Consider the following 56,585-nt stretch of genomic DNA (forward strand, 5'->3'; position numbering starts at 1 on the left):
GGGCGACAGATGTGAACTGTCGCCCACGCCTCAAAGGGTCACGGTGACACTTTGGCTGGGCGGTGGGTAGGCGGCAGCCGGCAGGCGGCTGAAGGGAGCGACGCGCGATTGACTACGTCGAACAAATGTTCGATGCTGAGGTGTGGCAGCAACAGCAGCACGCACCGAGGAGATCGAGCGTCTCCGAGCTCGCATGCGCGGGCTGGAGAGGTCGCTCGCGGGCCGGGAGATCGCGACCCATGAGGCGCTCTCCGGGATTGTGCAGCTGCGCGCCGGCGGTGCCTACGCGGTCGACGGTCTGAGCCTGGCGATGGCCCTGCTCGCCGGCCCGTCGCGGGCCGGGGAGTGGTGTGCCGTCGTCGGGGTCGACGACTTCGGCGTGGAGGCGGCCGCCGAGCTCGGCATCAACCTCGACCGCACGATCCTCGTGCCGCGGCCGCGTGACTCCTGGCTCGAGGCGACCGCCGCGCTCGTCGACGTCGTCACGCTCGTCGCGGTCCGTCCGCCCAGCCGGGTCCCTGACCGGATCGCGGAGAAGCTCGGTGCCCGGCTCCGGACCCGGGGCGCCGCGCTCATCGCGGTCGGCGACCGGGGGCAGGACTGGCCGCGGGCGGACGCGCGGCTGAGCGTCGCGGCGCCGCAGTGGTCGGGGGCGGGGTGCGGCGAGGGCCACCTGCGCGCCCGGCGGTTGGTGGTCGAGGTGCGCCGCGGGGCGGCCCCCGCCCGGCGTACCTCCCTCTGGTTCCCCGCCGCCGACGGTGCCCTGCGGCGTGCCGTGCCCGAGCCGGTGGCGGACGACGTGCGCGAGGTCGGCTGATGACCCTCCAGCAGCCCACGACCCAGTCCACGACCCAGTCCACGGCCCAGCGGACGGCCCAGCGGACGACCCAGCGGTCCAGCAGGGTCCTGGTGGTCTGGTGTGCCGACTGGCCGGTCGCGGTGGCGCTGGCGGCGGAGGACAAGCCGCGCCACCTGCCGGCCGCGGTGTTCGGCGGTGCGGCGGGTGCCCACCTCGTGCAGGCCTGCAACGCGTCGGCGCGGGAGTTCGGCGTACGCCGCGGGATGCGTCGCCGCGACGCGCAGGCGCGCTGCCCGGAGCTGCTCGTGCTGGCCGCCGACGAGGCCCGCGACGCGCGGGCGTTCGAGGAGGTGCTGGCCGCGCTCGAGCGGCTGCGCCCGGGGGTGATGCCGCTGCGGCCAGGACTCGTGGCGCTGCGCTCGCCGGCGCGCTACTACGGCGGCGAGCCCGAGGCGGGGGCGGCGATCGCGGAGGCGGTGGTCTCGCTCGGCGTCTGGGACGTCCGCGTCGGGATCGCCGACGAGCTGTTCACCGCCGAGCAGGCGGCGCGGACGGCCGCCCTCCAGGAGACGTACGTCGTCGAGGCCGGCGGATCGGCGAGGTTCCTGCGCCGGCTGCCGGTGAGCGTGCTGGACGATCCCGACGCGGTCAGCCTGCTCCAGCGGCTCGGCCTGCCCACGCTCGGCCATCTCGCCGACCTGCCGGGCACGGACGTGCGCGCCCGGTTCGGGCCTCAAGCCGACTGGATCCGCCGCGTCGTCCACGGTGGTGGGGTGCGACCGGTCGCGGGGCGCACCCCGCCGCCCGACCTGACCTGTGAGGTCTCCTTCGAGCCGCCGCTCGTCTCGGCGGAGACGGTCTGCTTCAGCGCGAAGCAGACCGCGGAGCGGTTCGTCGCCCAGCTGGGGGAGCGGCAGCTGGTGTGCACCGAGGTGCGGATCGAGGTCGAGACCGAAGGGGCCGTGGGGGTCGCCTCGGAGCGACGCTGGCTGCATCCGCGCTGGTTCGGCGCCGGCGATCTCGTCGACCGGCTGCACTGGCAGCTCGTCGGCACGCTCCGTGCCGGAGACGTCCGCGCGGCGGTGACGACGGTGCGGCTCGCGCCCGAGGTGGTCATGCCGGAGTCGGTTCACGCCGACGGGCTCTGGGGCGGCACGGACGCCCGTGTCGAGCGCGGCGTCGCCCGGGTCCAGGGCATGCTGGGTCACGAGGCGGTCGTCGCTCCCGTCCTCCAGGGCGGGCGGTCGCCGGCGGACCGACAGGCGTTCCGTCCCTGGGGAGACCGGGCCGAGGCGCTGCGGGACCGTTCGCTGCCCTGGCCGGGCAGCATCCCGCCGCCCGCGCCGTGCCGGGTCTTCGCGGAGCCGCGTCCGGCGGAGGTCCTCGACGCGGCCGGGCGGCCGGTGGCGGTGCTGCCGCGCGGGGGCGTGTCCGGTGAGCCTGCCCGCTTCCGCGTCGGCGAACGGGAGGGATGGCAGCCCGTCGCCGCCTGGGCGGGGCCGTGGCCGGTCACCGAGCTGTGGTGGGAGACCGACGGCGGTCGCCAGGTCGCCCGCTTCCAGCTCGTCGGCGTCGACGGCCGCGCCTGGCTGGTCACCTACGACAGCTCCGGGGACGGTGCCGACCGCTGGGTCACGGAGGCGGCGTATGACTGAGCTGCGGGGTGCATGCCCATGAACAGGCAGGACCGCTGATGGGGTGGTCCAACCCGAACCTCCCGTGGAAGGAGCTCGAGCGGCGGCTCTCGGGGCGTCCTGCCGAGGACCCGCACGGCGATGCGCCGATCTCGCGGCGCAGGAGACGGCCCCAGCGCCACGAGGTGGCGCCGCCGGAGGGCCCCGTGGTGCCGTACGCCGAGCTCCACTGCCACTCCGACTTCTCCTTCCTCGACGGTGCGAGCAGTCCCACCGCGCTCATCGAGGAGGCGGTCCGGCTCGGGCTCCACGGGCTCGCGATCACCGACCACGACGGGCTCTACGGGGCGCCGCTGTGCGCCGAGGCCGCGCAGTTGCACGCCGGCGTCGTCAAGACCGTGTACGGCGCTGAGCTCTCCCTCGGGCTGACCGGGCCGCAGAACGGCGTGCCGGACCCGGAGGGCTCCCACCTGCTCGTGCTGGCCAGAGGGGTGGCGGGCTACCGCGGCCTGGCGGCGGCGATCACCGACGCCCAGCTGCGCGGCGATGAGAAGGGGCGCCCGGTCTACGACCTCGACGAGCTGACTGACCGGTCGGTCAGCGGCGGCCGGGGCAGCTGGCTGGTCCTCACCGGCTGCCGCAAGGGCTTCCGCAGCCCGGAGGCGATCCGCGACCTGGTGACACGGTTCGGCCGGGACAACGTCGTGGTCGAGCTCACCGACCGCGGGCACCCGACCGACAGCAGCGACAACGACCGGCTGGCCGCGATCGCCGCCGAGCTCCGCCTGCCCACGGTCGCCACCGGGAACGTCCACTATGCGACGCCCGAGCGCCATCGCCTCGCCGACGCGATGGCGGCGGTCCGCGCGCGCAGGTCCCTGAGCGAGATCGCGGGCTGGCTGCCGGCCGGGCCGACGGCGTACCTGCGCAGCGGCGAGGAGATGCTCCACCGCTTCCGTCGCTATCCCGGCGCGGTCGCCCGTTCGGTGACGATCGCCGACGAGTGCGCCTTCGACCTGCAGAAGGCGAAGCCCCACCTGCCCAAGCGCGGCATCCCCGCGGGACACACCGCCGCCACCTGGTTGCGCGAGCTGGTCGAGGAGGGCTTCGCGGAGCGGTACGCGGCGGCGTACGGCGGTGTCGGCGGCGACCCGGAGTTCGTCGCGCGTGCCAGGAAGCGGGTGGAGCACGAGCTCGACGTGATCATCGGGAAGGACTTCCCGGGCTACTTCGTCATCGTCCACGACATCGTCGCCTACGCCAGGTCACGACAGATCCTCTGCCAGGGGAGAGGATCGGCGGCGGCGTCAGCGGTCTGCTACGCGCTCGGGATCACGGCGATCGACCCGGTCTTCTACAACCTCCCCTTCGAGCGGTTCATCTCCGTGCACCGCGAGGAGGAGCCCGACATCGACGTCGACTTCGACTCCGACCGGCGCGAGGAGGTGATCCAGTGGGTCTACGACACCTACGGCCGCCGCAACGCCGCCCAGGTCGCCAACATCGTCGGCTACCGGCCCAAGATGGCGGTCCGCGACGCCGCGAAGGCGCTCGGCCACAGCCCCGGCCAGCAGGATGCCTGGTCGAAGACGATCCAGAGCTGGTCCACCGTCGACGCGCCCGACGACGCGGGCATCCCCGAGCCGGTGCTCGCCCTCGCCCGGGACTTCCTCGGCGCGCCGCGCCATCTCGGCATCCACTCCGGCGGGATGGTCCTCACCGAGGAGCCGATCGGCGAGGTAGTGCCGATCGAGCGCGCCCGGATGGAGCGGCGGACCGTCTTGCAGTGGGACAAGGACGGCTGTGAGTTCATGGGGCTGGTGAAGTTCGACCTGCTCGGGCTCGGCATGCTCGCCGCGCTCGACCACATGATGCGCATCGTGGACACGCGGCTGGGGGAGCGGTGGGAGCTGGCGACCATCCCCAAGGAGGAGCCGGCGGTCTACGACATGCTCTGTCGCGCGGACTCGGTCGGCGTCTTCCAGGTGGAGTCACGGGCCCAGATCGGCACCCTGCCGCGGCTCCAGCCGCGCTGCTTCTATGACCTCGCCATCGAGATCGCGCTGATCCGGCCCGGCCCGATCCAGGGCGGCGCGGTCCACCCCTACGTACGCCGCGCGACCGGCCGCGACCCGATCACCTATGCCCACCCGCTGCTGGTGCCGGTGCTCGAGCGGACCCGCGGGGTCCCGCTCTTCCAGGAGCAGCTCATGGAGATGGGCCGTGTCCTCGGCGACTTCACCGCGGACGAGGCCGACCTGCTGCGCCGGGCGATGGGCTCCAAGCGTGGCATCGAGCGGATCGAGTCGCTCAAGGAGCGACTCTTCCGCGGCATGGAGGAGAAGGGGCTCGTGGGGGAGCAGGCGCGGACGGTCTACACCCAGATCCTCTCCTTCGCGAACTTCGGCTTCGCCGAGTCCCACGCGCTCTCCTTCGCCAAGCTCGTCTACGCCTCGTCGTGGTTCAAGCTGCACTATCCCGGAGCCTTCCTCGCCGGTCTGCTGCGTGCCCAGCCGATGGGGTTCTACTCGCCGCAGTCGCTCGTCCAGGACGCGCGTCGACACGGGGTCGAGGTGCGCCGTCCCGACCTGCTGCGTTCCGGAGCCACCGCCGACCTCGAGGCTCTTGATGGCCGAGTCGGTGCAGATGGCGCAGATGGCGCGTCGAGTCGGCGCAGATGGCGTGCCGAGTCGGCGTACACGTACGCCGACTCGGCGAGGTGCCTGCAGGACCACCAGGGCGAGCCCACCGAGTGGGTGCCGGGGACGCCCGACCCCACGCCGGAGCACCGGAGGGACAGCGGGTTCGCCGTACGTCTCGGCCTCGACTCGGTGCGGGGCATCGGGAAGGAGGTGGCCGAGCGGATCGTGGCGGCCCGGGAGGAGCGACCGTTCGCCGACCAGCTCGACCTCTCCCGCCGCGCCGGGCTCGACCGGCGTCAGCTGGAGGCGCTCGCCACTGCCGGCGTCCTCGACGAGGTCTCGACCGGCTCGACCGGCGGGAGGACCCACCGCCGCCAGGCGCTGTGGCAGGCGGGCTGGACCGAGACCGAGGAGCAGCTCGAGGGGCTGAGGTTCGCCGGAGAGGCGCCGATGCTGCCGGAGATGGACGCGGTCGAGACGACGCTCGCCGACCTGTGGGCCACGGGGGTGACCCCGGCCGGCCACCCGTTCGTCCACCTGCGGTCGGGACTTGCCGTGGCGGGGATCCCGGCGATCGACGAGCTGTCGGCGTGGGAGGCCGGGCGCCGGATCACGGTGGCCGGCCTGGTCACCCACCGACAGCGTCCCGGCACCGCGGGTGGGGTCACCTTCCTCAACCTCGAGGACGAGACCGGCATGCTCAACGTGATCTGTACGGCGGGGGTCTGGCAGCGCTACCGCACGGTGGCGGTCTCCTCCTCGGCGATGGTGGTTCGCGGCATCCTCGAGCGCAGCGACGGCGTCACCAACCTCGTCGCCGACCGGCTCGCCCCGCTCGCCGAGGTCCACCCCGGTGCCGCGGCCGCCCTCCTGGCCCGCCACCGCTCCCGCGACTTCCGTTGACCTGGCCGAGTCGGCGGACATGCACGCCGACTCGGCCAACCATGGGTGCCGACTCGATAATGGGAACGTGCCTTCTGCTCTGCCCCCCGGCGACCCGGCGCCGTCCGACAGCGCGCTGCCCGCGACGGCACTGGACACCCTGGGCGACCAGGGCCTCGGGTTCTACGTCCACGTGCCGTTCTGCACGGTGCGGTGCGGCTACTGCGACTTCAACACCTACACCGCGACCGAGCTGGGACCGGGCGTGTCCCGGCAGACCTACGCCGAGCAGGCGGTCGCGGAGATCCGGCTCGCCCGGAAGGTCCTCGGCGACGCGGACAGGCCGGTGGACACCATCTTCTTCGGCGGCGGTACGCCGACCCTCCTGCCGCCCGCGGACCTGACCGCGATCGTCGGCGCGATCCGCGACGAGTTCGGCCTGAGCCCCGACGCCGAGATCACGACGGAGGCCAACCCCGACAGCGTCTCGCCGGAGGACCTCGAGGCGCTGCGGGCCGGCGGCTTCACCCGGCTCAGTCTCGGCATGCAGAGCGCTGTGCCGGCCGTCCTCGCGACGCTCGACCGCACCCACGACCCCGAGCGCGTCCCGGCCGTCGTCGAGTGGGCCCGTGCCGCCGGCTTCACCGCGTCCGATTCTCATGGGCTCTCCCTCGACCTGATCTTCGGCACCCCGGGCGAGAGCCTGGCCGACTGGCGCAGGTCCGTGGAGGCGGCCCTCGCCAGCGGACCGGACCACCTGTCGGCGTACTCCCTCATCGTCGAGGACGGCACCGCCCTCGCGCGTCGGGTCCGGCGCGGCGAGCTGCCGATGCCGGACGAGGACGACCTGGCCGACAAGTACCTCCTGGCCGACGAACTGCTGCGCGCCGCCGGGCTGACCTGGTACGAGGTCTCCAACTGGGCCACCACGCCGGAGCAGCGCTGCCGCCACAACCTGCTCTACTGGCAGGGCGGCGACTGGTGGGGCGTCGGCCCCGGCGCCCACAGCCACGTGGGCGGCGTCCGGTGGTGGAACGTCAAGCACCCCGCGGCGTACGCCGACCGCATCCATGCGGGCGTGAGCCCGGCCCACGCCCGCGAGACGCTGTCCGAGGAGGACCGACGGGTGGAGCGCGTCCTGCTGGAGCTGCGTCTCGTCGACGGCCTGTCGCTCGACGTCCTCGACGAGAGCGGCCGCGCCGCCGTGCCCGAGCAGGTCGCGCGTGGTCTCCTCCACGAGCCGTCCGGCTCGTACGACGGCCGTCTGGTGCTCACCGACGCGGGTCGCCTCCTCGCCGACGCGGTGGTGCGCGACCTCCTGCCCTAGGCAGGCGTCCCGCTGCGGCTCGGGGAAAGATCAGGGTCGCCCCGGATGGGACGGAGCGCCGAGGCGCGCCACAGTGGAGCCATGAGCACCACCACGCTGTCCCGCCCGCGCCAGGGCCGCTGGATCGCCGGCGTCTGCGCCGGCATCGCCCGTCGCTACGACCTCGACCCGACCGTCGTCCGGATCATCGCGGTCCTCTCCTGCCTGCTGCCCGGACCGCAGTTCATCGCCTATCTCGTGCTGTGGATCCTGATGCCGGCTGACGACCGTCGGTGATGACCGGCCGCTGAGGTCAGTCCACCGTCACGAAGTCGATGAGCTCCTCGACCCGTCCGAGCAGGGCGGGATCGAGGTCGTTGAAGGACGACACCTTGGACAGGATGTGCTTCCACGCGCGAGCGATGTCGGCCTGGTCGCGGTGGGGCCAGCCCATGTGCTGGCAGATGCCCTTCTTCCACTCGATCGAGCGCGGGATCGTGGGCCACTCGCGCAGGCCGAGCCGCTCGGGCTTGACGGCCTCCCAGATGTCGATGAACGGGTGTCCGAGGATCAGCACGTGCTGGCCGACCGCGGAGCGTCGGATCGATTCGGCGATGCGGGACTCCTTCGAGCCCTTGACCAGGTGGTCGACGAGGACGCCCACCTTCCGCTGCGGGCCCGGCTTGAAGTCGACGAGGTGGTCGGCGAGGTCGTCGACGCCGCCGAGGTACTCCACCACCACGCCCTCGATGCGCAGGTCGTCGCCCCAGACCTTCTCGACCAGCTCGGCGTCGTGGCGCCCTTCGACGAAGATCCGCGAGGCCCGGGCGACGCGTGCCGGGGCGTTCTCGACGGCGATCGAGCCGGACGCGGTGCGGGTGGGCTTGGCGGGCGCCGTGCGCACCACCGGCGGCGTGAGGATGACCGGCTTGCCCTCGAGCAGGAAGCCGGGGCCCAGGGGGAACGTACGACGCTTGCCGCGCCGGTCCTCGAGCGTGACCGTGAAGAGGTCGCGGTCGACCTTCACGATCTCGCCCACGAAGTCGGTCTCGACCTCCTCGACCACAGCGCCGTACTCCGCAGGAGTCTCCACGGCACGGCCACGCTTGGGCTTGCGCCAGTCACCGGCGAGGACGTCGGTCCCGTATCGATCAGCCACCCGGACACCGTAGGGAAGCCCGCCGACGAGCGCAGCGAGGCACGCCGGACAATGAGGACTGTGACGATCGACCCGCAGGCCCACGCGCGCGACACAGCCTCCGACACGGCCCTCGACAACCCGGTCTGGCACTCCCTGGTCGGACCCCATGCCCACCTCGCGGAGGGTGCGGACGTGGGAGCGGGACTGGCGCGTCGTTACCGCAGCGACATCTCCGTCTTCGGGGCGCTCGCCGACCCTCAGGACCCGCAGGCCTGGGCGGACCTGGCCGCCCTGGTCGGCCCCGGTGGCGAGGTGCTGATCACCGGCGACGACGTGCCGGCTCCGGCGGGATGGAGCGTCGGAGGCGGCACCGGCGTGCAGATGCTCGCCACCGACCGGGTGGAGGCCGACCTCGACCCTGAGCTCGTGGTCCTCGGGAGCGCCGACGTCGACGACATGGTCGACCTCGTGAGCCGCACGAAGCCGGGACCGTTCCGCTCGGGCACGCCGCTGATGGGCACCTACCTCGGTCTCCGCCGGGAGGGCCGGCTCATCGCGCTGGCGGGGGAGCGGATGCACCCGGAGGGCTGGACCGAGATCAGTGCCGTCGCGACCGACCCCGACCACCGCCGTCAGGGGCTCGCGGCGCGGCTGGTGCGCTCGGTCGTGGCCGGCGTACGCGCGCGGGGCGAGAGGGCGTTCCTCCATGCCGCGTCGGAGAACCTCGGCGCGATCAGGGTCTATCGCGCGCTCGGGTTCGAGGAGCGGCGGGTCATGACCTTCCGCGGCGTCCGCGCGCCGCAGGGCTGACCGCGTCGCCTGGGGCTCCAGCGCGGCTCAGCACAACCCGGGGTGGAGCGCGCGGCGCAGCAGGTCGCCGAGCTCCTCCGGCGTGCGGGCGACGCTCGGGAAGCGCAGCACGGTCCGGGTCCCGCCCTCGGCGGTGATCCACGCGACCTCGACGCTGCGTGGGGTGAGGTCGCGCAGGTGGACGGCGACGATCGAGCGCGGTCGTACGCCGGTGCGCGAGGCGACCGCGTGTCGCAGCTCGTCCCCGTGGTGGTCGTTGGCGTGCTCGACGGCGCGCTGCAGGTAGCCCGGGTTGAGGTGCAGCGCAGGGTCGAGGAAGTCCTCCACGGCGACGGCGGTCCGCTCCCCGCCGCGGACGACGGCGACGAGGTCGAGGTCGACGACCAGGCGGTCGCGGATCTCGTCGCAGCACTGGCAGGCCTCGCGGCCGTCTGGGCGCAGACGCCCGGCGATCGCGAGGCTCGGCTCGCGCAGCGACGAGGCGGCGGGCCCGAGGCCGCTGCGCACCGTCACGACGACGTGAAGGCCGTCGGCGCCGGCCCGCGAGAGCGCGCCGCCCGGAGTGCACGCGAAGGTCGGGACGCCGGCCAGGTCCTGCATCGGCAGCCGGGTGTCGTCGGCAAGGGGATGCGGCACGCCGTCGACGACCAGGTCGACCTCGGCGGGGCACGACAGGATGCTGCGGGCAAGGGCCGCCGGTGCGGCCAGGTCGGCGTACGTGCGGGTCATCTCCACCTCACGATTCGATAGTTAGGTGAGCCTAACCTAAAGGGCGTCGGGGTGGTCTGGCAAGGGTGTCGTCTGGCCGTCGCCCTGGGGGAGGCGGGTAGTCTTGGCACTCGCCAGGAATGAGTGCCAGGCCGGAGGAGGCGACGGATGCAGAACGACCGCAGGCTCGCCGTGCTCCGGGCGATCGTGGAGGACTACGTCCGCACCGAGGAGCCGGTCGGCTCCAAGGCGCTGGTCGAGCGTCACGGGCTGGGCGTGTCCCCGGCGACGGTCCGCAACGACATGGCGGTGCTGGAGGAGGAGGGCTACATCACCCAGCCCCACACCAGCGCCGGCCGCGTCCCGACCGACAAGGGCTACCGGCTCTTCGTCGACAGGCTGACCACGGTGAAGCCGATGTCGTCGGCCGAGAAGCGCGCGATCTCGAGCTTCCTCGAGGGTGCCGTCGACCTCGATGACATCGTCCAGCGCTCGACCCGGCTGCTCTCCCAGCTCACCCGCCAGGTCGCGATCGTGCAGTACCCCACGCTGAGCCGGTCGACGGTGCGTCACGTGGAGGTCGTCGCGCTGGCGCCGACCCGACTCCTGCTGGTGCTGATCCTCAGCACCGGCCGCGTCGAGCAGCGCGTCGTCGAGCTGCCTGCCGAGATCACCGACGAGGCACTCTTCGACCTTCGCTCCCGGCTCAACCGTGCGGCCGGCGGCCAGCTGATCAGCGCCGCCGCCGACGAGCTGCGGAAGGCCGCCGAGCGGATGTCGCGGGCCGACCGGCCCGCCGCCGACGGCGGCATCACCGCCGTCGTGGTGGAGGCGCTCGTCGAGGCGATGAGCGACCACCGCAGCGACGAGCGGATCGCGGTCAGCGGCACGAGCAACCTCGCCCGCTTCGGAGACAGCTTCGACACCGCCGTACGCCCGCTGCTGGAGGCGCTCGAGGAGCACGTCGTGCTGCTCAAGCTGATGGGCGAGGCCACCGCGGGCGGTCTCGTCACCGTCCGCATCGGTGCCGAGGGGCCCTACCAGGAGCTGTCCTCGACGAGCGTCGTCGCCACCGGCTACGGCCCCGGCGACGAGGCCATCGCCACGCTCGGTGTCGTGGGCCCCACCCGGATGGACTACCCCGGGTCGATGGCGGCCGTGCGGGCCGTCGCACGCTACCTGTCGCGGATCCTCGACGAGGCCTGACCGCCGCCATCGAGCCGCGACGCGCAGAACCAGACCAGCACCACCTGAAACACCTACCGGATCTCACGCGATGAGGGAGAAGTTGGACCCCTACGAGCTGCTCGGCGTCGACCGCGACGCGGACGACGCCGCCATCAAGAAGGCGTACCGCAAGCTGGCGCGTCAATACCACCCCGACGTCAACCCCGACCCGGAGTCGCAGGACAAGTTCAAGGAGATCTCGCACGCCTACGAGATCCTGAGCGACCCGCAGAAGCGGGCGGCGTACGACCGGGGCGGTGACGTCTTCGGCGGCGGCTTCGGTGCCCAGGGCGCGGGCTTCTCCTTCACCGACATCATGGACGCCTTCTTCGGCGGCGCCGCAGGGGGCACCGCCGGCGGGCGCGGGCCCCGTCCGCGCGTACGCCGCGGCCAGGACGCCCTCATCCGGCTCGACGTCGAGCTGGCGGAGGCGGCGTTCGGCGTCACCCGCGAGCTCAAGGTCGACACCGCGGTGGTCTGCGAGACCTGCCACGGCGAGGGTACGGCGCCCGGCAGCCGCCCCGTGACGTGCGAGACCTGTCACGGCGCCGGTGAGGTGGCCTATGTCCAGCGCTCGTTCCTCGGCGAGATCCGCACTTTGCGGCCCTGTGCGGCCTGCAAGGGCTTCGGCACGATCATCCCCGACCCCTGCCGCGACTGCGGTGGCGACGGCCGGGTCCGCTCCCACCGCACACTGACCGTGAAGATCCCGGCCGGTGTCGACGACGGCACGCGCGTCCAGCTCGCCGAGCAGGGCGAGGTCGGCCCCGGTGGTGGACCCGCTGGCGACCTGTACGTCGAGATCCACGTCGCCAGGCACCCGACGTTCTCCCGCCACGGCAACGACCTGCACTGCACGGTCACGGTGCCGATGACGGCGGCGGCGCTCGGCACCACGCTGACGCTGCCGACCCTCGAGTCCGACCTCGTCGGCGAGGAGGGCCCGCAGAAGACCGACCTGCAGACCACGTTCGAGCTCGAGCTGCGTCCCGGCACCCAGTCCGGCAGCGAGCACGTCCTGCGCGGGCGGGGCGTCCCCGGCCTGCGCGGCGGGCGCGGCGACCTCGTCGTCACCGTCGCCGTCGAGACGCCCACCCGTCTCGACCCGGCGCAGGAGGACCTGCTGCACCAGCTCGCCGCCCTGCGCGGCGAGGAGGCGGCGGAGGGCCAGCTGCGTGCGTCCGGGCGCGGTGTCTTCGGCCGGCTGCGCGACGCGTTCGGCCACTGAGCCTCGGGTCACCGATGTCGCTCCCTGTCCACCTCGTCCCCTCGCTGGCCGGCGTCGCCCTCGGTGACCAGGTGAGCGTCGACGGCGACGAGGCGCACCACGCCGTCGCCGTACGCCGCCTGCGGGTCGGCGAGCGCGTCGTCCTGACCGACGGCGAGGGACTGTCGGTGACCGGCGCCGTCGCCTCGACCGGCAAGCGGTCCATGACCGTCACCGTCGAGGAGGTCGTCGCGGGCGAGCGGCCGCAACCGGCGTTCACCGTCGTCCAGGCACTGCCCAAGGGTGACCGCGGCGAGCTCGCCGTCGAGGTGCTCACCGAGATCGGCGCCGCACGCATCGTGCCCTGGGCGGCGTCCCGCTCGGTCGCGGTGTGGAAGGGCGAGCGCGCGGAGAAGTCCCTCGCGAAGTGGCGCGCCACCGCCCGCGAGGCGGCCAAGCAGGCGCGCCGTTCGTGGTTCCCGGTCGTCGAGCCGCTCGCGACCACCGAGACGGTGGCGGCGATCCTCGGTGGGGCGGCCGCGGCCGTCGTGCTCCATGAGGAGGGCGGTCTGCCGCTCTCCTCCGTCACCGTCCCGGCCGACGGCGAGGTCGTGGTCGTCGTCGGCCCCGAGGGCGGCCTCACCAACGACGAGATCGCCGCCTTCGAGGCGACCGGCGCGGTCGCCGTACGCCTCGGGGTGGAGGTGCTTCGCACCTCCACCGCCGGCCTCGCCGCCGTCGCCGCGCTCCTCGCCCGCACCGCCCGCTGGGCCTAGCCTCCACCCGGCGAAGTCTGGAGAACGAGCAGCCGAGTTCGTCTCGCGCGAGTTTCCTCCAGCCCCGCGGGAGGCCTCTCAACTCGGCCAGGTGACCTCAGCCGGTCAGGAGACGGTGATCGTCTTGGTGTCCTTCGAGGGGCCGTGACCCTCGGCGCCACCGGACGGGTCGTCGGTCGAGGCGGTGAAGGTGTAGTCGCCGGGCGCGAGGTCGGAGACGTCCACCGTCGCCTTCCACGGATAGAGCTTGTCCATCCACCCGTCCGCGGTCGCGAAGCCCTTCTTCACGACCTTGCCCTTGCTGTCGGTGACCGTCCAGGGCACGGTCGCCTCGGGCGAGCTGGCGAGCCCGTTCGCGACGAACGACCCGCTGACCTCGCCACCCTCGCCGGGGGAGAGCACGTTGACCAGGTTGAGGACGTCGAGCTCGTCGACCGGCTCGAGGCCGTTGGCGGTGTTGAGTCCGAAGAGCCGCGTGGGCGCGCCGTCGGCGACGACCGTGACGGGGGCGTTCTTCGTGCCCTGCACGGCCTCGAGCGTGTAGACGAGCTGCTGGACGGCGACCATGGCCTCCTTCTTGCTCATCCCGCCGGCCTGCTCGAGCGAGTCGTCGGCGAGCGCGACGGTGAAGCCCTTCTGCGTGTCGTAGGTGACGTCGCCGAAGGCGCCGGAGTGGTACGCCGACCGGTAGTCCGGGTCCGCGGACCGGCCGCTCATGAGGTACTGCACGGCGCCGGTCAGCGGCGCGTCCTGCGGCACCTCGGCGGAGTCGCGGAAGAGGCGCGGCCCGGTCGGCGAGTCGCCGAGGAGGTAGACCGGCACCGTCGTGGTCGCTCCGGACGAGCCGTCCGACGAGCCCGTGTCGGTGGACGAGGACGCCGCGGGGGAGGAGGCCGCCGGGGAGCTCGGCGATGTCTGTGCGGCCGGGTCGGTGGCGCTCGAGCCGCCTCCGCAGGCCGCGAGGGCGGCGAGGGCGCCTGCTGCGGAGACGACGCCGCCCATCAGGCGGAGGCGCTGCCGCGTGGTCACCGGGCTGGTCTGCTCGCTCATGTCTCCATCCTCCCCGCCGGCGTGAGGCCGTGTCGCGGCCCCACGCCGAGGAGACGCGACTCGGCCCGCCGGGGTTGCACCGCGGCGTACGGCGGGAATCTCAGGTGGGCCGGAACCGTTCGGATGCGTAGCATGGAACAGTTCCGCAGCCGCACCGAAAGGGCCCGTCATCGGGCATCCATGACCGATCGCTCCCCAGACCCCCGCTCCGCCGACGACACCACGCGCGAGCCCACGCGCGACGGCAGGCCCGTCACCCGCCACACGGTCGTCGTGCCGAACAGCGTGGACATGGTCAGCGTCCTCGGTCCCGCCGACGAATATCTCGGCATCCTCGAGCGCAGCTTCGACGCCGACGTCCATGTCCGCGGCAACCGCATCACGCTCCACGGCGAGCCCTCCGAGATCGCGCTCGTCGAGCGCGTGCTGGAGGAGCTCGTCCAGATCATCCGGACCGGCCAAGGCGTGACCGGCGAGACCGTCGAGCGCGTCATCGGCATGCTCCGCGCGGAGACCACCGAGCGCCCGGCCGATGTGCTCTCGCTCAACATCCTCTCCAACCGCGGGCGCTCGATCCGGCCGAAGACGCTCAACCAGAAGCGCTACGTCGACGCGATCGACAAGCACACGATCACGTTCGGCATCGGGCCGGCCGGCACCGGCAAGACCTACCTCGCGGTCGCGAAGGCGGTCCAGGCGCTGCAGTCCAAGCAGGTCAACCGCATCATCCTGTCGCGGCCGGCGGTCGAGGCCGGGGAGCGGCTCGGCTTCCTGCCCGGCACCCTGACGGAGAAGATCGACCCCTACCTGCGACCGCTCTACGACGCGCTCCACGACATGCTCGATCCCGAGCTGATCCCCAAGCTGATGGCGGCCGGGACGATCGAGGTCGCGCCGCTGGCGTTCCTGCGTGGGCGCAGCCTCAACGACTCGTTCGTGATCCTCGACGAGGCGCAGAACACCACCCCCGAGCAGATGAAGATGTTCCTCACCCGGCTCGGCTTCGGCTCCAAGATCGTCGTCACCGGCGACATCACGCAGACCGACCTGCCGAACGGCCAGAAGTCCGGTCTCCGGGTCGTCGAGGGCATCCTCGACGACGTCGAGGACATCAGCTTCAACCGGCTCACCAGCCACGACGTCGTACGCCACCGGCTGGTCGGCAAGATCGTCGCGGCCTACGACGACTACGATGCGCGCACCGAGCAGCAGCGCCCGCCGGGCCCGCTGCACCACCAGAAGAGCCACACGGGCGGAGGCGCACAGTGAGCATCGAGGTGCTCAACGAGTCCGGGTACGACCTCGATGTCGACCACCTCGCCCGGCTGGCCCGGTTCGTCATGGACCGGATGCGGGTCCACCCCGCGGCGGAGCTGTGCATCAAGGCCGTCGACGAGGCGACCATCGCGCAGCTCAACGAGCAGTGGATGGAGAAGGAGGGGCCGACCGATGTCCTCGCCTTCCCGATGGACGAGCTGCGGCCGGGTCTTCTCGACGAGGAGCCCGAGGAGGGGGTCCTCGGCGACCTCATCCTCGCGCCCAGCGTGGCCGAGAAGCAGGGCGCGACCGCCGGCCACGGCACGCTCGCCGAGATCGAGCTGCTGACCACTCACGGGATCCTCCACCTGCTCGGCTATGACCACGCCGAGCCGGAGGAGCACCAGGAGATGTTCGGTCTCCAGGCCGCGCTGCTCGAGCAGTGGGGCTCGGCGGCCAAGGCTCCGCAGTAGGCGGTCGCGGTCGTGGATGACGCCAGGCTGCTGGTCACAGCGGTCGCGCTCGTCGTACTCGCCGGGCTCTTCTCCGCCGCCGACGCGGCGCTCAACTCGTTCTCCCGCGCGCGGGCCGAGGAGCTCGCCGACGAGCGGCGGGCGGGCGCGAAGCGGCTCCTGACGCTGCTCGCCGACCCGCCGCGCTACCTCAACACCGTGCTGCTGCTCCGGCTGCTGTGCGAGATCGGCGCCATCGTGCTCGTCGCCCTCTGGGTGTACGACGCCTACGACCGCGCGTGGTGGTCGACGGTCGCCACGACGATCGGCGCGATGACGGTGATCTCGTTCGTCGCCATCGGGGTCGCGCCGCGCACGCTCGGGCGTCAGCACCACGAGCGGGTGGCGCTGTGGACCGCGGCGCCCATCACCGCGATCACCGCCGTGCTCGGGCCGATCCCGTCGCTGCTCATCCTCATCGGCAACGCCCTGACCCCCGGGAAGGGCTTCCGCGAGGGGCCCTTCTCGACCGAGACCGAGCTGCGTGAGCTCGTCGACCTGGCCGAGGCGTCCTCGTTGATCGAGGCCGACGAGCGGCGCATGATCCACTCCGTCTTCGAGCTGGGCGACACGACCGCCCGCGAGGTCATGGTGCCGCGCGGCGACATCGTCTACGTCGAGCGCCACAAGAACATCCGTCAGACGCTCTCGCTGTTCCTGCGCTCCGGCTTCTCCCGGATGCCGGTGATCGACGACAGCCTCGACGAGGTCGTCGGCATCGCCTACCTCAAGGACCTGGTGCGCCGCGACTTCGAGGCGCCCGACGTCGAGACCACGCAGCGGGTCGACGAGCTGATGCGGCCGCCCGCATGGGTGCCGGAGTCGAAGCCGGTCGACGAGCTCCTCGCCGAGATGCAGAAGAACCGTCAGCACATCGCGGTCGTCGTCGACGAGTACGGCGGCACCGCCGGCCTCATCACCATCGAGGACGTCCTCGAGGAGATCGTCGGCGAGATCACCGACGAGTACGACGTCGAGGACCGCGAGCCCCACCGGCTGGACGACGGTTCGTGGCGGGTGCCCTCCCGCTTCCTGGTGAGCGACCTGGAGGAGCTCGTCGGCTTCGAGGTCGAGGAGGAGGACGTCGACTCCGTCGGCGGCCTGATGGCCAAGCACCTCGGCCTGGTCCCCATCCCGGGGTCGGTGGTGGAGGTCCACGGCCTTCGTTTCGAGGCGGAGAGAACGGCCGGCCGACGCAACAAGATCGGCACCGTCCGGATCGCGACGGTGCCGCCGCCCGAGGAGGGCGACCCCGACGACCGCGGCGACCGGCGCCGCGACGACCACCCGGAGAAGGAGAAGGATGAGCGACCTGCCCGAGCTGAGCCCTGAGGACCGCAAGCTGGTGACCCTGGCGCGTGCCACGCGCGCGCGCACCGGCGCGGCCGAGGGTGCGGCGTGCCGTGATCTGGACGGTCGGACCTACGCCGCCGCGACGGTCGACCTGCCGTCGCTCGCGGTGTCGGCGGTCGGGGTCTGCGTCGCGATGGCGATCTCCTCCGGGTCGAAGGGCCTCGAGGCCGTCGTGGTGTTGGGCGAGGCGGGCCAGGTCGCGGAGGCCGACCTCGCGGTCGTGCGCGACTTCGCGGGGGAGGGTGTCCCGGTCCTGACCGGGGACCCGCGCGGTGCCATGGTCGCGGCCGCGCGTTCCTGAGCCTCCCGTTCTTTCACTCTCCTGCCAGGAGGTGCGTAGCCGCCGGGCCGCTGCTCGGGCGGGTCAGTCGTCCGCGCGCGGGCGGGGGAGGGTCTCGAAGATCGGTGCGAGCCGACGCAGCTCCTCGACGTGGACGGCGGTCAGTGCCGCAAGAGTCTCGTGGCCGTGCTCGGTCAGCGCGAGGTGGACGCGACGCGAGTCCTCCTTGTCGCGCGTGCGCGCCACCATCCCGAGCTCCTCGGTCCGGTCGATGAGCTCGGTCGCGGTGTGATGGCGAACCAGGAGAGCGTCGGCGATCTCGCCGACGGTGGGTCCCTGGGGCGTCGTGCTGCCACGGATGGCGAGCATCAGCTGGTGCTGCGCGTGGGTGAGGCCGTGCCGCTTGGCCGCGTCACGGCTCCACTGGTCGAACTGCCGCAGTGCGTTCCGGAATGCGAGCAGGCGTTGGTACTGCGCGTCGGTGGCCACGCGCTCACTGTAATATGTCGCAACACGATATATTACCGAGCCAGGTCGAGGAGACCCGTTGCCAGCAGCACCGACCACCGTCCGCGACGTCCGACACCTGGGGGACTTCACCGCCACACCGCGACTCGTTCTGATCGCGGCGCTCGCGCTGCCCGTCGGCGCCTTCGGCGCGGGCGCCGCCTGGCTGCTCCTGAAGCTGATCGGCCTCATCACCAACGTCGTCTTTCACCAGCGCCTCTCCACGGCCCTCGTCTCGCCGGGGGAGCACGCCCCGTGGTGGATCGTGCTGCTCGCCCCCGTTGCCGGCGGACTCGTCGTCGGCCTGATGGCACGCTACGGCTCGGAGAAGATCCGCGGTCACGGCATGCCGGAGGCGATCGAGTCGATCCTGCTCGGTGGCAGCAAGGTCCAGCCTCGCGTCGCGGTCCTCAAGCCGATCTCGGCGGCCGTCTCCATCGGGACCGGCGGACCGTTCGGGGCCGAGGGGCCGATCATCATGACGGGCGGCGCCCTCGGCTCGATCCTGGCGCAGTTCCTCCGGCTCACCGCCGACGAGCGCAAGACCCTCCTGGTCGCCGGATCGGCGGCCGGGATGGCGGCGGTCTTCAACGCGCCACTCGCCTCGATCTGCCTCGCCGCGGAGCTGCTCCTCTTCGAGTGGCGACCGCGGAGCCTGGTCCCGGTGTCGGCGGCGGTCGCCGTCTCCACGGTGCTGCGCCATCACCTGCTCGGCGGCGGCGCGATCTTCCCCGCCCACGGCGCGCTGCACCTCCACGACGTCGACTACCTGCTGTGCGCGGTCTCGGGCGTGGTCTCGGCGCTGCTGGCGGTGGTCGCCACGGTGCTCGTCTATCTGTCCGAGGACGCCTTCCGCCGGCTCCCCATCCACTGGATGTGGTGGCCCGCGATCGGCGGCGTGGTCATCGGTGTCGGCGGGCTCATCGTCCCGCAGGCGCTCGGCGTGGGGTACGACGTCATCGACGCCGAGCTCACCGGCACCATCAGCCTCGGTCTCGTCGTCGGCATCCTCGTGGTCAAGACGCTGATCTGGTCGCTCTCGCTCGGCTCGGGCACCTCGGGCGGCGTGCTGGCGCCGATCTTCATGATCGGTGGCGCCGTGGGTGCCCTCGAGGCCCACGTCCTGCCGAACGTCGGCCCCGGCTTCTGGGCGGCGGTCGGCCTCGCCGGCGTGCTCGGCGGCGTGATGCGCTCACCCTTCACCGGCGTCGTCTTCTCGCTCGAGCTCACCCAGCGGTGGGAGGCGCTGCTCCCGCTGACGATCGCGGCGATGGCGGCTCACGGCGCGTCCGTGCTCCTCCTCAAGCGCTCGGTCCTCACCGAGAAGATCGCGCGCCGCGGCTACCACCTCACCCGTGAGTACGACGTGGACCCGCTCGAGATCCTCTTCGTCGGCGAGGTGATGACGACCGAGGTCGTCGAGCTCGAGACCCATCTCACGGCGGTCGAGGCGCGCCGTACGATCGAGGACCGCTCAGGCGACCCGGCGGGCGCGGCCTGGCGACAGCGGCTCTACCCCGTCGTCGACGCGTGCGGGCACCTGCTCGGCGTCGTCGCTCGCGGCGACCTGCTCGCGGTCGGCGACGGTGACACCCGGACGGTGGCGGACCTGATGGTCACCGACCCGACGCTCACCCACGCCGACCAGCCGCTCCGGGTGGTCGCCGAGGAGATGGCCGTCCAGGACGTCACGACGCTGCCCGTCGTCGACCGTGACGACGCGCGCCGGGTGGTCGGGATCGTGTCCCTGCCCCAGCTGCTGGCCGCGCGTCGCCGCGACCAGCAGGAGGCCCGCGAGCGCCAGCGCGTGCTGAGCGTCCGTCTCGTCGAGCGCGCGCGCTGAGCCCTCTGAAGAGGGGAGGCGCGCGCCGGCACTCGCTCCACGGCGAGCGCGGACGTGATGGAGTGGCGGGAGACTAGCGGGGCGGTCCGCGACCGTGACATCCGGGGGCGCGGGCTGGGAGCGAGCGGGCGCGGGTACGTTAAGACCGTGACCGACACGAGTGCCTGGGAGCAGCACGAGGCCGCGGTGGCGCGCCTGCGCGCGTCGTACGCCGCGATCCCCGCCGGCGCGCCGGTCCGGCTCGCCAAGAAGACCACCAACCTGTTCCGCGCCCGGGCGGCCTCCACCGCGCCCGGCCTCGACGTGAGCGGGCTGACCGGCGTCATCGAGGTGGACCCGGTGGCCAGGACCGCCCACGTCCAGGGGATGTGCACCTACGAGCACCTCGTCGACGCGACCCTGCCGCACGGCCTCATCCCCTACGTCGTCCCGCAGCTGCGCACCATCACGCTCGGCGGCGCCGTGACCGGTCTCGGGATCGAGGCGACGAGCTTTCGCAACGGCCTGCCGCACGAGTCGGTCCTCGAGATGGACGTCTTCACCGGCGCCGGCGAGGTCGTCACCGTGCGCCCCGGCCCGGACGACGAGCACCGCGATCTCTTCGACACCTTCCCCAACTCCTACGGCAGCCTCGGTTACGCCACCCGGCTCAAGATCCGCCTCGAGCCGGTCCCGGGCTACGTCAGCCTGCGCCACGTGCGCTTCGACGACGTGGACGTGCTCGCCAAGGCCATCGCCGAGATCACCGCGACGAAGACGTACGACGACGGCGGCAGGACGATCCGGGTCGACGGTCTCGACGGGGTGGCGTTCGCGCCGGGGGAGTACTACCTCACCCTCGCCACCTGGACGGACCTCGCCGGGCTCGACGACCGCAACGTGGCGCCGTCGGACTATGCCGGCCAGCAGGTCTACTACCGCTCGATCCAGGAGCGTGAGACGGACCTGCTGACCATGTACGACTACCTGTGGCGCTGGGACACCGACTGGTTCTGGTGCTCGGGCGCGTTCGGGGCGCAGAACCCGGCGATCCGCCGGCTGTGGCCGCGCCGGTTCCGCCGGTCCGACGTCTACATGAGGCTTCTCGGGCTCGACCGGCGCTTCGACATCGCCGACCGGCTCGACCGGCGCGCCGGCCGTCCCCTGCGCGAGCGGGTCGTGCAGGACATCGAGGTCCCGGTCGACCAGCTCGGCGCGTTCCTCGACTGGTTCGACGACGAGGTCGGGATGCGTCCGGTGTGGCTGTGCCCGCTGGTCTCGACCGGCGCCGGCAGCGACGGGCACAAGTGGCCGTCGTACCCCCTGGAGCCGGGGAAGGTCTACGTCAACGCCGGTTTCTGGGGCACGGTCCACGTCGGCCCCGAGGCGGTCGACGCCCCCAAGAACCGCGCGATCGAGGCGCGCGTCCACAAGCTCGGTGGTCACAAGTCGCTCTACTCCGAGGCGTTCTATGACCGCGAGACCTTCGACGCGCTCTACGACGGTGCCCACCTCGCCGCCGTGAAGCGCCGCTACGACCCCGACGACAGGCTGACGAGCCTCTATGACAAGGCGGTGAAGAGACGATGACGGCACACCAGGGCCAGGGCATCGCAGGGACCATCAACGCGCTCTTCGAGGGCGGGCTGCCGATCGGCCTGCAGGCGTACGACGGCAGCGTCTCGGGCAACCCCGACTCCGAGTACGCCCTCGAGCTGCTGACCCCCCGCGGGCTCGCCTACATCCTGACCGCGCCGGGCGACCTCGGTCTGGCGCGTGCCTACGTGAGCGGTGATCTCGAGCTGCACGGCACCCATCCCGGGGATCCCTACCCGCTGCTCTCGCTCATCCTCGACAAGACCGACTTCCGTGCGCCGAAGCCGGCCGAGCTGCTCGAGATCGTGCGCACGCTGGGTGTCAAGAACTTCCGCCCGCCCGCCCCGCCGCCGCAGGAGCACCTGCCGGCGTGGCGCCACGCGGTCGAGGGGCTGCGGCACGCGTCCCTCAATGCGCTCACCTGGGGCCGCCACAGCCGGGAGCGCGACGCGGACGCGATCCACCACCACTACGACGTCTCCAACACCTTCTACGAGTACGTCCTCGGCCCCTCGATGACCTACACGTGCGCGCTCTTCCCGACCGAGGACGCCACCCTCGAGGAGGCGCAGTACGCCAAGTACGACCTGATCTGCCAGAAGCTCGGTCTCAAGCCCGGTCAGCGCCTGCTCGACCTGGGCTGCGGCTGGGGCGGGATGGTCCGTCACGCGGCCAAGCACTACGGCGTCAAGGCGCTCGGCGTGACGCTCTCGCGCGAGCAGGCGTCCTGGGCCCAGGAGGAGATCAAGAGGCAGGGCCTCGACGACCTCGCCGAGGTCCGGTTCTCCGACTACCGCAACGTCGCCGAGACCGGCTTCGAGGCGGTCAGCTCGATCGGCCTCACCGAGCACATCGGGGTCGCCAACTACCCGTCGTACTTCGGCTTCATCGAGTCCCGGCTCAAGCCGCAGGGCCGGCTGCTCAACCACTGCATCACGCGGCCCGACAACACCTCGCGCGCCAGCGCCGGGAAGTTCATCGACCGCTATGTCTTCCCCGACGGCGAGCTGATCGGCTCGGGCACCATCGTCAGCGCCGTCGAGGACGCCGGGCTCGAGGTGCAGCACCACGAGAACATCCGAGTGCACTACGCCAAGACGCTGACGGGGTGGAACAAGAACCTCGTCGACCACTGGGACGCGTGCGTCGCGGAGGTCGGTCTCGGCACCGCCAAGGTGTGGGGGCTCTACATGGCGGGCTCGCGGCTCGGTTTCGAGCGCAACAACATCCAGCTCCACCACGTCCTCGCGACCAAGACGGTCACGGGCGACTCGGGCTACCCGCTGCGCCACACCTTCTGACACGCACGCAGGCGGACCTCGACCGTGTCGCCCTGTCCGAGATCGGCGATCTGCTCGGACAGGGCGACTATGCCGCCGGATATCTCGAGCCGGAGACGGGAGAGGTCCACCGATCGTTCGACGGCGAGCTGATCGGTCACGACGGCGACGTCGAGGACGCGGGCTGGATCGCGATCGGCGGGGAAGGCGCGCACGAGGCTTACGGCGACATGGAGCAGTTCGCCGACGCCGTACGCGATCGGCAGCTGCGGGAGCGCCTGCGATGCGATCATGAGATGGCGTTGTGTGGCTGTCACCAGATGACAGCGAAACAACGCTATGCCTGATGCGTCGCTGCGCTGATTGCTGACGAGGTCTGGCGCGCAGATAACCTTGTGCCGATGAGCACCAGGGCCCAGCAGTACGCCGCCGTCGTACTCCGTCGCCAGCAGGTCTCGCCCCACCTCGTCCGGCTCGTGCTGGGCGGCGAGGGGCTGGCGGGCTTCGAGTCCACCGGCGTCCCCGACGAGTGGGTGGGCCTGGTCGTGCCGGGCCAGTTCCAGAGCCGCTACTACACCGTGCGCTCGTGGGCGGAGGGCGAGCTGACGCTCGACATCGTGGTCCACGAGGTCGGCCTGGTCACGGAGTGGGCGAGCCGCACCGACGTCGTGGGAGAGACGGTGACGATCACGGAGCCGAAGGGCTCCTACGCCGCCCCGGACGGCGCTGCGTGGGTGCTGCTCGTCGGCGACCTGACGGCGATGCCGGCGATGGCCAGGATCGCCGAGACGACCCTCGCGCGAGGCATCCCCACCCGGATCTGGGCGGAGGTGCCCGACGACCTGCCCGGCTACCTCCCTGCTGGGCCGGCGGTCACGTGGCTGGCTCCGCCGGCGGAGGGGGCGAGCGCGCTCGCCAGCGTCGTCGAGGGCATCGACTGGCCGGAGGGCGACGGCTACTTCTGGATGGCCGGGGAGTCGGCGCAGATGCGTGCGATCCGCAAGCACCTCATGCGGGAGGTCAGACTCGACTCCCACGCCTATGACGTGATGGGCTACTGGCGCGGCGGTGCGGTCCGGCAGCCGCGCGCTGTCGACCCGGGGCCGATCTACCGCGCCGGCAAGGCGGCCGGCCTGACCGACGAGCAGATCTGGCAGCGCTACGACGACGCCCAGCAGGAGCAGCGATGAGTGACTTCCGAAGCGGCTTCGTCTCCTTCGTTGGTCGTCCCAACGCCGGCAAGTCGACCCTGACCAACGCGCTGGTCGGCACCAAGGTCGCGATCACCTCCGACAAGCCGCAGACCACGCGCACCGTCGTACGCGGCATCGTGCACCGGCCCGACGGCCAGCTCGTTCTCGTCGACACCCCCGGCCTCCACCGGCCCCGCACGCTCCTCGGCGAGCGGCTCAACGACCTCGTCCACACCACCTGGGCAGAGGTGGACGTCGTGGCGATGTGCTTCCCGAGCAACGAGAAGGTCGGCCCCGGCGACCGCCACATCGCGACCGAGCTGGCCAAGCTCAAGAAGGGCATCAAGCGGGTCGCGGTCGCGACGAAGACCGACCTGGCGAGCCCGGAGCGCATCGCCTCCCACCTGCTCGACATCCAGGCGCTCGGCGACGAGCTCGGCATCACCTGGGCCGAGCTCGTCCCCGTCTCGAGCGTCGCCGGCGACCAGGTCACGCTCCTCGCCGACCTGCTGGTCGGTCTCCTCCCGGAGGGGCCGCCGCTCTATCCCGAGGGCGAGCTCACCGACAGCCCCGACGAGATCCTCGTGGGCGAGCTGATCCGTGAGGCAGCACTCGACGGCGTACGCGACGAGCTGCCGCACTCCATCGCCGTTGTCGTGGAGGAGATGGGCCTCCGCGAGGGACGGCCTGACGACAGGCCTCTGATGGAGGTCCACGCCAACCTCTACGTCGAGCGCGACTCCCAGAAGGGCATCGTGATCGGCCACCGCGGTGCCCGTCTCAAGGACGTCGGCAAGCGGGCCCGCCTCCAGATCGCCGAGCTGCTCGGCGTCCCCGTCTTCCTCGACCTGCACGTGAAGATCGCCAAGGACTGGCAGCGCGACCCGCGCCAGTTGCGCAAGCTCGGCTTCTAGCCCGAGTTGCGGGTTGTGACGGCCTGAGTTGTGGGTTGTGACGGCTCGAGTTGCCGGTTGTGACGGCTCGAGTTGCGGGTTGTGACGGCCCGAGTTGCGGGTTGTGGTGCGGCTCGGCACCGAAACCCACCACTCGGCCGGTCCGAACCGACAACTCGGCCGGTCCGAACGCGCGACTCGGCCGGTCCGAACCGACAACTCGGCCGGTCCGAACCGACAACTCGGCCGGTCCGAACCGACAACTCGGCCGGTCCGAACGCGCGACTCAACCCCCGAACTGGCGGCGCAGCTCGCGCTTGAGCACCTTGTTGGACGGCCCGAGGGGGAACTCGGGGACGACCTGGATGACACGCGGGTACTTGTGATGCGCGAGAGCCTGTGCCTCCGGGCGTCGGCGGGCCGGCTCGGCGAGGACCGAGGCGAGGGAGAGTGCGGTCACTCAGAGCCCCATGCTCTTCGCGATGATCATCTTCATGACCTCGCTGGTCCCGCCGTAGATCCGGTTGACCCGGGCGTCGGCGTACAGCCGGGCGATGGGGTACTCGTTCATGTAGCCGTAGCCGCCGTGCAGCTGCAGGCAGCGGTCGATCACCTCGGAGGCGACCTCGGTGCAGAAGAGCTTGGCGGAGGCGGCCTCGGCCGGGGTCAGCTCGCCGGCGTCGAGCGCCTCGAGGGCGCGGTCGGCGACGGCCTGGGCCGCGTCTACCTTCGCCTGGCAGGCGGCGAGCTCGAACTTGGTGTTCTGGAAGGAGGCGACCTCCTTGCCGAACACGGTGCGCTGCTGGGTGTACTCCTTGGCGAAGCGCACCGCCGCGGCGGCCTGGGCGTAGGCGCCGTACGCGATCCCGAGGCGCTCCTGGGGAAGGTTCTGGCCGAGGTAGGAGAAGCCCTGGTTCTCCTCGCCGAGGAGGTTGAACGCCGGGACCTTCACGTCGGTGAAGGAGAGCTCCGCGGTGTCGGAGGTGCGCAGCCCGATCTTGTCGAGCTTGCGGCCGACCTGGTAGCCCTCGGACGCGGTGTCGACCACGAAGAGCGAGATGCCGTAGCGACGGTCGTTCTCCAGCGGGGGAGCGGTGCGCGCGCACACGATGACGCGGTCGGCGTTGACGCCGCCGGTGATGAACGTCTTGGCGCCGTTGAGGACGTAGTGGTCGCCGTCGTCGGACCTCTTCGCCGTCGTCCGCATGCCCGCGAGGTCGGAGCCGGTGCCGGGCTCGGTCATCGCGATCGCGAACATCGTCTCGCCGGAGACGAAACCGGGCATCCAGGCCTCGAGCTGCTCCTTCGTCCCCAGCTTGAGCAGGTAGGGGAGGCAGAGCGCGACGTGGACACCCGAGCCACCGAAGGTCACGCCGGCACGGGCGGTCTCCTCGTACTGGATCGCGGCGTACTTGAACGAGTCGATCCCCGCGCCGCCGTACTCCTCGGGAACCTCGATGCCGAAGATGCCGAGCTCGGCGAGCTTGCCATAGAACTCCTTCGGCACGATGCCCGCCTCGAACCACTCCTGGTAGTGCGGCACGACCTCGGCCTCGATGAAGGCACGCAGGGTCTTGCGGAAGGTCTCGTGGTCCTCGTCGAAGACGGTACGACGCATGGGGGATGACTCCTTCGGATGATGCTGGCTCTGGTGGTGGCTGTCGGGCACGGCCTGCGGCGCCCGTCGAGGTGTCGAACGCTGTTAGATTATGGTGAGCGTACGTGGGCCCGCTCGCTGCGGGCGGCGCTCGCGACGCACCCGAACCTGGTGCCCGTCCTGGCGCAGGGACCCGGCCATCGTGCGTCCTCGCTGCAGCGCGCCGACGACGTCCACGGTGGTCTGGTCGGGGCCGGCTGGCCGCCGCGGGAGGCGACGATGATCGGCGCGGCGACGAAGTATGTCGTCTTCGGTGCCGCGATGGGGTCCTTCTCGAAGGGCTTCGTGGACGACGTCGCCGTCTACGCCCACCGCTATCCGCACCTGAGCGACGCGCACCGCATCGCCGAGCACGCCGAGGAGATCGACCGGGACTCCTTCGACTACGCGCTCGATGCCTTCATCGTCGGCCTCCGCGCCCGGTTCGAGACGCTGACGCGCTGAGTCCGATCCGGGGCGAGCGGCGTCCCTCGCCTGCGCGTACGACGGCGGTCGACCGTCATCGTGTGACCGTCGACCGCCGCCGTAGGCAGGGATGGGAGCGGGCTCAGTGTGCCTTGGGCTTGAGCACGCCGTGCTCGCGACAGAGGTCCTCGACCATGAGCCAGGCGAGGGCCGTGACACAGACCCACCCGAAGACGGCCGCGACGTGGAGCAGGGTCACATAGCCGTCGAGGTGGGGCGTCGCGCCGGCGGCGGCCTTCGCGGACTCGAGGGAGATCCCGCGGAAGCCGAAGCCCGCGGTGACACACATCCCGATGATCGCGCCGAAGGCGATGACGAACGCCCAGATCCTGCTCAGGATGGCCGGAATCATGATGATCGCCAGCGGCAGGATCAGGCCGAAGAGGAACCAGGCGGCCGACATCGGCGGCGCCTCCTCGTCGCGGGCGAGGAGGAAGAAGCCCAGGAGCCAGAGGCCGAACATTGCGGCGATCTGGCCGCGGTAGCCCTCGCCGCGGAAGAAGCAGATGATGCCGGCGACGAACTGCGCGAGTCCGGCGACGATGAGGGAGTACTCGTTGGCGGCGGCCACGCCGCTCTTGCCGATGGTCGCGACGTCGGTGTTCCACCACTCGACCCCGAAGATCAGCAGCTGGAAGGCCAGTAGGCCGAGGGCGATCGGCATCGGGTTGCCGATCCGGGTCGCGGCCGGGGTCTCCAGCGGGACGCGACGGTCGCGCACGTCGCTGAGGAGATGCGTCTCGATGTGCTCGGTCGTGGCCATCTCGGGCCCCTTCTGTCAGTGGGAGGACCTCCCTCCCGGTGGTGTGACGCAGTTCACCAAGGCGGCTGCCGGCGTGACAAAGACCGCGGACCGATGAGGCTTATCGGCCCAGACTATGAAGGCTCGCTAACGATCGCCGATCCCCGCAGGAGACGGCCCGAGTGTGGTTGCCGTCACATCGCCGACCGGTTAACTTAACGAGCGCTCGACAAGTCCGCCAGAGGGAGAAACATGGCGTCCTACGTGCCTGCCGGTCATCCTGGCCCCCACCTGGACTACCCGTCCGCGGCCACGGTCGGCGACGTGCTCGCCGGCTCCGCGCGGCGCTATCCGGACCACGTGGCGCTGCGTGACGGAGGCCTCGCGCTCACCTACGCCGAGCTGTACGACGCCGCCCGCCGGCTCGCGACAGGACTGCGCGAGCGCGGTGTCGAGCGCGGTGAGACGGTGGCGCTCCACCTGCCGAACTCGGCGTGGTTCACGGTCGGCTACTACGGCATCCTGCTGGCCGGCGCGGTCGTCACGCCGCTCAACCCGAGCCTCCCGCCGACCGTGCTCCGCGACCAGCTCGAGGAGTCCGGCGCGGTCGCGGCGATGACCCACCCGACGACCATCCGGGCGCTGGCCGAGGCCGCCACCCCGGGCCTCCGGCTGACGGTCCTGGCGCCGCCGACCGCGGCAGCTCCCGGCCCGATACCCGAGGAGGGGTCGCTCCCGCTGGGAGCCGCATCGTTCGACGACCTGCTCCGCAGCACGCCGATCGAGGAACGCGGCGTGGACGCCGACGACCTCGCCCACCTCTCCTTCACCGGCGGCACGACCGGCCGCTCGAAGGCCGTCGAGGTGCGCCACCGCAACGTCGTCGCCAATGCGATCCAGACCGCCTGCTTCCGGGGTGCGGCGCTCCCCGCCGTGGACGAGTACGGCGGCGTCCTGCTCGAGCCACTGGCGGCCGGGCGCAACGACCACATGACGGCGCCCGGCGAGGGCCGGGTCGTCGCGCTCGCGCCGCTGTTCCACGCGATGGGGCTGGTCTCCCAGACGGGGAACGTCCTGGCCGGCGCGGAGGTGGTGATCGTGGGACGGTTCGACCCGGCGCGGTTCCTCGACACGATCGAGTCGCGCGCGATCACCTCGCTGCCCGGGTCGCCGGCGCTCTTCCACGCGCTGCTGGCCGTGCCGGGCGTCGAGCAGCGCGACCTGTCGTCGGTCCGGGTGGTGAACTCCGGCGCGGCCCCGATCGAGACCGCCACCCTCGAGCGGCTGGGGAGGATCTTCCCGAACGCGCTGGTGGTCGAGGGCTACGGCCTCACCGAGGCGACCATGTGTCTCACCCTCCATCCGCTCGAGCCCGGAGCCACACCGCCAGGCTCGGTCGGAGCGCCGGTCTTCGACACCGAGCTGACGATCCATGCGCTCGGCGGGGGAGCAGAGCTGCCGGTCGGGGAGACCGGCGAGGTGTGGGCGCGGGGACCGCAGATCACGGCCGGCTACCGCCACCACCCCGAGCTCACCCGGGAGCAGTTCGTCGACGGCTGGCTACGCACCGGCGACCTGGGGCGGCTCGACGCGGACGGCTGGCTCTACCTCGTCGGCCGGGCGAAGGACATGCTGATCTACAAGGGCTACAACGTCTATCCCAGCCCGCTCGAGGAGCTGCTGGTGCGCCATCCGGCGGTGGCGCAGGCGAGCGTCATCGGTGCCCCGGACCCGGAGGTCGGCGAGATCCCGGTCGCGTTCGTGGTGCCGGCCGCCGAGGCGGTCGGCACGTCCGAGCTGGCCGAGGAGCTGATGGCCCACGTGGCCGAGCGGGTGGCGCCGTACTCCCGTGTCCGCGAGATCGTCTTCGTCGGCGCCCTGCCCACGTCGGCGGCCGGCAAGGTGCTCAAGACCGAGCTGCGGGCGCGCTACGCGTCGGAGCCGGCGTCGTCCTAGAGCCCGCTGGTGGCGTCGTCATAGGAAGCGCCTCATGGACGGTATTGCCGTAGGTCTTTGTGCGGCAGGTGACGCAGCCCACACGATGAACCCAGGGCGAAGGTCGGTCGAGGAGGACGCGGTGGCGGTTCAGGCGGGTGAGGGTCGGCCGGAGGTGCTCGACATCCACGGTCAGGGCAACTCGCTGAGCGCCCAGGTGGGGCGGCATGCCCGGCAGACGCCGGACAGCGTCGCGCTCACCTTCGGCAGCCGTACGACGACGTACGCCGAGCTGCACGACCGCGCCGGGCGGCTGGCGACCGTCCTCGCCGACCGCGGCGTGACCGCGGGGGAGCGGGTGGCCCTGCTGATGACGAACCGGCCGGAGTATGCCGAGGCGCTCGTCGCCTGCAGCCGGCTGGGTGCGATCGCCGTACCGCTCAACTTCCGACTGACCGCCGCCGAGGTCGCCTACCAGCTCGCCGACAGCGGCGCCTGCGCGCTGCTCGTCGACGCGGGGCTGCACGACCGTGCGTCCGAGGCGATGCGCTCGCCGGCGGGCATCGCGGTGGCCACGACGATCGTGGTCGACAGCGACGACTACGAGCGCGACCTGGCGGCCGCGGAGCCCCGCCCGGAGACGCGTGTCGACGAGGACTGCGCCGCGGTCATCCTCTACACATCCGGGACGACCGGGAAGCCGAAGGGCGCGATGCTCTCGCACCGCAACCTCTACGCCTGGGTGACGGCGCGCTACGCGCACATGGGCTTCCCGAACAGCTGCCGGGTGAGTCTGTGCGCCGTGCCGCTGTTCCACATCGCCGGCTTCGCGACGTATCTCTCGACGGCCTTCGTCGGGGGTCGGCTCGTGCTGATGCCGAGCGGCGCGTTCGACCCCGCGCGGATCATCGACGTGCTCGACACCGAGCAGATCAGCCTCGCCTTCTTCGTGCCGTCCCAGTGGCAGGCGATCGTGCGGCATCCCTCGATCGAGGGACGCACCTTCCCGCACTTCCAGGCCGGCAACTGGGGAGCGGCGCCCGCGAGCGCCCAGCTCGTCCGCGAGATCCGGGACGCGTTCCCGACGGTCAGCCTCACCTCCGCCTTCGGCCAGACCGAGGTCTGCTCCTCGGCGATGGTGCTGAGGGCGGAGGACGCCGCCGAGCGGCCGGACTCGGTGGGCAAGCCGATGCTCAACGTGGAGGCCCGGGTCGTCGACCCGGAGATGAACGACGTCGCGCCGGGCGAGGTCGGCGAGATCGTCTACCGCGGGCCGACGGTGATGCTCGGCTATTGGAACGCTCCCGAGAAGACCGCGGAGGCCTTCCGCGGCGGCTGGTTCCACTCCGGCGACCTGGTCCGGGTCGACGAGGACGGCTTCTGCTACGTCGTCGACCGGATCAAGGACATGATCATCAGCGGCGGGGAGAACATCTACTGCGCCGAGGTGGAGAACGTCCTTGCGGGCCACCCGAAGGTCGGCACGGTCGCCGTCGTGGGCGCGCCCGACGAGCGGTGGGGCGAGGTGCCGGTCGCGGTCGTCGTCCCTCGCGGCGAGGACGCGCCCTCGGCCGAGGAGATCGAGGCCTACGGACGGGAGCACCTGGCGGCCTACAAGGTGCCGAAGCGGATCACCATCGTCGCGGCCATGCCGATGAACGCCAGCGGCAAGATCCTCAAGGGCGAGCTGCGGTCGCTGGTCCGGGAGGGACGATGACGCTGCACGTCACGGACGAGGGCCCGGTCCGCACCCTGACCTTCGACAACCCCGGCAGGAAGAACGCGATCGACGTCCCGACGCTGCAGGCGCTCGGCGAGGCCCTGCACCGCACGGCGTACGACGACGGTGTCCGCGTCGTCGTGCTGACCGGAGCGGGTGGCGACTTCAGCTCCGGCGCCGACCTGTCCCGGAACGACCACCCGCTCTCGGCGGCTCACCCGATGACGCGGATGAGGCTGTGGGCCGACACGGTGACGACGCTGCACGACCTGCCGCAGCCCGTGATCGCCCGTGTCGAGGGAGTGGTCGTCGGGGCGGCGGCCAACCTCGCGCTCGGCTGCGACTTCGTCGTGGCGGCGACCACGGCGCGGTTCAGCGAGATCTTCGCCCGTCGCGGGCTCTCGCTCGACGCCGGCGGGTCCTGGCTCCTGCCGCGGGCCGTCGGCCTGCTCCAGGCGAAGCGGCTCGCCCTGCTCGGCGAGATCGTGGGCGCCGAGGAGATGCTCGCCCTCGGCCTGGCGACCTGGGTCAAGGAGCCGAACGAGCTGGACGCCTTCGTCACCGACCTCGCCGTCCGCCTGGCGGCCGGTCCGCCGGTCGCCCTCGCCCTCACCAAGCAGATGCTCCACCACGGCAGCACGTCCTCGTTCGAGGCGGCGCTGGCCCAGGAGAGCGCCGCCCAGACCGTCAACTTCGGCACGGACGCACCCGCCGCCAGGCGGGCGTTCGCCGAGCGGACCGAGCCGGACTTCACCGGCGCCTGGCGGCTCGACACGACCCCCGACGCGACGGGCGCCAAGCCCGCGACAGACCAGGAGGACTTCAGATGAAGAGACTCATCTTCGACGTCGACCACGAGGCGTTCCGTGAGTCGGTGCGCACCTTCTTCGAGAAGGAGGCGGTGCCGCACTACGCCGACTGGGAGAAGCAGGGGCGTCCGGACAAGGCGTTCTATGAGAAGGCCGGGGAGATGGGCCTCCTCGGGCTTCAGGTCCCGGAGGAGTACGGCGGCGCCGGCCTGGCGTCGTACAAGTTCAACGCCATCGTCACCGAGGAGGCCGCGCGGCTCGGGCTGAGCCTCGGCCCGCTGCGGGTCCACCTCGACCTGGTCCTGCCCTACCTGCTCCGGATCGCGAGCGACGAGCAGAAGCAGCGCTGGCTGCCGGGCTTCGCGGCGGGCACGACGATGTTCGCGATCGCGATGACCGAGCCCGGCACCGGTTCGGACCTGGCGGGCATCCGGACGAGCGCGCGGCTCTCCGACGACGGGACGCACTACGTGCTCAACGGTGCGAAGACCTTCATCACCGGCGGCGACAACGCCGACCGCGTCCTCGTCGTCGCGCGCACCTCGCCCGCGACGCCGGAGAACCGTCGGGCGGGGCTCTCGATCCTGGTCGTCGACACCACCTCACCGGGCTACGAGGTCGGCCGGAACCTGGAGAAGATGGGGCTCAAGGCGCAGGACACCTGCGAGCTCTCCTTCACCGACGTCGCCGTCCCGGTCGAGGACCGGCTGGGCGAGGAGGGCGAGGGCTTCTCCTACCTCGGGCACAACCTCGCCCAGGAGCGGCTCATCCTCGCGGTCAGCGCGGTCGCGATGGCGGGGGCCGCCATCGGGCTCGCCCGCGACTACACCCAGGAGCGCACCGCCTTCGGCCAGCCGGTCGCCGGCTTCCAGAACACCAAGTTCGTGCTCGCCGAGTGCTCGGCCGATCTCCAGGCCGGCCAGGCGATGGTCGACCAGGCGCTCGAGCTCAACGACCGCCGAGAGCTCACCGCCGCCGACGCGGCCGCGGTGAAGCTGTGGACGACCGAGATGCAGGCGCGGGTCGTCGACAAGTGCCTCCAGCTGCACGGCGGCTACGGCTACATGAGCGAGTACACCATCTCGAAGCTCTACACCGACGCGCGCGTCTCCCGGATCTACGGCGGGACGAGCGAGGTCATGAAGACGATCATCGCCAAGGCGATGGGACTGTGAGAGGAACGTCGATGACGGCGACCCAGGAGACCAGCAGCACGCCGACCGACCAGCCCGAGGTCCTGGTGACCGCCGAGGACGGCGTCATGGTCATCACCATCAACCGCCCCACCGCGAAGAACGCCGTGACGCTCGCCGTCTCCGAGGGCGTGGCCGCCGCGCTCGACGAGCTCGACGCACGCGACGATCTCGCCGTCGGCGTCATCACCGGTGCCGGTGGCACCTTCTGCGCCGGGATGGACCTCAAGGGCTTCCTGCGGGGCGAGCGACCGTCGCTGCCGGGCCGAGGCTTCGCCGGGATCACGATGGCGCCGCCCGCGAAGCCGATGATCGCGGCGGTCGAGGGCTACGCCCTCGCCGGCGGCTGCGAGATCGTGCTCGCCTGCGACATGGTCACGGCCGGCCGTGGCGCCAAGCTCGGCATCCCCGAGGCCAAGCGTGGACTGGTCGCGGCCGCCGGCGGGCTGATGAGGCTCCCGGAGCGGATCCCGCCGAACGTCGCCATGGAGCTCGCGCTCACCGGGGACTTCCTGGACGCGCCGCGCGCCGCGGCGATCGGGCTGGTCAACCGGCTCGTCGACGACGGCGAGGCCCTCGCCGCGGCCCTCGACCTGGCCCGCGCGATCGCGACCAACGGTCCGCTGGCGACCCGGGCGAGCAAGCAGGTGATCGTCGAGTCCCGTGGCTGGCCGCTCGCGGAGCGCTGGGAGCGGCAGGCCTCGATCATCGAGCCGGTCTTCGCCTCCGAGGACGCCCAGGAGGGCGCGCGCGCCTTCGCGGAGAAGCGGGCGCCGCAGTGGCAGGGCAGGTGACCGTCAGCGGTACGACGCCGGCCCGGCCCGGTCCACTGGCCGGGCTGCGCGTCGTGGAGCTCGGCGGGATCGGACCCGGGCCGTTCTGCGCGATGGTGCTCGCCGACCTCGGTGCGGACGTGGTCCGCGTCCACCGGCCCAGCGAGGTCGGCACGCCACCCAACCCGGTGCTCGACCGCGGCCGTCGCACGCTGGCGATCGACCTCAAGCGGGCGAGCGGGGTGGCCGTCGTACGCCGCCTGATCGACGAGTCCGACGTGCTCCTCGAGGGCTTCCGGCCCGGTGTGCTGGAGCGGCTCGGCCTCGCGCCGGAGGTGTTGCGCGCCTCCCACCCCGAGCTGGTCGTCGGCCGGATGACCGGCTTCGGCCAGGAGGGCCCGCTCGCCGCGCGGGCAGGCCACGACATCAACTACATCGCGCTCTCGGGCGTGCTCGGCTCGATCGGGCGCCCGGGGGAGCGGCCGGTGCCGCCGCTCAACCTCGTCGGCGACTTCGGTGGTGGTGGGATGCTCCTGGCGCTCGGCGTCGTCTCGGCGGTGCTGCACGCCCGGACCAGCGGCGTCGGCCAGGACGTCGACGCCGCGATGGTCGACGGCTCGGCGCTGCTCATGGCGATGACCTATGGCTTCGCCGCCCAGGGACGCTGGACCGCCGACCGCGGCAGCAACATGTTCGACGGGTCCATGCCGTTCTACGACACCTACGAGTGCGCCGACGCGAAGTACGTCGCGGTCGGCGCCGTCGAGCCGCAGTTCTACCGCGTGCTCGTCGAGACGCTCGGCGTCACCGACCTGGTCGACGTCAACGACCCCGCCGCGCAGCGTGACCCGGCGACGTTCCCGGCCACCCGCAAGGCGTTCGCGGAGGCGTTCGCCACCCGCACCCGCGACGAGTGGGCCGCCGTCTTCGCGGAGGTCGACGCGTGTGTGACGCCCGTGCTCGACATCGACGAGGCACCGTCCGACGCCCACCTGGTCGACCGGGCGACCTACGTCCACGACGAGAACGGCGTCGTCCACCCGGCGCCCGCACCCCGCTTCGGCGCCACGCCGCTCGCGCCCCCGGCGGCACCCGCCGCGCCGGGCGCCCACACCCACGAGATCCTCGCCGGGCTCGGCCTGACCACCGACGAGATCGCCGCACTGCATGAGGAAGGAACCGTCGCATGACCGCGCCGTACTGGCCCGAGGGCATCCCGCACCACCTCGACTATCCGGAGGTCGGCGTCGGCGAGCTGCTCACCGCCGTGTGCCGGCGCTTCGCCGACCATGTCGCGATCGAGGACGGCGAGGAGCGGCTCACCTTCGGCCGTCTGCTCGAGGAGGGCTCGGCCCTCGCGCACGCGCTGCAGGCCGACGGCATCGGCCCGGGCGACACCGTCCTCATGCACCTGCCGAACAGCCGCTGGTTCGTCGTCGCCTACGTCGGCGTCCAGCTCGCCGGCGCGACGCTCTCGCCGGCCAACCCGCTCCACCCGGTCGACGGTCTGCGCCACCAGCTGCAGGACGCCGGGGCCGAGGTCGTCGTGAGCCACCCCGACCACGTCGCGCACGCTCTCGCTGCGCGTGAGGGGACCGGCGTACGCCGGATCGTGGTGGTGCCGGGGACCTCGGCCGCCCCGGCATCGACCGAGATCCCCGCCGCCGACGCCGTCGTGACGGTCGCCGACTACTGCGCCGGGCGGCCGACCGACCCGCCGGCACCCAAGGCCACGCCCGGCGACGTCGCCCACCTTGCCTTCACCGGCGGCACGACCGGCGTGTCGAAGGGAGTCCGGGTCCTCAACCGCAACGTCGTCGCCAACGTCTGCCAGGCGGTCGCGTGGCGCGGCGGGATGACCGTCGCGGTCACCGCCGGCGACCTCGTGCTCACCACGCTGGGACGCGACGACATCGGGCTCCACGAGGGCCGTGGCGTCAGCATCATGGCCGGGCCGATGTATCACGCCCAGGCGCTGATCAACACCCTCTTCATGCTCGCGACGGGCGCTCGGATCGTCATCATGGGCCGGTTCAGCCCGGAGCGGATGCTCGAGCTGATCGAGTCGCGACGGGCGACGTACATCAACGGCAGCCCGACGATGTGGCACGCGCTGCTCACCTGCCCGGCGGCCCGGGAGCGCGACCTGAGCTCGCTCCAGGTGGTCTCCTCGGGCGCCGCCCCCATCGACCTCGAGACGATGCGTGGGCTGCGATCGATCTTCCCGTCGGCGATGCTCAACGAGGGCTGGGGACTGACCGAGGGCACCTGCCTGGTCACGGCCGCTCCGGCCTTCCACGGCGCCCGCCGCAAGCTCGGCAGCGTCGGCCAGCCCGTACCCGACACGGAGCTCGAGGTGCGCGGCCCGGACGGTGGTGTGCTCCCGGCCGGCGCGCATGGTGAGCTCTGGGTGCGCGGCCCGCAGGTCACCGACGGCTACGCCGGCCACGACGAGCTCACCGCCGAGCAGTACGTCGACGGCTGGCTGCGCACCGGTGACATCGGCTACGTCGACGACGAGGGCTTCGTCTTCATCAGCGACCGGCTCAAGGACATGCTGATCTACAAGGGCTACAACGTCTATCCGCGTGAGCTGGAGGAGATCCTCGTCCGGCACCCCGCGGTCGATGCGACGGCCGTCGTCGGTCGCCCCGACCCGGCGGTCGGTCAGCTCCCGGTGGCGTTCGTCGTCCTCCACGCCGGCGCCGAGGCCTCGGCGGAGGAGCTGATGTCGTTCGTGGCCGAGCAGGTTCTGCCCTACAAGAAGATCCGCGAGGTCCACCACGTCCCGGCCCTCCCCACCAACCCGGCCGGCAAGATCCTCAAGACCGAGCTGCGCAGCCGCCTGGGTTGAGTCCTGCCCGCCGCAGACGGCGGCCGAGCGCGCCGGGGCCCGGCACCTTCCCGCCACGGTGGGAAGGTCCGGGCCCCGGCGTTCGTGACGTGGGCATCCGCCCGCGATGGCGGGATCTGCCCGGTCCCCGGGTGGGTGCCGCCGGGGTCAGCGGGTGATGAGTCCCCAGAGGCCGGCGGTGCCGGCCGTGGTGGCGAGCTCGGCGACGCGGCGGTCCCAGGTCTGGGTGGAGCCGTATTCGGAGCGCCAGGCGAGGGCCGCGAGGGTGAAGCGGTGGAGGTCGTGCTCGAGGGTGGTGCCGATGGCGCCGTGCAGCTGGTGCGCCTGGCGTACGACGACCGAGGCGGCGTGACCCGCGCACGACCGCGCGACGGCGACCAGGAAGGCCAGGCTCGCGCCGTCGGCCTCGCCGGCGTCACGTGCCGCGGCCGCCCGGACGGCCGCGTCCACCGCGGCCCGGGCCAGCGAGGTCTCCGCGGCGATGTCGGCCAGGAGGTGCTGGACGGCCTGGAAGCGGGAGATCGGTCGGCCGAACTGGACCCGGGTCGTGGTGTGCTCGAGCGTGAGCGAGAGGCAGCGTTCGAGCGCACCCGCGACCTGGATCGCTCGGACGAGACCGGCGCGGTGGAACAGCTCGTGGGCGACGTCGTCGGCCACGACCGGCCCGGTGAGTGCCGAGGGCTCGAGGCGGACGTCGTCACGCGGCTCCCCGGCGAGGTTGAGCCCCTCGGTGATCTCGAGCTCGGACAGCGCGACGTCCGCCACGACGCGACCGCCGTCGCCGGCCGAGACCAGCACGACGGCGTCCGCATGGCGTGCCGACGGGACGGCCCGAGCGACCGGACGCCCCTCGTCGTCCCACTCGACGAGGCCGATCGTGCGGCGCCGGTTGTCGACCGGGAGTCCGGCCGCGCGCAGCAGCCAGCCGGCGAGCAGGTCGTGCTCGGCGACCGGCAGGGACACGGCAGCGGCCGCCATCTCGGTGAGCAGCGCCGCCGACTCGTGCCAGGTGGCACCGCTGCCGCCGTCGTCCTCCGGCGTGGTGAGCCGGGCGAGGCCGAGCGCGTCCAGCTTGTCCCACAGTGCGGCGTCGAAGGCGATCCCGGCCTCGGGGTCGCGGGGCGTCGGCGCGCTCGCGGTGAGCAGGTCCCGGATGGTGGCGACGAGGTCGGGGTCGACGACGTAGCCGGCCGTGGCCGACGCGTCAGGGGTCGTGCGGTCGGTCATCGCAGTCCCAGCTCTCTCGCGATCACGCCGCGCAGCACCTCGCTGGTGCCGCCGCGGAGGGTGAACCCGGGCCGGTGGAACACCGCCCGCGCGACCAGCGCGCGCAGCTCGGGATCACCCGGGTCGTCCTCGGTCAGTCGGTCGGCGAGGTCCGCGACGTCGCCCTCGAGCGCCGTGCCCAGCACCTTGACCACGGCCGCGGCCGACGACACGTCCTGATGGTGCTCGAGGGCGCCCGCGACGGCGGACGACATCTGGTGGAGGCCGGCGAGCCGGGCGACGTACGCCCCGGTCTCGGCGTCGCCGAGCCCGCGGCCGGCGAGTGCGGCCAGCAGACGGTACGTCGAGAGGAACCGCTCCGGCCCACTGCGCTCGTAGGACAGCTCGGAGGTGACCTGGGCCCAGCCGTCGCCGATCGTGCCTATGACCAGCTCGTCGGGCACGAAGACGCCCTCGAGATGGACCTCGTTGAAGTGGTGGGCGCCGTTCATCGACCGGATCGGCCGGATCTCGACGCCGGGGGAGTCGAGCTCCACGATGAACTGCGAGAGCCCGGCGTGCCGGTGCTGCGGGTCGAGCGGCGCGGTCCGGGCCAGGGCGAAGAAGGCGTGCGCGTGGTGGGCCCCGGAGGTCCACACCTTCGTCCCGGTGAGCCTCCAGCCACCCTCGACCCGCTCGCCGCGGGTGCGGACGCTGGCAAGGTCGGAGCCGGAGTCGGGCTCGCTCATGCCGATGGCCCAGAAGAGCTCGCCCGCGGTGATCCGCGGCAGGTAGCGCTGCTTCTGCTCCTCGGTGCCGTACTTCAGCAGCGACGGCGCGGCCTGCCGGTCGGCGATCCAGTGCGCCGCGACCGGAGCGCCGGCGGCCAGCAGCTCCTCGGTGACGACGAACCGCTCGAGGAAGGAGCGGCCGTGGCCGCCGTACTCCGCGGGGATCGTCATGCCCAGCCACCCACGCTCGGCCAGCGACCGGGTGAAGTCGGGGTGGAAGCCGTTGAGCCAGGTGTCGACGTCGGGGGTGAAGACGCCGGCGGCGATCTGTTCGTCGAGGAAGGCACGGACGTCGGCGCGCAGTCGTGCCAGCGCCGGCGTCTCGGCCAGGGGCGGCGGGAGCAGCGTGGTCATTCGCCGGTGAACTCCGGGGAGCGCTTCTCGAGCATCGCCGCGACCGCCTCGTGGTGGTCCTTGGTCTGGTGGGCGACCGCCTGCATCGCCGCGGAGAGCTCGAGCACGGTGTCGAGACCGCGCCCATCGGCCTCGCGGAGGAGCTTCTTCGCCATGCGTACGGCGTGGGGCGGGTTCGCGGCGACGCGACGGGCCAGCGCGTGGGCCTCCTCGAGCAGCATGTCCGGCTCGACCACCCGCGACACCAGGCCCCACTCGAGCGCCGTGGCTGCGTCGACCCGGTCGCCGGTGAGCGCCATCTCGGCCGCCCGAGCGGCGCCGACCGCCCGGGGCAGGAAGAACGCCCCACCGTCGCCGGGAATGATGCCGAGCTTCACGAACGACTCGGCGAAGAAGGCGTTCGTGGCGGCGATCCGCAGATCGCACATCAGCGCCAGGTCGCAACCGGCGCCCACCGCCGGACCGTTCACGGCGGCGATGAGCGGCACCTCGCAGGCCCACAGCGCCCGCGGGATCCGTTGGATGCCGTCCCGGTAGGCGGTCCGCTGGCGGTGGGGAGCGTGGCCGAAGAGCCCCTCGCCGGTCGCCATGTCCTTGACGTTGCCACCGGAGGAGAATGCGGAGCCGGCTCCCGTGATGATCACCGCTCGGACGTCGCTGTCCCGGTTGACCCGGTCGGACGCGGCCACCAGCGCGTCGATCATGTCCGCGCCGGAGATCGGGTTGCGGGACTCCGGGAGGTCGAGGGTCCAGGTCTCGACGCTCTCGGTGCGGTCGATCCTCAGTGGCGCGCTCATCGGGCTCCTGTCGGTGGTGGCTTCGCTGCTGGTCCACTCTGGCCCGGCGACGCGTCCGCGGCAAAGACCGCCGCGCGAAGGCAGTGATAGCCGTCACCTATGCTCACCAGAGTGGTGGACCTTCGGCTGGTGGAGTACTTCGTCGCCGTGGTCGACCACGGTGGGATCACGAAGGCGGCGAATGCCCTCTACATCGCGCAGCCCTCGCTGTCGCAGGCGATCAAGTCCCTCGAGCGCGAGGTCGGTGCCGAGCTGTTCGACCGGTCCGGGCGTCAGCTCGAGCTCACCGATGCCGGCCGCGTCTTCGAGGTCTCGGCACGCCGTGTCGTCCGTGACGTCGCGGTCGCGCGCCGGCGGGTCGAGGAGGTGCGGATGCTGCGCGCGGGCCGGCTCCACCTCGCGGCGATCGCCGACCTGACCCTCCACCCGCTGCCGGACCTGGTGCAGGCGTTCCGCCGGCGCCACCCCGGCGTGGAGGTGCGGATCAGCGACCCCGGCCACGCAGGCGGCGTCGTGGCGGCGGTGCGTCAGGGGCAGGCGGAGATCGGCCTCACGACGCTGCCGGTGAAGGCAGACGCGCTCACCCTCCGCCCGCTCGCCGCGCAGCGGATGGTGCTCGCGATGGTGCCCGAGCTCGCGGCCGGCCTGCCCGACCCGGTGCCGCAGCGGATGCTCGCCGACCTCCCGCTGATCCGCAGCATGGAGGACCGGCTGGGTGACCTCGTCGCGGAGGCCGACTTCCTGCCTCCGGCGGAGGAGGCCCTCCTGCGCTCGGGGTTCCGACAGGTGACCTGGGAGCTCGTGATGGCGGGCGCCGGCATGGCGCTGCTGCCCGAGGGGATCGCCGGGACGCAGTTGACCGGCGTCGTACTCCGTGCGCTCGAGCCGGAGGTCCGGCGCGAGGTCGCGGCGGTGTTCCGCGCCGATCAGCTCTCGCCGGCGGGGGAGGCGTTCGTCGCGGCGCTCTGTCCCGACGGCCCGCCGCCCGCGCCGGATCCGGCACCGGCCGAGGACTGACCGACGAGCTCCCGGCACACCTCGACGAACGCCGCCGCGGCAGGGGAGAGGCGGTCGGGCTCGAAGACCATGCCGTATGGCGCCGGCAGCGGCGGCTCCATCGTGCGGACCCGTCCGCCGCGCTCCAGCGCGACCTGTGTCATCGACTGCTCGATCCAGGTCGGCCCGACGCCGGCGAGGGCGAACGCGAGGCGCGCCTCCCGGTTCTGGAGTACGACGGCCGGCGGGCGCGCCTGCTGCCGCGGGCTCATCGCTCGGAAGATCCGGCTGGCGTGGGAGGTGCCCTGCGGGACGACGACCATGGGGCTGTCGAGCTCGTCCCAGCGCAGCGTGCCCTCGGTGGGCGAGTCCTCGTCCGGTGGCAGCGCCACCCGATAGACCTGCGTCCCGAGCTCGAGCGTCTCGAGCCCCGGCTCGGCGGTGTCGTCCGGGTCGTCGTCGAGGGGGAGGTGGATGACGACGATCTCGCAGACGGCGTTGCGCAGCAGCGAGGCGACGCGGCTCTCGTCATACATCGTCCCGATCGTCACCCGCACCTTCGGATGGCGGCGGTGGAACTCCGCGACCGCCCGCGGAAGCATCCCGGTGCTGACCGCGGGGTGGGCGCGGATGTCGACCCGCCCGCGCAGGTGGCCCTCGGCGTCCGGCACCGAGCCGGCCGCCGTGGCGATGTCGCGGAGGATGGTGCGCGCCGGGCCGACCAGCGCGTGGCCGGCCGAGGTCGGCACCATCCCCCGCCCGATCCGGTGGAAGAGCGGCGTCTTGAGCTCGCGCTCCAGCGACCGCATCGCCTGCGAGATCGTCGGCTGCGCCACCCCGACGGCGTTCGCGGCCGAGTTGATGCTGCCGTGGTCGATCACCGCGAGGAAGTAGCGCACGTGCTGGGGATCCACGCTCGCGATCCTAGGCCCGGGATGGCGGGTCGAGGCGTCTCGACGCTCAGCGCGGCGCCATCCGGATGGCGCCGTCGAGACGGATGGTCTCGCCGTTGAGGTAGCCGTTCTCGAGGATGTGGGCCGCGAGGCCGGCGTACTCGTCGGTGTGCCCGAGCCGGCGCGGGTTGGGCACGCTGGCGGCCAGCGACGCGCGTACGTCGTCCCGCAGCCGCCCCAGCAGCGGGGTGTCCATGATGCCGGGGGCGATCGTGTTGACCCGGATGTTCTTGGAGGCCAGGTCGCGGGCCGCGACGATCGTCATGCCAACGACGCCGCCCTTGGAGGCGGAGTAGTTGATCTGGCCGATCTGGCCCTCGAACGCCGCGACGGAGGCGGTCATCACGATCGCGCCGCGCTCCCCGTCGACCGCGTCGTGGGCCGCCATGCGCACCGCCCCGAGCCGGAGGGCGTTGAAGCTGCCGATGAGGTTGAGCCGGATCACGAACTCGAAGTCCTCGAGCGAGCCGGGGGAGCCGTCCTTCTCGATGATCCGCATGCGGCGGCCGGCGCCGGCACAGTGCACGAGCCCGCGCAGGCCGTCGGCCTGGCCGTCGGCGGCGTCGAGCGCGGCCGCGAACGAGGCCTCGTCGGTGACGTCGCCCGCGACGAACTGGGCGCGGTCGCCGAGCTCCTGGGCGACGCGCTCGCCGTCGGAGGAGGGCAGGTCGATGAGCGTGACGTGACCGCCCTCCTTGACGAGCTTGCGGGCGGTGGCCAGGCCGAGGCCTGAGGCGCCTCCGGTGATGGCGGTGGTGAGGCCTTCGAGTCGCATGGGTCTTTTCTCGCTTCCGTGGTGCGTGGGGTGGGTGAGGGCGCTGGTCAGAGGAGCTCGAGGATGGTGGCGTTGGCCATGCCTCCGGCCTCGCACATCGTCTGCAGTCCGTAGCGGATCCCTTGGTCCCTCATGTGGTGGACCAGACGGGTCATGAGGATGGCGCCGGAGCCGCCGAGCGGGTGGCCGACGGCGATGGCGCCGCCGAGCGGGTTGAGGACGTCGTCGGCGACACCGAACTCGGCCTGCCAGGCCAGCGGCACCGGCGCGAAGGCCTCGTTGACCTCGAAGGCGCCGATCTCGTCGATGCGCAGGCCGGAGCGGGTCAGCGCCTTCGCCGTGGCCGGGATCGGACCGGTCAACATGATGACCGGGTCGTCGGCGGCCACGACGGTCGTGTGGATGCGGGCCAGCGGCGACCAGCCGCGCTGGGCGGCGATCGTCGAGGTCGTGATCAGCAGCGCACCGGCGCCGTCCGAGATCTGCGAGGAGTTGCCGGCGGTGATCACGCCGTCCTCGGCGAAGGCGGTCCGCAGCCCGGCGAGCGTCTCCGGCGTCGTCTGGCGGCGCAGGCCCTCGTCGTGGGTGAGACCGGCGAGCGGGGCGAGCTGGCGCTCGAAGGCGCCGGCGTCGGCGGCCGCCGCCGTGCGGGCGTGGGAGCGGGCGGAGTAGTCGTCGAGCCGGGCGCGGGAGAAGCCCCACTTCTGCGCCACCATCTCGGCGCCGAGACCCTGGTTGAAGCGCTCGACGTCGTAGCGCTGGAGCACGCTGTCGGGGTACGGCGCACCGCCGACCGTGTTGGAGCCCATCGCCGCGCGCGACATCGACTCGACGCCGCCCGCGACGGCGACGTCGTACTGTCCGCTGATCACACCGGCCGCGGCGAAGGCGACCGCCTGCTGCGCCGAGCCGCACTTGCGGTCGACGGTCGTGCCGGGCACGGACTCGGGCCAACCCGCCGCGAGGAGGCCGACGCGGCCGACGTTGCCGGACTGGTCGCCGACCTGGGTCACGCAGCCCCAGACGACGTCGTCGACGGTGGCGGGGTCGAGCCCGGTCCGCTCGGCCAGCGCGGCCAGGACGTGGCCGGTGACGTCGGCCGGGTGCAGACCGGCAAGGCTTCCGTTGCGCTTCCCGATCGGAGTGCGTACGGCGTCGACGATGACGGCATCGCGCATGGCTGGCTCCTGGTGCCTCGTGGATGGTGGGTCCACGCAACCACCGGCCGACGGGGCACGACAAAGACCGCGTGCCGATCCACCAGTGAGGCGCTGCCTATGGGTCGAGCCGCGCCGGGGCCGTGCTCAGTCGGGCGCCCAGCAGATGCCGTAGGTCTGTCCGCCCCGCCACTCCTGGGCGGTCGGCCACTCGTAGCCCCACTGGTAGTCGAGGGCGTCGCTGGCGGCGTCACGGCCGGCGTCGCGGCAGATCGTCTGGCCGGCGGCCTTCGCGGCGGCCTCGCCGGGGTACTTCCCGGCCGGGAGCGGCACGGTGCGAAGCGCCTTCCAGCTGTGCTGGCGCTGACAGGGGACGCGGGTGAAGCCGGCGGTGCCGGGCTCGGCGGTGCTGCACATCGCGAAGTCGTCCGCGCGCTGGTCGGCGAGGGCGCCCTTGAGGTGCCCGGTGACCGGCAGGAGGGTGGTGGGGCCGGCGATCGCGATGACATCGCAGCGGTACCACTGCGCCCCGGCATCGGACTGCTCCACCGTAGGGGTGAACCAGACCGGGCGCAGCATGCTCAGCCGCAGGTCGTCGGCGGTCCCGCCGAGGAAGCGCGCGAGCCGCGCCGGGCAGGCCCGGGCGACCTGGTCGCGGACGTGTGCGGAGTCGACCGCCACGAGGTGTCCGTCGATGACGGTGTCGAGTCGGCCGACGGCGTAGGTCTCGGTGGTGTGGCGCTTCGCGCATGGGACCGCGCGGCTCTGGGCGGTGGGAGCGAGCGCCTGGTCGAACGTCAGCGCGTAGCACGCGTCGGCCGCCGGCGTGGGCGCGGCGGTCGCGTGCGTCGGGGACGGGGCGGGGGCGCTCGGGCTCGGGGTCGGCGCGGGGGTGCCGCCGCCGCACCCGGCCAGAGCCGCCAGCACGGCCAGGAGGACGGACGCGACTCGGGCCGTGCGCCGAGTCGACGCGCGTCGCGGTGACCTCTCGAACGCCAGCGGCCTCATCTGTCCCACCCGCCTCACTGGTCGGTCTTCGCCCAGCAGACCGAGCGGCGGTTGCCCGCGTTCCACTCGTCCTGCCCGAACCAGGTGTAGCCGTAGTCGTAGCTCGCGGGATAGCCCAGCCAGGCCTTCACCGAGTCGGCGCAGTACTCGCGCGTCGTCGCCTTCACCTTCGCATCGCCGGGGTACGGCGTGGACGGCTCGCCGAGCTTGATGGTCGTCACGGCCCGCCAGCTGTGCTTCTCCGAGCAGGCCACCTTCGTGCCGTCCACGGTGGCGCCGCGGGCGCAGACCAGCCAGCGGTCGTCGACGTTCTTCCCGCGCAGCATGTTGCGGGTGACGGTCGGGAGGTCGACATACGCCGCCCCCGACTGCCCGCCGCCGAGGAGGTCGCAGCGATACCACCGCGCCCCCTTGGCCCAGGCGCGATCGGAGGGCCCGAACCACACCCAGCTCAGCATCGACCGCATCAGCAGGCTCTGGTCGGCGCCGAGGTGCCGCTCGAGCTTGGCGGTGCAGGTGTCATAGATCCAGTCGGCGAGGTGGTCGCTCTCCTCGCTCGCCTCGGCGAACGTCGTGGGCAGCGGGCCGGCGGCGTACGTCTCGGCGTTGTGCGGGTCGTCGCAGTCGACCAGTGGGCTGGCGTTGGTCGGGCGCTGGACGTCGGCGCGGGTGAGGTTGCGGCACACGTGTGTCGTGGGCACGGCCGTGGTGTCCTGTCCCGGGTCGGCACCCGCCTTGTCACCGCCGCCGCACGCCGTGCACAGCACCAGCAGAGCCAGGGCGGCGGTCAGGAGGCGGATCACGGAGCCCGATCGTACGGACGTCCTCGCAGCCACCCAAACCTCAGCCTCCACCCGGGACGAGCGGCTACGCCACGCTGCCGAGCGCCTCCCTCAGATCGCGGAGGATGCGGTTGAGCAGCCGGGAGACCTGCATCTGCGTCACGCCCAGCTCATGACCGATCTCCTCCTGGGTCTGGTCCTCGAAGAACCGCAGGTAGAGGATCCGCCGGTCGCGCTCGGGAAGCCCCTTGAGCACGGGCTCCAGCGTCGTCCGCGCCTCGGCGGCGTCGGCGTCGTTGGTCTCGTCGGGGACGAGGTCGGCGACCGTCGAGCTGGCGTCCTGGCCCAGGGGCTGGTCGAGCGAGGTCGGCGTGAAGCAGCCGAAGGCGACCACGGCCTCGTCGTACTCCTCTCGGCTCAGGTCGAGCGTGTCGCGCACCTGGTCGTCGCTCGGCTCGTGGCCGAGCTCCTGGGTGAGGTCGTCGATGCAGCGGTTGACCCGCCACTGCAGCTCCTGCACCCGGCGCGGTGGCCGCACCGTCCAGCTGTGGTCGCGGAAGTGCCGCTGAAGCTCGCCGCGGATGGTGGGGACCGCATAGGTGAGCAGGTCCTTGTTGCGATCCGGGTCGAAGCGGTGGACCGCCTTGACGAGACCTTCGTACGCCGCCTGCTCGAGGTCCTCCTGGGCGACTCCGCGGCGGCGATAGCGGGCCGCGACGGCCTCGGCGACGCCGCGGTTGATGAGGATGACCTTCTCGAGGATCTCGTGGCGCCGGTCGTCGTCGGGGGCGCGGCGGGACTGCTCGATCAGTCGGTCGGTGGCCTGGGCGCGTTCGGCGCGGGTGAGCCCGCGGTCGCCGTCGGGCGCCGTGCGCGGCCTGTCCGGGGTGGTCGTTGCTGCTGTGCCAGCCTCCATCGTGCCTCCATCGTGATGGTGGGTGGGTCGTGCAGATGGCGATCCGTGCGGTGCTCGGCCCGTGCTCCTTCCGGTCTCGGCGACGGGGCTCAGCAGACGGCGTACGACGCCGTCGGGGTGCTGCGGGTGTGGTGCAGCGGTGCTGGGGGTTCGTTCTCGACCGTAGCCCAGATCGGGGGCAGCGCAAACGTGTCCGTCCACCCGGGAATGGCGCGCCGCGTGGCCGGGGGCCGGCAACACGTGACGCGGATCTCTGGCCCTCGCGCGGCGCGACACGGTAGAGAAGGACGTGACGCCGACCGTGGAGGGAACCCCATGCTGGACGAGCAGGAGCTGACCCGGATCGACCGCTGGTGGCGTGCCGCCAACTATCTCTCGGTCGGGCAGATCTATCTGATGGGCAACCCGCTGCTGCGCGAGCCGCTGGTCGCCGAGCACGTGAAGCCGCGGCTGCTGGGGCACTGGGGCACGACGCCGGGCCTGAACTTCATCTACGCCCACATGAACCGCGCGATCGTGGCGCGCGACCTCGACGCGCTCTTCATCACCGGTCCCGGCCACGGCGGTCCGGGCCTCGTGGCGGCGTCCTACCTCGAGGGCACCTACACGGAGACCTATCCCAGCATCGGCCAGGACCTCGACGGGCTGACGAAGCTCTTCACCCAGTTCTCCTTCCCGGGCGGCATCCCCAGCCACGTGGCGCCCGAGACGCCGGGCTCCATCCATGAGGGCGGCGAGCTGGGCTACGCCCTCTCGCACGCCTACGGCGCGGCGTTCGACAACCCCGACCTGGTCGTGTGCGCGGTCGTCGGCGACGGGGAGGCCGAGACCGGGCCGCTGGCGACCAGCTGGCACGGCACCAAGTTCGTCGACCCGCGCCGGGACGGCGCCGTACTCCCGGTCCTGCATCTGAACGGGTTCAAGATCGCCAACCCGACCGTCTTGGCCCGCATCGGCGACGAGGAGCTCGCCGCGCTGATGCGCGGATACGGGCACCAGCCGTACGTCGTCGCCGGCTCCGACCCCGCCGAGATGCACCACGCCTTCGCCGAGGCCCTCGACGCGGCGCTCGACGAGATCCGCGACATCCAGGCCGAGGCGAGGTCCGCGAGCGGCCCGGTCGCTCGGCGTCCGTGGCCGATGATCGTCCTGCGCTCGCCGAAGGGCTGGACCGGGCCGAAGGAGGTCGACGGAAAGCCGATCGAGGGCTACTGGCGCTCCCACCAGGTCCCGTTCGCCGACGCCCGCGGCGACGACTCCCACCGTGCCGTCCTCGGCACCTGGCTGCGGTCCTACCGGCCCGAGGAGCTCTTCGACGAGAGCGGGGCGCCCTACGACGACATCCGCGACCTCCACCCGGCGGGTGCCAAGCGGATGAGCGCCAGCCCGCACGCCAACGGCGGCACGATCCTGCAGGACCTCGAGCTCCCCGACTTCCGCGCGTACGCCGTCGACGTCGTGCCGGGGACGGGCGCCGTGGAGTCGACCCGCGTCCTGGGCGGCTGGCTGCGCGACGTCATGCGGGCCAACATGACGAACTTCCGGATGTTCTCGCCCGACGAGAACTCCTCCAACCGGCTCCAAGACGTGATGGAGGTGACCGACCGGGCCTGGAACGCACGCATCGTCGCCGACGGGTTCTGGGCTGACGACCATCTGGCGCCGGAGGGCCGGATCATGGAGATCCTCTCGGAGCACACCTGCGAGGGCTGGTTGGAGGGCTACCTGCTCACCGGCCGCCACGGCTTGTTCTCCTGCTACGAGGCCTTCATCCACATCATCGACTCGATGTTCAACCAGCACGCGAAGTGGTTGAAGACCACCCGCCACATCGATTGGCGCGCGCCGATCGCCTCGCTCAACATCCTGCTCACCAGCCACGTGTGGCGCCAGGACCACAACGGCTTCTCCCACCAGGACCCCGGCTTCATCGACCACGTGGTCAACAAGAAGGCCGACGTCGTCCGCGTCTACCTGCCGCCGGACGCCAACACGCTGCTCTCGGTGGCCGACCACTGCCTGCGGTCGCGCAACTACGTCAACGTCATCGTCGCGGGCAAGCAGCCGGCGCTGCAGTACCTCTCCATGGACGACGCCGTCGTCCATGCGACCAAGGGCATCGGGATCTGGGACTGGGCGTCCAGCGACGAGGGGGCGGCGCCCGACGTGGTGATGGCCTGCGCCGGCGACATCCCCACGCAGGAGACGCTGGCCGCGGTCTCGATCCTGCGCGAGCAGGTCCCCTCCTTGAGGATCCGGGTGGTCAACGTCGTGGACCTGATGCGCCTCCAGCCTGAGACCGAGCACCCGCACGGCTTGTCCGACCACGACTTCGACGCGCTCTTCACGACCGACACTCCGGTGATCTTCGCCTACCACGGCTACCCGTGGCTCATCCATCGGCTGACCTACCGACGCACCAACCACGCCAACTTCCACGTGCGGGGCTACAAGGAGGAGGGCACCACGACGACGCCGTTCGACATGTGCGTGCTCAACCAGCTCGACCGGTTCGACCTCGCCCTGGACGTCCTCGAGCGGGTGCCCGGGCTGGCGAGCCGCACCGGCCACGTCCACGAGATGCTCAAGAACAAGCTCATCGAGCACCGGGCCTACGTCCGCCGCCACGGCGAGGACATGCCCGAGGTGCGGTCGTGGACGTGGTCGCCGGTCGACGGGCCCCAGGTGCGCACCGACTCGCCCGAGAACGACGCGCCCGAGGGCTGAGGGCCGGTGCGCGTCCTCGTCGTCAACCCGGGCTCGAGCACGCTCAAGGTCGCCCTCGTGAGCGACCACGAGGCCCGCGAGAGCGCCAACGTCGCCGCCGACGAGGGTGCCGCGGAGCTCCGCGTGGTGCTCGAGCGGTGGGGGCCGGTCGACGCCGTCGGCGTCCGTTTCGTCCATGGCGGGCCGGACCGGCTCGAACCGGTCCGCGTCGACGACGCGGTGCTCGGGGAGCTCGACGCCGCGGCCGACCTGGCGCCGCTGCACAACCCGCCCGCGCTGGCCGCGACCCGTGCCGTCCGTGAGGCCTGGCCCGATCTCCCGGTCGTGGCCTGCTTCGACACCGCCTTCCATCGCACCCTGCCACCGGAGGCCGCCGTCTACGCCATCCCGCGGGAGTGGAACCGGCGCTGGCGGCTGCGCCGCTACGGCTTCCACGGCCTCTCCCACGAGTACGCCGCCGGCCGGGCCGCCGAGATGATCGGCCGTCCCCTCGAGGAGCTCAAGGTGGTCACCTGCCACCTCGGCGGCGGCGCCTCGCTGTGCGCCGTCGACCGTGGCCGCTCCGTCGACACGACGATGGGCTTCACCCCGCTCGCCGGCCTCGTCATGCAGGTGCGCAGCGGCTCGGTCGACCCGGGGCTGGTCCTGTGGCTCCAGCAGCACGCCGGCCTCTCGCTCGACGAGGTCGCCGACGGGCTGGAGCACAACGCCGGTCTCAAGGGCCTCACCGGCACCTCAGGTGACATCCGCGAGGTCGTCGAGGGCGCCCGGGCCGGCGACGCCGACTGCGCCACCGCCCTCGACATCTACATCCACCGCCTGGCCCGCGAGATCGGCGGCATGGTCGTCTCCGCGGGCGGTCTCGACGCCCTCGTCTTCACCGGCGGGGTGGGGGAGCACTCCGCCCTCGTCCGGGCCCGGGTCGCCGACCGCCTGGCCTTCCTCGGTCTCGCCCTCGATCCGGACCGCAACCGCCCCGAGGAGTCGGGGGACCACGACCTCACCGGCCCGGGCTCCGCCGTACGCGTCCTCGTCGTCGCGTCGCGCGAGGACCTCCAGATCGCGGCGAACGTCGAGCACGTCCTGCGCGGTTGAGCTGCGGGTTGTGACGGGTCGAGTCGTCGGTTGTGACGGGTCGAGTCGTCGGTTGTGACGGGTCGAGTCGTCGGTTGTGACGGGTCGAGTCGCGGGTTGTGGCGGCCCTACCCGGTGAGAACTGCGGCGAGCGTGGCGCCGAGCTCGTACGCCGACTCCGCGTGGGCGTCCGTCACGTCGCCGAGCACGTCCAGGACGTCGTACGCCTCCCGCCAGCCGAGCGCCTGGACGATCGACCGGACCGACCGGATCGCGCCGGTGGTGTCGTAGCGGCCGTGCACGTAGAGCGCGTACGGCCGCTTGGCGGTCGCGGCGCCGCTCGTGCCGTCGGCCGCCCCTGACGGGTCGAGCGCGCCACCGACCTGCAGGAACGTCGAGTCGAAGAAATGCTTGAGCGCTCCGGACATGTAGCCGAAGTTGGCGCTCGTCCCGAGCACGTAGCCGTCGGCGCCGAGCACGTCCTCCGCGGTGGCCTCCAACGCCGGGCGTACGACGACCGCGACCCCCTCACCGGCCGCCTGGACCTCGGGGTCGTGGGCGCCGGCGACGACCGCCTCGGTGAGCCGTTGCAGCGAGCGCGTGGGGGAGTGGTGGACCACCAGCAGCCGGGGCATCGGCGCCGCCCTCCGGTCGCTCAGTCGGCCGTCAGCCGGCGGCCGTTGACGTCCGCAGGGGTGAGCCGGACCCACAGCGGACGAGCGCCGCCGGGCCAGGTGCGCTGCGTGCGGACGTGCTCCGGCACCTGGTCCTCGTGGTAGCAGATCTCGGCGCGGCCCTTGAACTGCACCGACCAGCCGAGGTGGGTGTCCGGGTCGAGGTCGTCGATGAGGAGTGCGATGGCGCTCTCGTCGACCTGCTCGGCCATCGCGGAGTGGGCGCCGGTGCGGATCCAGACCGCGCCGTCGCTGATGACGTGGTTGACCGGGATCACCACGGGGCCGGTCGGGCCGTTCCAGCCGATCCGGGACAGGCGGGACGTCGCCGCCAGCTTCCAGGACTCCTCGACCGTCAGCTCCTCCAGATGGGCCACGACCCGCTCCTTCCTCGGTGGATCCTGCGTTGCGTCGTCGCCAGTCTGTCAGCCCCGGCCACAGCCGTGCGAGCCAGTCCTCCTGAGACGCGGGACGCCGATGACGTCGAGGCTCTGTTATCGTGACTGGCGTCATGATGCGCAGCCTCCTCCTTAGCTGCCGCAGCGGGGCCCCAGGAATCAGGCACTGAAGGCCGGACCCCCTCGCTGCGGAGTTCTTGGCGTCCCCGGCCTCCCACTCTCCCCAGCAGCGAGGCAGACATGACGAACCTGAGCAACACCAGCAACCAGCAGAAGCCTTCGGGCATGCCCTTCGAGCGCTATCGCGCCTTCGTCCCCGTCGACGTCCCGGACCGGACCTGGCCGACGAAGAAGATCACCCACGCGCCGCGCTGGCTCTCCACCGACCTGCGTGACGGCAACCAGGCGCTGATCGACCCGATGACGCCGGCCCGCAAGCTCCTGATGTTCGAGCTGCTGGTGAAGATGGGCTACAAGGAGATCGAGGTCGGCTTCCCGAGCGCCAGCCAAACCGACTTCGACTTCGTCCGCACGCTGATCGAGGAGGACCGGATCCCGGACGACGTCCAGATCTCGGTCCTGACCCAGGCGCGCGAGGACCTCATCGAGCGCACGGCCGAGTCGCTGGCCGGCGCGCCGCGGGCGACGATCCACCTCTACAACGCCACCGCCGAGCTCTTCCGCCGGGTGGTCTTCAAGGTCACCCCCGAGGAGTGCATCGGGATCGCCGTCAACGGCACCCAGATGGTGATGAAGTACGCCGAGAAGCACCTCGGTCCGATCGTCGGGACCGAGGACTTCGGCTATCAGTACAGCCCCGAGATCTTCACCCAGACCGACACCGACTTCGCCCTCGAGGTCTGCGAGCGCGTCTCCGACGTGTGGCAGCCCGAGGCCGGCCGCGAGATCATCCTCAACCTGCCGGCGACCGTCGAGATGTCGACGCCCAACACCTACGCCGACCAGATCGAGTACTTCTCCCGCGGCCTCACGCGTCGCGAGCACAGCGCCATCTCCTTGCATCCCCACAACGACCGCGGCACCGCGGTGGCCGCGACCGAGCTGGCCCTGATGGCCGGCGCCGACCGCGTCGAGGGCTGTCTCTTCGGCCACGGCGAGCGCACCGGCAACGTCGACCTGGTGACCCTGGGGATGAACCTCTTCAGCCAGGGCATCGACCCGATGATCTCCTTCGACGACATCGACGAGATCCGTCGCACCGTCGAGTACGCCACGAACCTGCCGGTCCACCCGCGCCACCCCTACGCGGGCGACCTGGTCTACACCGCCTTCTCGGGCTCCCACCAGGACGCCATCAAGAAGGGGCTGGAGGACCTCGACCGGATCGCTGCGGAGCAGGGCAAGCCCGTCTCCGAGATCCCGTGGGAGGCGCCCTACCTGCCGATCGACCCGCACGACGTCGGCCGCACCTACGAGGCCGTCATCCGGGTCAACAGCCAGTCCGGCAAGGGCGGTGTCGCCTACGTCCTCAAGTCCGAGCACAACCTCGACCTGCCGCGTCGCGCCCAGATCGAGTTCAGCCGGGTCATCCAGCAGCACACCGACGCCGAGGGCGGCGAGGTCAGCCCGGAGGAGATCTGGCAGATCTTCCGTGCCGAGTACCTCGACAAGGACGCGCCGCTGAAGCTCAACTCGGTCCACACCTCCGCCGCGGCCGGCGAGAAGGACGCTCTCACCGTCAACGTCTACGTCGACGGTGAGGCCACCGCGCTGCAGGGCTCGGGCAACGGCCCGCTCTCCGCGTTCGTCGAGGCGATCAACGAGCTGCCGAAGGCGCAGGAGCAGGGCTGGGACGTCCGCGTCCTCGACTACGCGGAGCACGCGCTCAGCGCCGGGGGCGACGCGCTCGCGGCGGCATACGTCGAGTGCTCGGTGGGCGACCAGATCTTCTGGGGTGTCGGGATCGACGCCAACATCGTCACCGCGTCGCTCAAGGCCGTGATCTCGGCCGTCAACCGGGCGGGGTAGCGCGCGTTGTGAGTGCCAGCGCGGCCTCCGCGCCGCGCTGGCACTCACAACCCGGTCAGCAGCCCGAGGCGAAGACGTAGCAACGCAGCTTCGGCTCCGCCGCGACCTCGGGTGCGCCGACGGCGTTGACCAGCGGAAGAGGCAGGGTCGCGACGCCCGGGACGGCGCGCAGCACCTGCAGGTAGGTGTTGGCGGAGGCCGGGTCGACGTACGGCATCGTCGGCTGGGCGCAGACGGAGGAGTTGACGCGCGCCGGTTTCGCGGGGCCTCGGTGGGTGAGCGCGTCCATGACGAGCGCGTAGGTGACCGCGTCGGTGGTGCCGACCAGGAGGTGCTCGCTGGTGTCGGCCGGACAGACGTCCTGGACCGCGACGTTGGTGATCGCGCCTTTTCCGGTGTGCAGCGCTGAGGATGAGGACGCGGCGGAGTAGTTGGGCGTCACGACCTCGTCGTTGTGGGTGTAGACCACCGTGTAGCTGATCTGGGCGAAGGTCTCCGCCCGGCTGTTGAGCGCCGCGATGAACCGCGCATCCGCCTGCTGCTGCCACACCGCCGGTGTGCAGGTCGTGAGCCCGGGACGGCAGACCGGCAGGGCCGTGCTGCCGTGGTTGGAGGGCGCCATCCCGATGACGTCGTCGACCATGGCGCGGGTGTCCGGCCAGAAGCGCAGCACCCACCGCATGCTCATGCCGCCCTGACTATGGCCGAGCACGGCGATCTTGCGGCCGGCTCGCTGATGCAGTGTGCGGATGCCGAAGGTGAGGTACTCCGCGGCGGTCTGGATGTCGCCCTCGGTGGCGTAGGGCATCGTGACCGCGCACCAGGCGCGTCCCTGCGCGGTGAAGGCGGGCTCGTAGGTCCAGGAGTAGTTCTGCTCCGGGGTCACGCTGGTCGCCGGATTGAGCAGCACCGGCTCGGGGCCCTTGGTCGGGTCGCCGTGACAGGTCAGGGCCGCACGGAGCTTCGCGGTCGGGACGGTCAGGCGCGGGCCAGGCCGGTCGAGAGGTGCGTACGACGCCCCGCCGGTCGCCGCGCTCGCTGACGGCACTGGTGCTCCGCCGACCACGAGCCCGGCGGCGAGCAGGAGCGCGAACACGACCGATCGGAACGCAGGACGTCTCATGGTGTGGCCAACGCCACAGGCGGGGCGTGGGTTACGCCGCGGGGCGTCGCGACTCAGGACGTCGACGCGCGCCAGCACACCGCGGTGCGATCGCCGTACCTCCACGTGCCGGCGCCCGGCCAGGTGAAGTAGACGGCGCCGGCCGGGCAGGCCTTCTCGGCCTGGGCCGTCAGGTCGGCGTTGGTTGGTGGCGTCGGACCGCCGGTCGCCGTCCACGTGGCGAAGGCACGGTAGGCGTGCGGCTCGTCGCAGGTCGTCCGCTCGTGGGCCGAGGTCATGCAGCCGGCGAGCTTGTCCGGCAGCGGAGCCGGCAGCAGGATCTCGCCCAGCGGCAGCGGTCGGAGCGACGGCCCGGCCGCGACGAGGGCGAGGTCGCAGCGGAACCAGCGCGCCCCGGCGGCCCACTGCTGGTCGCTCGGCTGGAAGAAGATCGTGGTGTACGCCGTCAGCTTCGCCTTCGCCTCGGTGACGCCGAGCGTCTTCGCGACCCGCGTCACGCACTCATGGCTGGCGTAGTCGTTGTCAGGCGTGTCGCCCCGGTAGCGACCGACGTAGAACGTGTAGGCCTTGTGCGGTGCATCGCAGCTGACGACGGGGGAGTCGTCGCTCAGCGCGGCGATCACGCTGTCCGGCACGTTGCGGCACTCACCCGGGTGCGGCGCGTCCGGCCCGAGCGTCGGGTCGGCGGACGGGGAGGTGCCGGTCGCGGCACCGGCGCGCGTCGAGGCGGACGGAGCGTCGGAGCCGCCGCCGGTCAAGAGAAGGGCGGCGAGACCACCGGCCACGAGCACCAGCACGGCCGCCGCGACGAGGATCGGCCAGAGGAGACGCCGAGGGCGCGAGGCGGGAGCGCCGGGCTGCGTCGGCGGCTTCGGACCGGACGGTGCGGGCCACGGGTGGCCGGTCTGCGGGCCGGACGGCGGCGTGAAGGCCGGCGGGGCGAACGCCGGCGGGGCGAACGCCGGCGGCGTCAGCGCTGGCGGAGTGAAGGCCGGCGGGCCAGCGGGAGGTGCGACGGTCGGCGTCGGTGGCGCCGCGGGGGAGGCTGACGGAGGGGCGCCGTACGGCACGACGACGTACGGCGTGCCGTCGGGCGCCTGGCCGACCTGGAGCACCGGGCCGGCGGCGTACGCCTGGCGCCGGAAGTCGTCCCGGGCGTCGGGGTCCGAGGCGCGTGCCTCGCTCACGGTGCGGACGACGACGTACTGACCGGTCGTGGTGTCGACGTAGAGGGCGCTGACCGTGGCGGCGTCGGCGGTGAGCGGGCGGGCGAAGGTGAGGCGGCCGAGCGTCTGGGGGAGCGGCATGGCGGCAGCCTCCCCACCTCCCGCGGCCGCGAAACGCCCCGCTCAGACCTCGTCGCGGATGGCCTGGCGCAGCTGGGTCGCGGAGTTGCGGATGACGTCGCTGATCAGCTCGGTGGTCCGCGGGTCGTCGAGCGCGCCGTCGACGATGCGCAGCACCGTGTCGGCGACGAGCTTGACGATGTCGTCATGGAAGGGGAGGTACTTCAGCTTTCCCGTCGTCTGGTCCTCCCGGAGAAGCTCGAGCACCATCGACTCCAGCTCCGCGTGGTTCTCATCGAGCGCGCTGCGAACGTTGGCGGCATACGTGCCGGTCTTGATGACGTCGATCACCTCGTCGAGCACGGCCACCGTGATCGGCCGCTTGATCGCCTCGACGATCGGCGCCGAGAAGTGGTGGACGAGCCAGATGGTGATGAAGTCGCCGTAGAGGTCGTCGCACGTGTCGATCGCCCGCGCCAACCTGGCGAGCCCCACCACCACGAGCGGGAACGTATGGTCGCCCGCCCAGGGCGTGATCAGCGGCACGATCGCGACC

General features: G+C 72.0%; 52 protein-coding genes (1 of these 52 running past the window's edge). 30 read left to right on the top strand and 22 right to left on the bottom strand.

The annotated features are described in order from the left end of the window. The first annotated feature begins 142 nt into the window (after positions 1-142). The 5 genes from imuA' (at position 143) to AB3X52_RS12205 (ending at position 7,560) form a co-directional block, all read left to right on the top strand. Positions 143-817 carry a DnaE2-dependent mutagenesis accessory factor ImuA' gene (gene imuA', locus AB3X52_RS12185; RefSeq protein WP_367994352.1) on the top strand — a complete coding sequence of 225 codons (675 nt, stop codon included), beginning with the start codon at positions 143-145 and terminating at the stop codon, positions 815-817. Further along, positions 817-2,454 carry a DNA polymerase Y family protein gene (locus AB3X52_RS12190; protein ID WP_367994353.1) on the top strand — a complete coding sequence of 546 codons (1,638 nt, stop codon included), beginning with the start codon at positions 817-819 and terminating at the stop codon, positions 2,452-2,454. The genes imuA' and AB3X52_RS12190 overlap by 1 nt, the downstream gene beginning before the upstream one ends. A gap of 38 nt (positions 2,455-2,492) precedes the next feature. Continuing rightward, a complete protein-coding gene (locus AB3X52_RS12195) occupies positions 2,493-5,978 on the top strand; it encodes an error-prone DNA polymerase (RefSeq protein ID WP_367994354.1) in 3,486 nt (1,161 codons plus the stop codon). 67 nt (positions 5,979-6,045) lie between these two features. Continuing rightward, positions 6,046-7,284, top strand: coding sequence for a radical SAM family heme chaperone HemW (gene hemW, locus AB3X52_RS12200; RefSeq protein ID WP_367994355.1), 1,239 nt, complete (start codon positions 6,046-6,048; stop codon positions 7,282-7,284). 81 nt (positions 7,285-7,365) lie between these two features. After that, a complete protein-coding gene (locus tag AB3X52_RS12205; protein WP_367994356.1) occupies positions 7,366-7,560 on the top strand; it encodes a PspC domain-containing protein in 195 nt (64 codons plus the stop codon). Between the two features lie 16 nt (positions 7,561-7,576). On the opposite strand, the gene AB3X52_RS12210 is transcribed toward AB3X52_RS12205, so the two are convergent. Next, positions 7,577-8,422: a DUF3097 domain-containing protein gene (locus AB3X52_RS12210; RefSeq protein WP_367994357.1), complete on the bottom strand. Its 846-nt coding sequence runs from the start codon at positions 8,420-8,422 to the stop codon at positions 7,577-7,579. Between the two features lie 51 nt (positions 8,423-8,473). Here AB3X52_RS12210 and AB3X52_RS12215 point away from each other — a divergent pair, with 51 nt between their 5' ends. Beyond that, positions 8,474-9,214, top strand: coding sequence for a GNAT family N-acetyltransferase (locus AB3X52_RS12215; RefSeq protein ID WP_367994358.1), 741 nt, complete (start codon positions 8,474-8,476; stop codon positions 9,212-9,214). A 27-nt stretch (positions 9,215-9,241) separates the two neighbouring features. Here the strand turns inward: AB3X52_RS12215 and AB3X52_RS12220 are convergent, their stop codons facing one another. Continuing rightward, positions 9,242-9,949, bottom strand: coding sequence for a hypothetical protein (locus AB3X52_RS12220; RefSeq protein ID WP_367994359.1), 708 nt, complete (start codon positions 9,947-9,949; stop codon positions 9,242-9,244). Positions 9,950-10,090: 141 nt separating this feature from the next. Between AB3X52_RS12220 and hrcA the strand changes: the two genes are divergently transcribed. The 3 genes from hrcA to AB3X52_RS12235 all read left to right on the top strand — a co-directional run bounded on the left by hrcA (position 10,091) and on the right by AB3X52_RS12235 (position 13,132). Next, the gene (gene hrcA / locus AB3X52_RS12225; RefSeq protein WP_367994360.1) at positions 10,091-11,128 is read left to right on the top strand and encodes a heat-inducible transcriptional repressor HrcA; all 1,038 of its coding nucleotides are present in this window, start codon (positions 10,091-10,093) and stop codon (positions 11,126-11,128) included. Positions 11,129-11,198: 70 nt separating this feature from the next. Beyond that, positions 11,199-12,377 (top strand): molecular chaperone DnaJ, encoded by a 1,179-nt coding sequence (gene dnaJ / locus AB3X52_RS12230; RefSeq protein WP_367994361.1) that lies wholly within the window; start codon positions 11,199-11,201, stop codon positions 12,375-12,377. A gap of 14 nt (positions 12,378-12,391) precedes the next feature. Continuing rightward, a complete protein-coding gene (locus AB3X52_RS12235) occupies positions 12,392-13,132 on the top strand; it encodes a 16S rRNA (uracil(1498)-N(3))-methyltransferase (protein WP_367994362.1) in 741 nt (246 codons plus the stop codon). 105 nt (positions 13,133-13,237) lie between these two features. Here AB3X52_RS12235 and AB3X52_RS12240 read toward each other — a convergent pair whose 3' ends face one another. Continuing rightward, positions 13,238-14,182 carry a Gmad2 immunoglobulin-like domain-containing protein gene (locus AB3X52_RS12240; protein WP_367994363.1) on the bottom strand — a complete coding sequence of 315 codons (945 nt, stop codon included), beginning with the start codon at positions 14,180-14,182 and terminating at the stop codon, positions 13,238-13,240. Positions 14,183-14,362: 180 nt separating this feature from the next. Here AB3X52_RS12240 and AB3X52_RS12245 point away from each other — a divergent pair, with 180 nt between their 5' ends. The 4 genes from AB3X52_RS12245 to AB3X52_RS12260 are packed head-to-tail and all read left to right on the top strand — an operon-like array spanning position 14,363 to position 17,605. Continuing rightward, entirely contained in the window at positions 14,363-15,451 is a 1,089-nt protein-coding gene (locus AB3X52_RS12245) for a PhoH family protein (RefSeq protein ID WP_437440551.1), read from the top strand. Further along, positions 15,448-15,912 (top strand): rRNA maturation RNase YbeY, encoded by a 465-nt coding sequence (ybeY, locus tag AB3X52_RS12250; protein ID WP_367994364.1) that lies wholly within the window; start codon positions 15,448-15,450, stop codon positions 15,910-15,912. Before AB3X52_RS12245 ends, ybeY begins: the two co-directional genes overlap by 4 nt. A 12-nt stretch (positions 15,913-15,924) precedes the next feature. Continuing rightward, positions 15,925-17,283 (top strand): hemolysin family protein, encoded by a 1,359-nt coding sequence (locus AB3X52_RS12255; RefSeq protein WP_367994365.1) that lies wholly within the window; start codon positions 15,925-15,927, stop codon positions 17,281-17,283. Further along, entirely contained in the window at positions 17,255-17,605 is a 351-nt protein-coding gene (locus tag AB3X52_RS12260; RefSeq protein ID WP_367994366.1) for a cytidine deaminase-like protein, read from the top strand. Before AB3X52_RS12255 ends, AB3X52_RS12260 begins: the two co-directional genes overlap by 29 nt. A gap of 63 nt (positions 17,606-17,668) precedes the next feature. On the opposite strand, the gene AB3X52_RS12265 is transcribed toward AB3X52_RS12260, so the two are convergent. Continuing rightward, entirely contained in the window at positions 17,669-18,073 is a 405-nt protein-coding gene (locus AB3X52_RS12265; protein WP_367994367.1) for a MarR family winged helix-turn-helix transcriptional regulator, read from the bottom strand. A gap of 58 nt (positions 18,074-18,131) precedes the next feature. On the opposite strand from AB3X52_RS12265, the gene AB3X52_RS12270 reads away from it, so the two are divergent. From AB3X52_RS12270 to AB3X52_RS12280, 3 genes are all read left to right on the top strand, one after another. Next, a complete protein-coding gene (locus AB3X52_RS12270) occupies positions 18,132-19,934 on the top strand; it encodes a chloride channel protein (protein ID WP_367994368.1) in 1,803 nt (600 codons plus the stop codon). A 147-nt stretch (positions 19,935-20,081) separates the two neighbouring features. After that, positions 20,082-21,503: an FAD-binding oxidoreductase gene (locus tag AB3X52_RS12275; RefSeq protein ID WP_367994369.1), complete on the top strand. Its 1,422-nt coding sequence runs from the start codon at positions 20,082-20,084 to the stop codon at positions 21,501-21,503. After that, a complete protein-coding gene (locus tag AB3X52_RS12280) occupies positions 21,500-22,810 on the top strand; it encodes a class I SAM-dependent methyltransferase (protein ID WP_367994370.1) in 1,311 nt (436 codons plus the stop codon). Before AB3X52_RS12275 ends, AB3X52_RS12280 begins: the two co-directional genes overlap by 4 nt. Here the strand turns inward: AB3X52_RS12280 and AB3X52_RS12285 are convergent. After that, positions 22,786-23,082 (bottom strand): hypothetical protein, encoded by a 297-nt coding sequence (locus AB3X52_RS12285; RefSeq protein WP_367994371.1) that lies wholly within the window; start codon positions 23,080-23,082, stop codon positions 22,786-22,788. The genes AB3X52_RS12280 and AB3X52_RS12285 overlap by 25 nt on opposite strands. A gap of 108 nt (positions 23,083-23,190) precedes the next feature. On the opposite strand from AB3X52_RS12285, the gene AB3X52_RS12290 reads away from it, so the two are divergent. Both AB3X52_RS12290 and era read left to right on the top strand, forming a co-directional pair. Next, positions 23,191-23,979: a siderophore-interacting protein gene (locus AB3X52_RS12290; protein ID WP_367994372.1), complete on the top strand. Its 789-nt coding sequence runs from the start codon at positions 23,191-23,193 to the stop codon at positions 23,977-23,979. Continuing rightward, positions 23,976-24,896, top strand: a complete 921-nt coding sequence (gene era / locus AB3X52_RS12295) for a GTPase Era (protein WP_367994373.1) — start codon at positions 23,976-23,978, stop codon at positions 24,894-24,896. The genes AB3X52_RS12290 and era overlap by 4 nt, the downstream gene beginning before the upstream one ends. Positions 24,897-25,161: 265 nt before the next feature. On the opposite strand, the gene AB3X52_RS12300 is transcribed toward era, so the two are convergent. Both AB3X52_RS12300 and AB3X52_RS12305 read right to left on the bottom strand, forming a co-directional pair. Next, positions 25,162-25,335 (bottom strand): hypothetical protein, encoded by a 174-nt coding sequence (locus AB3X52_RS12300; RefSeq protein ID WP_367994374.1) that lies wholly within the window; start codon positions 25,333-25,335, stop codon positions 25,162-25,164. Then, positions 25,336-26,493 carry an acyl-CoA dehydrogenase family protein gene (locus AB3X52_RS12305; RefSeq protein ID WP_367994375.1) on the bottom strand — a complete coding sequence of 386 codons (1,158 nt, stop codon included), beginning with the start codon at positions 26,491-26,493 and terminating at the stop codon, positions 25,336-25,338. A gap of 21 nt (positions 26,494-26,514) precedes the next feature. Here AB3X52_RS12305 and AB3X52_RS12310 point away from each other — a divergent pair, with 21 nt between their 5' ends. Further along, positions 26,515-26,976, top strand: coding sequence for a TetR/AcrR family transcriptional regulator C-terminal domain-containing protein (locus AB3X52_RS12310; protein ID WP_367994419.1), 462 nt, complete (start codon positions 26,515-26,517; stop codon positions 26,974-26,976). Between the two features lie 103 nt (positions 26,977-27,079). Here AB3X52_RS12310 and AB3X52_RS12315 read toward each other — a convergent pair whose 3' ends face one another. Further along, the gene (locus AB3X52_RS12315; protein ID WP_367994376.1) at positions 27,080-27,760 is read right to left on the bottom strand and encodes a hypothetical protein; all 681 of its coding nucleotides are present in this window, start codon (positions 27,758-27,760) and stop codon (positions 27,080-27,082) included. Between the two features lie 231 nt (positions 27,761-27,991). Here AB3X52_RS12315 and AB3X52_RS12320 point away from each other — a divergent pair, with 231 nt between their 5' ends. The 7 genes from AB3X52_RS12320 (at position 27,992) to AB3X52_RS12350 (ending at position 37,023) form a co-directional block, all read left to right on the top strand. After that, the gene (locus AB3X52_RS12320; RefSeq protein WP_367994377.1) at positions 27,992-29,695 is read left to right on the top strand and encodes a class I adenylate-forming enzyme family protein; all 1,704 of its coding nucleotides are present in this window, start codon (positions 27,992-27,994) and stop codon (positions 29,693-29,695) included. Between the two features lie 121 nt (positions 29,696-29,816). Next, entirely contained in the window at positions 29,817-31,391 is a 1,575-nt protein-coding gene (locus AB3X52_RS12325; protein ID WP_367994378.1) for a long-chain-fatty-acid--CoA ligase, read from the top strand. Then, the gene (locus AB3X52_RS12330) at positions 31,388-32,224 is read left to right on the top strand and encodes an enoyl-CoA hydratase/isomerase family protein (RefSeq protein ID WP_367994379.1); all 837 of its coding nucleotides are present in this window, start codon (positions 31,388-31,390) and stop codon (positions 32,222-32,224) included. Before AB3X52_RS12325 ends, AB3X52_RS12330 begins: the two co-directional genes overlap by 4 nt. Then, positions 32,221-33,378: an acyl-CoA dehydrogenase family protein gene (locus AB3X52_RS12335; protein WP_367994380.1), complete on the top strand. Its 1,158-nt coding sequence runs from the start codon at positions 32,221-32,223 to the stop codon at positions 33,376-33,378. The genes AB3X52_RS12330 and AB3X52_RS12335 overlap by 4 nt, the downstream gene beginning before the upstream one ends. Before the next feature lie 11 nt (positions 33,379-33,389). Next, complete coding sequence (locus AB3X52_RS12340) at positions 33,390-34,190, top strand: crotonase/enoyl-CoA hydratase family protein (RefSeq protein WP_367994381.1); 801 nt, start codon at positions 33,390-33,392, stop codon at positions 34,188-34,190. Next, complete coding sequence (locus AB3X52_RS12345) at positions 34,175-35,359, top strand: CaiB/BaiF CoA transferase family protein (protein WP_367994382.1); 1,185 nt, start codon at positions 34,175-34,177, stop codon at positions 35,357-35,359. The genes AB3X52_RS12340 and AB3X52_RS12345 overlap by 16 nt, the downstream gene beginning before the upstream one ends. Beyond that, positions 35,356-37,023, top strand: coding sequence for a class I adenylate-forming enzyme family protein (locus AB3X52_RS12350; RefSeq protein ID WP_367994383.1), 1,668 nt, complete (start codon positions 35,356-35,358; stop codon positions 37,021-37,023). The genes AB3X52_RS12345 and AB3X52_RS12350 overlap by 4 nt, the downstream gene beginning before the upstream one ends. Positions 37,024-37,170: 147 nt before the next feature. On the opposite strand, the gene AB3X52_RS12355 is transcribed toward AB3X52_RS12350, so the two are convergent. The 3 genes from AB3X52_RS12355 to AB3X52_RS12365 are packed head-to-tail and all read right to left on the bottom strand — an operon-like array spanning position 37,171 to position 40,171. Then, positions 37,171-38,250, bottom strand: a complete 1,080-nt coding sequence (locus AB3X52_RS12355) for an acyl-CoA dehydrogenase family protein (RefSeq protein WP_367994384.1) — start codon at positions 38,248-38,250, stop codon at positions 37,171-37,173. After that, complete coding sequence (locus tag AB3X52_RS12360) at positions 38,247-39,374, bottom strand: acyl-CoA dehydrogenase family protein (protein ID WP_367994385.1); 1,128 nt, start codon at positions 39,372-39,374, stop codon at positions 38,247-38,249. Before AB3X52_RS12360 ends, AB3X52_RS12355 begins: the two co-directional genes overlap by 4 nt. Then, positions 39,371-40,171 carry a crotonase/enoyl-CoA hydratase family protein gene (locus AB3X52_RS12365; RefSeq protein ID WP_367994386.1) on the bottom strand — a complete coding sequence of 267 codons (801 nt, stop codon included), beginning with the start codon at positions 40,169-40,171 and terminating at the stop codon, positions 39,371-39,373. Before AB3X52_RS12365 ends, AB3X52_RS12360 begins: the two co-directional genes overlap by 4 nt. Positions 40,172-40,282: 111 nt before the next feature. Here AB3X52_RS12365 and AB3X52_RS12370 point away from each other — a divergent pair, with 111 nt between their 5' ends. After that, positions 40,283-41,188 (top strand): LysR family transcriptional regulator, encoded by a 906-nt coding sequence (locus tag AB3X52_RS12370; protein WP_367994387.1) that lies wholly within the window; start codon positions 40,283-40,285, stop codon positions 41,186-41,188. Here AB3X52_RS12370 and AB3X52_RS12375 read toward each other — a convergent pair. The 6 genes from AB3X52_RS12375 to AB3X52_RS12400 form a co-directional block, all read right to left on the bottom strand. After that, positions 41,098-42,081, bottom strand: a complete 984-nt coding sequence (locus AB3X52_RS12375) for a LysR family transcriptional regulator (RefSeq protein WP_367994388.1) — start codon at positions 42,079-42,081, stop codon at positions 41,098-41,100. The two genes, AB3X52_RS12370 and AB3X52_RS12375, sit on opposite strands and share 91 nt — an antisense overlap. A 46-nt stretch (positions 42,082-42,127) precedes the next feature. Next, on the bottom strand, positions 42,128-42,895 hold the full coding sequence (locus AB3X52_RS12380) for an SDR family NAD(P)-dependent oxidoreductase (protein WP_367994389.1): 768 nt from the start codon (positions 42,893-42,895) through the stop codon (positions 42,128-42,130). Positions 42,896-42,942: 47 nt separating this feature from the next. Further along, positions 42,943-44,073 (bottom strand): thiolase family protein, encoded by a 1,131-nt coding sequence (locus tag AB3X52_RS12385; RefSeq protein ID WP_367994390.1) that lies wholly within the window; start codon positions 44,071-44,073, stop codon positions 42,943-42,945. Between the two features lie 126 nt (positions 44,074-44,199). Then, complete coding sequence (locus AB3X52_RS12390; RefSeq protein WP_367994391.1) at positions 44,200-44,979, bottom strand: septum formation family protein; 780 nt, start codon at positions 44,977-44,979, stop codon at positions 44,200-44,202. 95 nt (positions 44,980-45,074) lie between these two features. Further along, positions 45,075-45,863, bottom strand: coding sequence for a septum formation family protein (locus tag AB3X52_RS12395; protein WP_367994392.1), 789 nt, complete (start codon positions 45,861-45,863; stop codon positions 45,075-45,077). Positions 45,864-45,927: 64 nt separating this feature from the next. Continuing rightward, a complete protein-coding gene (locus AB3X52_RS12400) occupies positions 45,928-46,758 on the bottom strand; it encodes a sigma-70 family RNA polymerase sigma factor (protein ID WP_367994393.1) in 831 nt (276 codons plus the stop codon). Between the two features lie 315 nt (positions 46,759-47,073). Between AB3X52_RS12400 and AB3X52_RS12405 the strand changes: the two genes are divergently transcribed. Together AB3X52_RS12405 and AB3X52_RS12410 are read left to right on the top strand one after the other, a co-directional pair. Next, positions 47,074-49,485 carry a phosphoketolase family protein gene (locus AB3X52_RS12405; protein ID WP_367994394.1) on the top strand — a complete coding sequence of 804 codons (2,412 nt, stop codon included), beginning with the start codon at positions 47,074-47,076 and terminating at the stop codon, positions 49,483-49,485. A gap of 6 nt (positions 49,486-49,491) precedes the next feature. Further along, positions 49,492-50,580, top strand: a complete 1,089-nt coding sequence (locus AB3X52_RS12410; protein ID WP_367994395.1) for an acetate/propionate family kinase — start codon at positions 49,492-49,494, stop codon at positions 50,578-50,580. A 107-nt stretch (positions 50,581-50,687) separates the two neighbouring features. On the opposite strand, the gene AB3X52_RS12415 is transcribed toward AB3X52_RS12410, so the two are convergent. Both AB3X52_RS12415 and AB3X52_RS12420 read right to left on the bottom strand, forming a co-directional pair. Beyond that, the gene (locus AB3X52_RS12415) at positions 50,688-51,194 is read right to left on the bottom strand and encodes a flavodoxin family protein (RefSeq protein WP_367994396.1); all 507 of its coding nucleotides are present in this window, start codon (positions 51,192-51,194) and stop codon (positions 50,688-50,690) included. A gap of 20 nt (positions 51,195-51,214) precedes the next feature. Continuing rightward, complete coding sequence (locus tag AB3X52_RS12420; RefSeq protein WP_367994397.1) at positions 51,215-51,610, bottom strand: pyridoxamine 5'-phosphate oxidase family protein; 396 nt, start codon at positions 51,608-51,610, stop codon at positions 51,215-51,217. Between the two features lie 261 nt (positions 51,611-51,871). Between AB3X52_RS12420 and leuA the strand changes: the two genes are divergently transcribed. Then, positions 51,872-53,620, top strand: coding sequence for a 2-isopropylmalate synthase (leuA, locus tag AB3X52_RS12425; RefSeq protein WP_367994398.1), 1,749 nt, complete (start codon positions 51,872-51,874; stop codon positions 53,618-53,620). A 55-nt stretch (positions 53,621-53,675) separates the two neighbouring features. Here the strand turns inward: leuA and AB3X52_RS12430 are convergent, their stop codons facing one another. The 3 genes in view from AB3X52_RS12430 to AB3X52_RS12440 are tightly spaced (at most 53 nt apart) and all read right to left on the bottom strand, a layout consistent with a single transcriptional unit that may run on beyond the window. Then, positions 53,676-54,743 carry an esterase/lipase family protein gene (locus AB3X52_RS12430; RefSeq protein ID WP_367994399.1) on the bottom strand — a complete coding sequence of 356 codons (1,068 nt, stop codon included), beginning with the start codon at positions 54,741-54,743 and terminating at the stop codon, positions 53,676-53,678. Between the two features lie 53 nt (positions 54,744-54,796). Then, positions 54,797-56,050, bottom strand: coding sequence for a septum formation family protein (locus AB3X52_RS12435; protein ID WP_367994400.1), 1,254 nt, complete (start codon positions 56,048-56,050; stop codon positions 54,797-54,799). Positions 56,051-56,092: 42 nt separating this feature from the next. Beyond that, positions 56,093-56,585 carry the 3' portion of an ion transporter gene (locus tag AB3X52_RS12440; RefSeq protein WP_367994401.1) on the bottom strand. 377 nt of this gene lie beyond the right edge of the window, so the window shows 493 of its 870 coding nt (coding positions 378-870); the start codon falls outside the window, past its right edge; its stop codon occupies positions 56,093-56,095.

Origin of the sequence: Nocardioides eburneus, assembly GCF_040838215.1 — a bacterium.
GTDB classification, from domain to species: Bacteria; Actinomycetota; Actinomycetes; order Propionibacteriales; family Nocardioidaceae; genus Nocardioides; species Nocardioides eburneus.

Excerpts from the sequence above, each read along its gene's own strand:
- AB3X52_RS12430 (WP_367994399.1), bottom strand. The coding sequence starts at position 54,743 with ATGAGACGTCCTGCGTTCCGATCGGTCGTGTTCGCGCTCCTGCTCGCC.
- AB3X52_RS12290 (WP_367994372.1), top strand. The coding sequence starts at position 23,191 with ATGAGCACCAGGGCCCAGCAGTACGCCGCCGTCGTACTCCGTCGCCAG.
- leuA (WP_367994398.1), top strand. The coding sequence starts at position 51,872 with ATGACGAACCTGAGCAACACCAGCAACCAGCAGAAGCCTTCGGGCATG.
- AB3X52_RS12350 (WP_367994383.1), top strand. The coding sequence starts at position 35,356 with ATGACCGCGCCGTACTGGCCCGAGGGCATCCCGCACCACCTCGACTAT.
- AB3X52_RS12310 (WP_367994419.1), top strand. The coding sequence starts at position 26,515 with ATGCTGGCTCTGGTGGTGGCTGTCGGGCACGGCCTGCGGCGCCCGTCG.
- AB3X52_RS12415 (WP_367994396.1), bottom strand. The coding sequence starts at position 51,194 with ATGCCCCGGCTGCTGGTGGTCCACCACTCCCCCACGCGCTCGCTGCAA.
- AB3X52_RS12315 (WP_367994376.1), bottom strand. The coding sequence starts at position 27,760 with ATGGCCACGACCGAGCACATCGAGACGCATCTCCTCAGCGACGTGCGC.
- AB3X52_RS12435 (WP_367994400.1), bottom strand. The coding sequence starts at position 56,050 with ATGCCGCTCCCCCAGACGCTCGGCCGCCTCACCTTCGCCCGCCCGCTC.
- AB3X52_RS12400 (WP_367994393.1), bottom strand. The coding sequence starts at position 46,758 with ATGGAGGCTGGCACAGCAGCAACGACCACCCCGGACAGGCCGCGCACG.
- AB3X52_RS12205 (WP_367994356.1), top strand. The coding sequence starts at position 7,366 with ATGAGCACCACCACGCTGTCCCGCCCGCGCCAGGGCCGCTGGATCGCC.
- AB3X52_RS12280 (WP_367994370.1), top strand. The coding sequence starts at position 21,500 with ATGACGGCACACCAGGGCCAGGGCATCGCAGGGACCATCAACGCGCTC.
- AB3X52_RS12340 (WP_367994381.1), top strand. The coding sequence starts at position 33,390 with ATGACGGCGACCCAGGAGACCAGCAGCACGCCGACCGACCAGCCCGAG.
- AB3X52_RS12260 (WP_367994366.1), top strand. The coding sequence starts at position 17,255 with ATGAGCGACCTGCCCGAGCTGAGCCCTGAGGACCGCAAGCTGGTGACC.
- hrcA (WP_367994360.1), top strand. The coding sequence starts at position 10,091 with ATGCAGAACGACCGCAGGCTCGCCGTGCTCCGGGCGATCGTGGAGGAC.
- dnaJ (WP_367994361.1), top strand. The coding sequence starts at position 11,199 with ATGAGGGAGAAGTTGGACCCCTACGAGCTGCTCGGCGTCGACCGCGAC.
- AB3X52_RS12360 (WP_367994385.1), bottom strand. The coding sequence starts at position 39,374 with ATGACCACGCTGCTCCCGCCGCCCCTGGCCGAGACGCCGGCGCTGGCA.
- AB3X52_RS12285 (WP_367994371.1), bottom strand. The coding sequence starts at position 23,082 with ATGATCGCATCGCAGGCGCTCCCGCAGCTGCCGATCGCGTACGGCGTC.
- AB3X52_RS12190 (WP_367994353.1), top strand. The coding sequence starts at position 817 with ATGACCCTCCAGCAGCCCACGACCCAGTCCACGACCCAGTCCACGGCC.
- AB3X52_RS12240 (WP_367994363.1), bottom strand. The coding sequence starts at position 14,182 with ATGAGCGAGCAGACCAGCCCGGTGACCACGCGGCAGCGCCTCCGCCTG.
- AB3X52_RS12365 (WP_367994386.1), bottom strand. The coding sequence starts at position 40,171 with ATGAGCGCGCCACTGAGGATCGACCGCACCGAGAGCGTCGAGACCTGG.
- AB3X52_RS12330 (WP_367994379.1), top strand. The coding sequence starts at position 31,388 with ATGACGCTGCACGTCACGGACGAGGGCCCGGTCCGCACCCTGACCTTC.
- AB3X52_RS12195 (WP_367994354.1), top strand. The coding sequence starts at position 2,493 with ATGGGGTGGTCCAACCCGAACCTCCCGTGGAAGGAGCTCGAGCGGCGG.
- era (WP_367994373.1), top strand. The coding sequence starts at position 23,976 with ATGAGTGACTTCCGAAGCGGCTTCGTCTCCTTCGTTGGTCGTCCCAAC.
- AB3X52_RS12355 (WP_367994384.1), bottom strand. The coding sequence starts at position 38,250 with ATGACCGACCGCACGACCCCTGACGCGTCGGCCACGGCCGGCTACGTC.
- AB3X52_RS12320 (WP_367994377.1), top strand. The coding sequence starts at position 27,992 with ATGGCGTCCTACGTGCCTGCCGGTCATCCTGGCCCCCACCTGGACTAC.
- AB3X52_RS12335 (WP_367994380.1), top strand. The coding sequence starts at position 32,221 with ATGAAGAGACTCATCTTCGACGTCGACCACGAGGCGTTCCGTGAGTCG.
- AB3X52_RS12305 (WP_367994375.1), bottom strand. The coding sequence starts at position 26,493 with ATGCGTCGTACCGTCTTCGACGAGGACCACGAGACCTTCCGCAAGACC.
- AB3X52_RS12235 (WP_367994362.1), top strand. The coding sequence starts at position 12,392 with ATGTCGCTCCCTGTCCACCTCGTCCCCTCGCTGGCCGGCGTCGCCCTC.
- AB3X52_RS12245 (WP_437440551.1), top strand. The coding sequence starts at position 14,363 with ATGACCGATCGCTCCCCAGACCCCCGCTCCGCCGACGACACCACGCGC.
- AB3X52_RS12215 (WP_367994358.1), top strand. The coding sequence starts at position 8,474 with ATGAGGACTGTGACGATCGACCCGCAGGCCCACGCGCGCGACACAGCC.
- AB3X52_RS12380 (WP_367994389.1), bottom strand. The coding sequence starts at position 42,895 with ATGCGACTCGAAGGCCTCACCACCGCCATCACCGGAGGCGCCTCAGGC.
- AB3X52_RS12405 (WP_367994394.1), top strand. The coding sequence starts at position 47,074 with ATGCTGGACGAGCAGGAGCTGACCCGGATCGACCGCTGGTGGCGTGCC.
- AB3X52_RS12385 (WP_367994390.1), bottom strand. The coding sequence starts at position 44,073 with ATGCGCGATGCCGTCATCGTCGACGCCGTACGCACTCCGATCGGGAAG.